49 protein-coding genes and 1 tRNA gene are annotated in these 57,671 nt (G+C 70.9%); 27 read left to right on the top strand and 23 right to left on the bottom strand.

Going from position 1 to position 57,671, the window contains the following annotated elements; all coding sequences use genetic code 11:
- Positions 1-264: 264 nt before the first annotated feature.
- On the bottom strand, positions 265-1,500 hold the full coding sequence (locus tag AC30CM_RS02750) for a hypothetical protein (protein WP_490115287.1): 1,236 nt from the start codon (positions 1,498-1,500) through the stop codon (positions 265-267).
- Positions 1,501-1,683: 183 nt separating this feature from the next.
- Here AC30CM_RS02750 and AC30CM_RS02745 point away from each other — a divergent pair, with 183 nt between their 5' ends.
- From AC30CM_RS02745 to AC30CM_RS02715, 7 genes are read left to right on the top strand one after another with little or no spacing between them, the layout of a single operon-like run.
- Positions 1,684-1,785: a potassium-transporting ATPase gene (locus AC30CM_RS02745; RefSeq protein ID WP_490115286.1), complete on the top strand. Its 102-nt coding sequence runs from the start codon at positions 1,684-1,686 to the stop codon at positions 1,783-1,785.
- Positions 1,782-1,871 (top strand): potassium-transporting ATPase subunit F, encoded by a 90-nt coding sequence (locus AC30CM_RS02740; RefSeq protein WP_490115285.1) that lies wholly within the window; start codon positions 1,782-1,784, stop codon positions 1,869-1,871. The genes AC30CM_RS02745 and AC30CM_RS02740 overlap by 4 nt, the downstream gene beginning before the upstream one ends.
- A complete protein-coding gene (gene kdpA / locus AC30CM_RS02735) occupies positions 1,871-3,544 on the top strand; it encodes a potassium-transporting ATPase subunit KdpA (protein ID WP_490115284.1) in 1,674 nt (557 codons plus the stop codon). Before AC30CM_RS02740 ends, kdpA begins: the two co-directional genes overlap by 1 nt.
- Positions 3,541-5,694, top strand: a complete 2,154-nt coding sequence (gene kdpB, locus AC30CM_RS02730) for a potassium-transporting ATPase subunit KdpB (RefSeq protein WP_490115283.1) — start codon at positions 3,541-3,543, stop codon at positions 5,692-5,694. Before kdpA ends, kdpB begins: the two co-directional genes overlap by 4 nt.
- A 2-nt stretch (positions 5,695-5,696) precedes the next feature.
- Entirely contained in the window at positions 5,697-6,617 is a 921-nt protein-coding gene (locus AC30CM_RS02725) for a potassium-transporting ATPase subunit C (RefSeq protein ID WP_490115282.1), read from the top strand.
- Entirely contained in the window at positions 6,610-9,147 is a 2,538-nt protein-coding gene (locus AC30CM_RS02720) for a sensor histidine kinase (protein WP_490115281.1), read from the top strand. Before AC30CM_RS02725 ends, AC30CM_RS02720 begins: the two co-directional genes overlap by 8 nt.
- Complete coding sequence (locus AC30CM_RS02715; protein ID WP_490115280.1) at positions 9,144-9,824, top strand: response regulator; 681 nt, start codon at positions 9,144-9,146, stop codon at positions 9,822-9,824. The genes AC30CM_RS02720 and AC30CM_RS02715 overlap by 4 nt, the downstream gene beginning before the upstream one ends.
- A 48-nt stretch (positions 9,825-9,872) precedes the next feature.
- On the opposite strand, the gene AC30CM_RS02710 is transcribed toward AC30CM_RS02715, so the two are convergent.
- Positions 9,873-10,703: a class I SAM-dependent methyltransferase gene (locus tag AC30CM_RS02710; RefSeq protein WP_490115279.1), complete on the bottom strand. Its 831-nt coding sequence runs from the start codon at positions 10,701-10,703 to the stop codon at positions 9,873-9,875.
- Positions 10,704-10,715: 12 nt separating this feature from the next.
- Positions 10,716-11,603 (bottom strand): alpha/beta fold hydrolase, encoded by an 888-nt coding sequence (locus AC30CM_RS02705; protein ID WP_490115278.1) that lies wholly within the window; start codon positions 11,601-11,603, stop codon positions 10,716-10,718.
- A 62-nt stretch (positions 11,604-11,665) separates the two neighbouring features.
- On the opposite strand from AC30CM_RS02705, the gene AC30CM_RS02700 reads away from it, so the two are divergent.
- On the top strand, positions 11,666-13,537 hold the full coding sequence (locus AC30CM_RS02700; protein ID WP_490115277.1) for an acetate--CoA ligase: 1,872 nt from the start codon (positions 11,666-11,668) through the stop codon (positions 13,535-13,537).
- 229 nt (positions 13,538-13,766) lie between these two features.
- Here the strand turns inward: AC30CM_RS02700 and AC30CM_RS02695 are convergent, their stop codons facing one another.
- From AC30CM_RS02695 to AC30CM_RS02670, 6 genes are all read right to left on the bottom strand, one after another.
- Positions 13,767-17,510 (bottom strand): hypothetical protein, encoded by a 3,744-nt coding sequence (locus tag AC30CM_RS02695; protein WP_490115276.1) that lies wholly within the window; start codon positions 17,508-17,510, stop codon positions 13,767-13,769.
- A 225-nt stretch (positions 17,511-17,735) separates the two neighbouring features.
- Complete coding sequence (locus AC30CM_RS02690; protein ID WP_490115275.1) at positions 17,736-18,674, bottom strand: Ppx/GppA phosphatase family protein; 939 nt, start codon at positions 18,672-18,674, stop codon at positions 17,736-17,738.
- Positions 18,671-19,165, bottom strand: a complete 495-nt coding sequence (locus AC30CM_RS02685) for a DUF501 domain-containing protein (RefSeq protein ID WP_490115274.1) — start codon at positions 19,163-19,165, stop codon at positions 18,671-18,673. The genes AC30CM_RS02690 and AC30CM_RS02685 overlap by 4 nt, the downstream gene beginning before the upstream one ends.
- Complete coding sequence (locus AC30CM_RS02680; RefSeq protein ID WP_490115273.1) at positions 19,158-19,865, bottom strand: septum formation initiator family protein; 708 nt, start codon at positions 19,863-19,865, stop codon at positions 19,158-19,160. Before AC30CM_RS02680 ends, AC30CM_RS02685 begins: the two co-directional genes overlap by 8 nt.
- 9 nt (positions 19,866-19,874) lie before the next feature.
- Positions 19,875-21,164 (bottom strand): phosphopyruvate hydratase, encoded by a 1,290-nt coding sequence (gene eno / locus AC30CM_RS02675; RefSeq protein ID WP_490115272.1) that lies wholly within the window; start codon positions 21,162-21,164, stop codon positions 19,875-19,877.
- 92 nt (positions 21,165-21,256) lie between these two features.
- Positions 21,257-21,655, bottom strand: a complete 399-nt coding sequence (locus AC30CM_RS02670; RefSeq protein WP_490115380.1) for a PaaI family thioesterase — start codon at positions 21,653-21,655, stop codon at positions 21,257-21,259.
- Between the two features lie 146 nt (positions 21,656-21,801).
- Between AC30CM_RS02670 and AC30CM_RS02665 the strand changes: the two genes are divergently transcribed.
- Entirely contained in the window at positions 21,802-23,169 is a 1,368-nt protein-coding gene (locus tag AC30CM_RS02665; protein ID WP_490115271.1) for an aminotransferase-like domain-containing protein, read from the top strand.
- On the opposite strand, the gene AC30CM_RS02660 is transcribed toward AC30CM_RS02665, so the two are convergent.
- A complete protein-coding gene (locus AC30CM_RS02660; protein WP_490115270.1) occupies positions 23,157-23,888 on the bottom strand; it encodes a lytic transglycosylase domain-containing protein in 732 nt (243 codons plus the stop codon). The genes AC30CM_RS02665 and AC30CM_RS02660 overlap by 13 nt on opposite strands.
- 281 nt (positions 23,889-24,169) lie before the next feature.
- Between AC30CM_RS02660 and AC30CM_RS02655 the strand changes: the two genes are divergently transcribed.
- The 3 genes from AC30CM_RS02655 to AC30CM_RS02645 all read left to right on the top strand — a co-directional run bounded on the left by AC30CM_RS02655 (position 24,170) and on the right by AC30CM_RS02645 (position 27,123).
- The gene (locus tag AC30CM_RS02655; protein ID WP_490115269.1) at positions 24,170-25,105 is read left to right on the top strand and encodes an EfeM/EfeO family lipoprotein; all 936 of its coding nucleotides are present in this window, start codon (positions 24,170-24,172) and stop codon (positions 25,103-25,105) included.
- Positions 25,102-26,370, top strand: coding sequence for a Dyp-type peroxidase (locus AC30CM_RS02650; RefSeq protein WP_490115268.1), 1,269 nt, complete (start codon positions 25,102-25,104; stop codon positions 26,368-26,370). Before AC30CM_RS02655 ends, AC30CM_RS02650 begins: the two co-directional genes overlap by 4 nt.
- 66 nt (positions 26,371-26,436) lie before the next feature.
- Positions 26,437-27,123, top strand: coding sequence for a hypothetical protein (locus AC30CM_RS02645; protein ID WP_490115267.1), 687 nt, complete (start codon positions 26,437-26,439; stop codon positions 27,121-27,123).
- On the opposite strand, the gene AC30CM_RS02640 is transcribed toward AC30CM_RS02645, so the two are convergent.
- Both AC30CM_RS02640 and mfd read right to left on the bottom strand, forming a co-directional pair.
- Positions 27,080-28,033 carry a nucleoside triphosphate pyrophosphohydrolase gene (locus tag AC30CM_RS02640; RefSeq protein ID WP_490115266.1) on the bottom strand — a complete coding sequence of 318 codons (954 nt, stop codon included), beginning with the start codon at positions 28,031-28,033 and terminating at the stop codon, positions 27,080-27,082. The genes AC30CM_RS02645 and AC30CM_RS02640 overlap by 44 nt on opposite strands.
- A gap of 11 nt (positions 28,034-28,044) precedes the next feature.
- Complete coding sequence (mfd, locus tag AC30CM_RS02635) at positions 28,045-31,710, bottom strand: transcription-repair coupling factor (RefSeq protein ID WP_490115265.1); 3,666 nt, start codon at positions 31,708-31,710, stop codon at positions 28,045-28,047.
- 186 nt (positions 31,711-31,896) lie between these two features.
- Between mfd and lysA the strand changes: the two genes are divergently transcribed.
- The gene (gene lysA / locus AC30CM_RS02630; RefSeq protein WP_490115264.1) at positions 31,897-33,237 is read left to right on the top strand and encodes a diaminopimelate decarboxylase; all 1,341 of its coding nucleotides are present in this window, start codon (positions 31,897-31,899) and stop codon (positions 33,235-33,237) included.
- Positions 33,238-33,242: 5 nt separating this feature from the next.
- Here the strand turns inward: lysA and AC30CM_RS02625 are convergent, their stop codons facing one another.
- On the bottom strand, positions 33,243-33,836 hold the full coding sequence (locus AC30CM_RS02625) for a TetR/AcrR family transcriptional regulator (RefSeq protein WP_490115379.1): 594 nt from the start codon (positions 33,834-33,836) through the stop codon (positions 33,243-33,245).
- A gap of 98 nt (positions 33,837-33,934) precedes the next feature.
- Between AC30CM_RS02625 and AC30CM_RS02620 the strand changes: the two genes are divergently transcribed.
- From AC30CM_RS02620 to pth, 6 genes are all read left to right on the top strand, one after another.
- Positions 33,935-34,006: transfer RNA gene (locus AC30CM_RS02620), tRNA-Gln, on the top strand.
- Positions 34,007-34,036: 30 nt separating this feature from the next.
- Positions 34,037-35,503 carry a bifunctional UDP-N-acetylglucosamine diphosphorylase/glucosamine-1-phosphate N-acetyltransferase GlmU gene (glmU, locus tag AC30CM_RS02615; RefSeq protein WP_490115263.1) on the top strand — a complete coding sequence of 489 codons (1,467 nt, stop codon included), beginning with the start codon at positions 34,037-34,039 and terminating at the stop codon, positions 35,501-35,503.
- Positions 35,504-35,615: 112 nt separating this feature from the next.
- Complete coding sequence (locus AC30CM_RS02610; RefSeq protein WP_490115262.1) at positions 35,616-36,596, top strand: ribose-phosphate diphosphokinase; 981 nt, start codon at positions 35,616-35,618, stop codon at positions 36,594-36,596.
- Between the two features lie 102 nt (positions 36,597-36,698).
- Positions 36,699-37,364: an LpqN/LpqT family lipoprotein gene (locus AC30CM_RS02605; RefSeq protein ID WP_490115261.1), complete on the top strand. Its 666-nt coding sequence runs from the start codon at positions 36,699-36,701 to the stop codon at positions 37,362-37,364.
- 191 nt (positions 37,365-37,555) lie between these two features.
- Complete coding sequence (locus AC30CM_RS02600; protein ID WP_490115260.1) at positions 37,556-38,230, top strand: 50S ribosomal protein L25/general stress protein Ctc; 675 nt, start codon at positions 37,556-37,558, stop codon at positions 38,228-38,230.
- Positions 38,231-38,236: 6 nt separating this feature from the next.
- A complete protein-coding gene (gene pth / locus AC30CM_RS02595) occupies positions 38,237-38,815 on the top strand; it encodes an aminoacyl-tRNA hydrolase (RefSeq protein WP_490115259.1) in 579 nt (192 codons plus the stop codon).
- Here the strand turns inward: pth and AC30CM_RS02590 are convergent.
- A complete protein-coding gene (locus AC30CM_RS02590) occupies positions 38,812-39,846 on the bottom strand; it encodes an epoxyqueuosine reductase (RefSeq protein WP_490115258.1) in 1,035 nt (344 codons plus the stop codon). The two genes, pth and AC30CM_RS02590, sit on opposite strands and share 4 nt — an antisense overlap.
- A gap of 62 nt (positions 39,847-39,908) precedes the next feature.
- Between AC30CM_RS02590 and AC30CM_RS02585 the strand changes: the two genes are divergently transcribed.
- Positions 39,909-40,523, top strand: a complete 615-nt coding sequence (locus AC30CM_RS02585; protein ID WP_490115257.1) for an AAA family ATPase — start codon at positions 39,909-39,911, stop codon at positions 40,521-40,523.
- Here the strand turns inward: AC30CM_RS02585 and AC30CM_RS02580 are convergent.
- From AC30CM_RS02580 to AC30CM_RS02560, 5 genes are all read right to left on the bottom strand, one after another.
- Complete coding sequence (locus AC30CM_RS02580) at positions 40,520-42,154, bottom strand: fatty acyl-AMP ligase (RefSeq protein ID WP_490115256.1); 1,635 nt, start codon at positions 42,152-42,154, stop codon at positions 40,520-40,522. The genes AC30CM_RS02585 and AC30CM_RS02580 overlap by 4 nt on opposite strands.
- Before the next feature lie 346 nt (positions 42,155-42,500).
- Entirely contained in the window at positions 42,501-43,463 is a 963-nt protein-coding gene (locus AC30CM_RS02575) for a 4-(cytidine 5'-diphospho)-2-C-methyl-D-erythritol kinase (protein WP_490115255.1), read from the bottom strand.
- 73 nt (positions 43,464-43,536) lie between these two features.
- Complete coding sequence (rsmA, locus tag AC30CM_RS02570) at positions 43,537-44,469, bottom strand: 16S rRNA (adenine(1518)-N(6)/adenine(1519)-N(6))-dimethyltransferase RsmA (protein ID WP_490115378.1); 933 nt, start codon at positions 44,467-44,469, stop codon at positions 43,537-43,539.
- Positions 44,466-45,593, bottom strand: coding sequence for a resuscitation-promoting factor (locus AC30CM_RS02565; RefSeq protein WP_490115254.1), 1,128 nt, complete (start codon positions 45,591-45,593; stop codon positions 44,466-44,468). Before AC30CM_RS02565 ends, rsmA begins: the two co-directional genes overlap by 4 nt.
- A 103-nt stretch (positions 45,594-45,696) precedes the next feature.
- Positions 45,697-46,533 carry a TatD family hydrolase gene (locus tag AC30CM_RS02560; RefSeq protein ID WP_490115253.1) on the bottom strand — a complete coding sequence of 279 codons (837 nt, stop codon included), beginning with the start codon at positions 46,531-46,533 and terminating at the stop codon, positions 45,697-45,699.
- Positions 46,534-46,559: 26 nt separating this feature from the next.
- On the opposite strand from AC30CM_RS02560, the gene metG reads away from it, so the two are divergent.
- From metG to AC30CM_RS02540, 4 genes are all read left to right on the top strand, one after another.
- A complete protein-coding gene (gene metG / locus AC30CM_RS02555) occupies positions 46,560-48,143 on the top strand; it encodes a methionine--tRNA ligase (protein ID WP_490115252.1) in 1,584 nt (527 codons plus the stop codon).
- A 103-nt stretch (positions 48,144-48,246) separates the two neighbouring features.
- A complete protein-coding gene (locus AC30CM_RS02550) occupies positions 48,247-49,428 on the top strand; it encodes an NAD(P)/FAD-dependent oxidoreductase (RefSeq protein ID WP_490115251.1) in 1,182 nt (393 codons plus the stop codon).
- A complete protein-coding gene (locus tag AC30CM_RS02545) occupies positions 49,425-50,318 on the top strand; it encodes an RNA polymerase sigma-70 factor (protein WP_490115250.1) in 894 nt (297 codons plus the stop codon). Before AC30CM_RS02550 ends, AC30CM_RS02545 begins: the two co-directional genes overlap by 4 nt.
- A 12-nt stretch (positions 50,319-50,330) precedes the next feature.
- Positions 50,331-51,581, top strand: a complete 1,251-nt coding sequence (locus tag AC30CM_RS02540; RefSeq protein WP_490115249.1) for an aminodeoxychorismate synthase component I — start codon at positions 50,331-50,333, stop codon at positions 51,579-51,581.
- On the opposite strand, the gene rsmI is transcribed toward AC30CM_RS02540, so the two are convergent.
- Positions 51,534-52,373: a 16S rRNA (cytidine(1402)-2'-O)-methyltransferase gene (gene rsmI / locus AC30CM_RS02535; RefSeq protein WP_490115248.1), complete on the bottom strand. Its 840-nt coding sequence runs from the start codon at positions 52,371-52,373 to the stop codon at positions 51,534-51,536. The two genes, AC30CM_RS02540 and rsmI, sit on opposite strands and share 48 nt — an antisense overlap.
- Positions 52,374-52,463: 90 nt before the next feature.
- Here rsmI and AC30CM_RS02530 point away from each other — a divergent pair, with 90 nt between their 5' ends.
- Positions 52,464-53,966 carry a dolichyl-phosphate-mannose--protein mannosyltransferase gene (locus tag AC30CM_RS02530; protein ID WP_490115377.1) on the top strand — a complete coding sequence of 501 codons (1,503 nt, stop codon included), beginning with the start codon at positions 52,464-52,466 and terminating at the stop codon, positions 53,964-53,966.
- A gap of 62 nt (positions 53,967-54,028) precedes the next feature.
- Here the strand turns inward: AC30CM_RS02530 and arcA are convergent, their stop codons facing one another.
- A complete protein-coding gene (gene arcA / locus AC30CM_RS02525) occupies positions 54,029-55,237 on the bottom strand; it encodes an arginine deiminase (RefSeq protein WP_490115247.1) in 1,209 nt (402 codons plus the stop codon).
- An 87-nt stretch (positions 55,238-55,324) separates the two neighbouring features.
- Between arcA and soxR the strand changes: the two genes are divergently transcribed.
- Both soxR and AC30CM_RS02515 read left to right on the top strand, forming a co-directional pair.
- The gene (gene soxR, locus AC30CM_RS02520) at positions 55,325-55,756 is read left to right on the top strand and encodes a redox-sensitive transcriptional activator SoxR (RefSeq protein WP_490115246.1); all 432 of its coding nucleotides are present in this window, start codon (positions 55,325-55,327) and stop codon (positions 55,754-55,756) included.
- A 30-nt stretch (positions 55,757-55,786) separates the two neighbouring features.
- A complete protein-coding gene (locus AC30CM_RS02515) occupies positions 55,787-56,383 on the top strand; it encodes an alpha-ketoglutarate-dependent dioxygenase AlkB (RefSeq protein WP_490115245.1) in 597 nt (198 codons plus the stop codon).
- On the opposite strand, the gene AC30CM_RS02510 is transcribed toward AC30CM_RS02515, so the two are convergent.
- Entirely contained in the window at positions 56,380-57,036 is a 657-nt protein-coding gene (locus AC30CM_RS02510) for a DUF5642 family protein (protein WP_490115244.1), read from the bottom strand. The two genes, AC30CM_RS02515 and AC30CM_RS02510, sit on opposite strands and share 4 nt — an antisense overlap.
- Positions 57,037-57,046: 10 nt before the next feature.
- Positions 57,047-57,671: DUF5642 family protein (locus AC30CM_RS02505; RefSeq protein WP_490115243.1), on the bottom strand; the 625-nt coding region annotated here is incomplete at its 5' end.

The raw sequence follows: 57,671 nt of genomic DNA, 5'->3' as shown, positions 1-57,671 counted from the left end.
GCTCGACCCCCGGCCCGCGTGATCAGAGTGTGCGACACGGCGGCCGCCGATCGGACCGCATCGAAACGTTCACCGACGCGGCACTTTTCCTCGGCAAGCAACCGCAGCCGCGGCGACATCCCCCGCGCGGCGTCGAGCCGCTACATCACCGCAGGTCAGCGCAGCGCGACGACCGTTCACTCACATCAGCAGAGCAGCGACGCGCGACGAATGTCGTTCTGGAAGGCCACCAAAGTAGTTGCCATCGGCGATGATTCGATGGATCTAGTCCGCGCCGCCGGAGCCCTTCCCGGCACCACCCTTGTCGCTGCCGCCCTTGTCGGCGCCACCGGCATCGCCGCCGGCACCGTCGCCCGTCTTGGTCTTCGCCGCGCCCGGCTTGGCGCCGGCACCCTTGGAGGCGCCCACCTTCTCGGACGACGCAGCACCGGCGGTGGTGCGCGTCTTGGGTTGACCCGCCTTGGCCGGGGCATCAGACGCATCGGGCTTGGCCGTGCCGGCCTTCGGATCGTCCGCCGCGGGTGTGTCGGTGGTCGCGTCGTCGACCTTAGGCGCGTCCGCCGCAGCGGCGTCGACGCCTTCCGTCGACGGGGCGTCGATCGGCTCGGCAGCCACCGCAATGCGCTGTACCGCAGCCACTTTCGCCTCGGGCTCGGACGCGGCTTCCACGCTGGGCCCGGCCGAGACGGCGACGCTGCTGGCCGCGAGCGACGGCGACACGTTGGCCGGGTCGTCGAGGTTGATCCCGACGACGGGCGGAGTGAGCCCCGGCGGGTTGGTGCGCAGCGCCGTCGCGATCGCGTACTGCGCCCCCTCGATCCCCGAGACCACCGAGGTGCCGGCGGTACCCAACGCACCCACGAAGTCCCGCACGCCCGTGCCGATGGCGTCCACCACGTTGCTGAGGTTTCCCGACAGCACCGCGGCCACCACGTTCTGCGTGCTGACCAGCAGCGAGTTCACCAGATCCCCACCGGCAACGGCGAATCCGTTGACGACGCTCAGGAACGCCGTCGGCACCGCGACCGCCAACGCCCCCTGCACCGCGTAGGCCTTCGCCGACGGCCACACCCACATGTTCAGCAGCGGCTCGCCGATGGCCACCACCGCCTCGCGCACCGCGCCGGTGAACGTGTCGAAGGCGCCCGGCAGGTTGCCCGCCCGCACGTCGGCCAGGATCGTCGACGCCACCTCGGGGATGCCGGCGATCGACTGCACGGTGGCCACGCCGGCCTTGGTGAAGCCGTCGATGTAGTTCGCCCAGTTCTGCAGGTAGTTGTAGATCTGCGCGCGCACGATCGGCAGCGTCAGGATGTACGGGATCGAATCGGCGGTGAGCCGGACCTCGGGCGAGAACACCGGGGCCACCGCCGCGCGCACCTCGGCCGCCTTCGGCACCGCCGACCACGTCGTCACCGGTTGGATCGGGGCGATGGCCAGCGCGCTCGCGCCCACCATCGCGACTCCCGTGGCGAACCACGGCCGTGCCGCTACCTCCATGATCGACTCCCCTTCTCGACGTCGGACCGTGAGGCGATCAGCCTAATTGACGACGGCGAAAACCGGGCGGAAGTGCGTACATCCCGACGCTAGCGGTGACCGCCCCCACACCGCTGCAAAGGACCCGTCAAGAGGCGAAGGCACCCCATCAAGAAACCGTAAGGGCACGGCTTTGCGATCACTGTGAGTCCTACCTTCGGCGGCATGGCTGTTCTCGTCTACGTCCTGCTGACCATCGCGGTCTTCGCGGTGTTCGGCGTCATCCAGAAGGTCCTCGAGTCATGAGCTTCGCCAACACGGTGGGCCTGGTCCTCGCGGTCCTGCTGGCGGTCTTCATGGCCGCCGCGCTGTTCTTCCCGGAGAGGTTCTAGTGACGTCCACCTGGGCGGGAATCCTGTTTCTCGCAACCCTGGTCCTGGCACTGGTCGCCGTGCACGTCCCGTTCGGCGACTACATGTACCGGGTCTACACGAGTTCGAAGGACTCGCGGCTCGAACGCGCCATCTACCGCACCATCGGCGCCGACCCCAAGGCCGAACAGAACTGGGGCTCCTACGCCCGCAGCGTGCTGGCCTTCTCGGCCATCAGCCTGCTGGTGCTGTTCGTCCTGCAGCTCGTCCAAGGCAGGTTGCCGCTGCACCTGTCAGACCCCGCCACCGAGATGACGCCCAGCCTGGCGTGGAACACCGCCGTCAGCTTCGTCTCCAACACCAACTGGCAGAACTACTCCGGTGAGTCCACCATGGGCCACCTGGTGCAGATGGCCGGCCTGACGGTGCAGAACTTCGTCTCTGCGGCCGTCGGCATGGCCGTCGCCGTGGCACTGGTCCGCGGGTTCGCCCGACGCGACACCACCGACCTCGGCAACTTCTGGGTGGACCTGGTGCGCGGTGTCATCCGCATCCTGCTGCCCATCTCGGTCGTCGGCGCCGTCATCCTGATCTCCGGCGGCGTCATCCAGAACTTCGCTCTGCACACCGAGGTGCTCCAGACGCTCGCCGGCGGTCAGCAGACCCTGCCCGGCGGTCCCGTCGCCAGCCAGGAAGCGATCAAGCTGTTGGGCACCAACGGCGGCGGCTTCTTCAACGTCAACTCCGCGCACCCCTTCGAGAACCCGACGGCCTGGACCAACTGGATCGAGATCTTCCTGCTCGTGGTCATCGCGTTCACGCTGCCCAGGACGTTCGGGCGCATGGTCGACAGCCCCAAGCAGGGCTACGCCATCGTCGCGGTCATGGGCATCATCGCCCTGGCCAGCACCAGCCTGCAGCTGCTGTTCCAGGTACAGGCGCACGGCACCGTCCCGACCGCCGTCGGCAGCGCCATGGAAGGCGTCGAGACCCGCTTCGGCATCCCCGACTCCAGCGTCTTCGCCAGCCTGACCACGCTGACGTCGACGGGTGCGGTGGACTCCTTCCACGACTCCTACACCAGCCTCGGCGGCCTGATGACGCTGTTCAACATGCAGCTCGGCGAGATCGCCCCGGGCGGTGTGGGATCCGGCCTGGTCGGCATGCTGATCCTCGCGGTCATCACGGTGTTCGTGGCCGGCCTCATGGTGGGCCGCACCCCCGAGTACCTCGGCAAGAAGATCACCCCGCGCGAGATCAAGCTCGCCGCAAGCTACTTCCTGGTGACACCGCTGATCGTGCTCACCGGAACCGCCGTGGCCATGGCCACGCCCACCCAACGCGCCAGCATGCTCAACACCGGCCCGCACGGCCTGTCCGAGGTGCTCTACGCGTTCACCTCGGCCGGCAACAACAACGGCTCGGCCTTCGCCGGCCTGTCGGGCAACACCACCTGGTACAACACCGCGCTGGGGCTGGCCATGCTGTTCGGCCGCTTCGTCCCCATCGTCCTCGCGCTGGCACTCGCCGGATCGCTTGCCGCACAGGGCAGGACACCCGAGTCCGTCGGCACCCTGCCCACCCACCGGCCGCAGTTCGTCGGAATGGTGACCGGCGTGACGATCGTCCTCGTCGCGCTCACCTTCCTGCCCATGCTCGCGCTCGGCCCCCTCGCCGAAGGAATCCACGTATGACCGTCACCGCCGTCAGCGGCCGCTCCACGCCCAAGACGCACGCACCAGCACAGAAGAACCGCGTCCAGGGCGGACTGCTCGACCCCCGCATGCTGCTGAAGTCGCTGCCCGACGCCGTCAAGAAGTGCGACCCCCGCACGCTGTGGCGCAACCCCGTCATGTTCATCGTCGAGGTGGGTGCCATCTGGAGCACGGTGCTCGCCATCGTCGAACCGAGCTTCTTCAGCTGGTTCATCGTGTTCTGGCTGTGGCTGACCGTCATCTTCGCCAACCTCGCCGAGGCCGTCGCCGAAGGCCGCGGCAAGGCCCAGGCCGACACGCTGCGAAAGACGAAGTCCGACACCGTCGCTCGACGCCTCACCGGCTGGTCCCCGGGCGTCGCCGGCACCGTCGAAGAGGTCGCCGCACCCCTGCTGCAGCAGGGCGACGTCGTGGTGGTCGAGGCCGGCGAGGTCATCCCCGGCGACGGCGACGTCGTCGAAGGCATCGCGTCGGTCGACGAATCGGCGATCACCGGCGAATCCGCCCCCGTCATCCGCGAATCCGGCGGCGACCGGTCCGCCGTGACCGGGGGCACCACCGTGCTGTCCGACCGCATCGTCGTGAAGATCACCCAAAAGCCCGGCGAGAGCTTCATCGACCGCATGATCGCCCTCGTCGAAGGCGCCAACCGGCAGAAGACCCCCAACGAGATCGCGCTGAACATCCTGCTCGCGGCGCTGACGCTGATCTTCGTGTTCGCCGTTGCCACGCTGCAGCCGCTGGCCATCTACTCCAAGGCCAACAACCCCGGCGTCGCGGACTCCCTGGCGCTCACCGGCGACGGCATCAGCGGCATCGTCATGGTGGCCCTGCTGGTGTGCCTCATCCCCACCACCATCGGCGCCCTGCTGAGCGCCATCGGTATCGCCGGCATGGACCGCCTGGTGCAGCGCAACGTGCTGGCCATGTCGGGCCGCGCCGTCGAGGCCGCCGGTGACGTCAACACGCTGCTGCTCGACAAGACCGGCACCATCACGCTCGGCAACCGCCAAGCCAGTGAGTTCGTCCCGCTGACCGGCGTCACCGCAGCCGAACTGGCCGACGCCGCCCAACTGTCCAGCCTGGCCGACGAGACCCCCGAGGGTCGCTCGATCGTGGTGTACGCCAAGGAGAGTCACGGGCTGCGAGCCCGCACCCCCGGGGAACTCGAAGGCGCCCAGTGGATCGAGTTCACCGCCACCACCCGCATGTCCGGCGTCGACCTGCACGACGGACACCGCCTGCGCAAGGGCGCCACCGCGTCGGTCGCCGACTGGGTGCGCAGCAACGGCGGCACCGTGCCCACCGAACTCGGCGAGATCGTCGAGACCGTGTCCAGCTCCGGCGGCACCCCGCTCGTCGTCGGCGAGATCCGCGGCGGCACCGCCCGCGCCCTCGGAGTCATCCACCTCAAGGACGTCGTCAAGGACGGCATGCGCGAACGCTTCGACGAGATGCGCAAGATGGGCATCCGCACCGTCATGATCACCGGCGACAATCCCATGACCGCCAAGGCCATCGCCGACGAGGCCGGTGTCGACGACTTCCTGGCCGAGGCCACGCCCGAGGACAAGCTGGCGCTGATCAAGCAGGAGCAGGCCGGCGGCAAGCTCGTCGCGATGACCGGTGACGGCACCAACGACGCCCCCGCGCTGGCCCAAGCCGACGTCGGCGTCGCCATGAACACCGGCACCACCGCGGCCAAGGAAGCCGGCAATATGGTGGACCTCGACTCCGACCCCACCAAACTCATCGAGATCGTCGAGATCGGCAAGCAGCTGCTGATCACCCGCGGCGCGTTGACCACGTTCTCCATCGCCAACGACATCGCCAAGTACTTCGCCATCATCCCGGCACTGTTCGTGACGCTGTTCCCCGGCCTGGACCTGCTCAACGTCATGCGGTTGCACAGCCCGCAGTCGGCCATCCTGTCCGCGGTCATCTTCAACGCCATCGTCATCATCGCGCTGATCCCGCTGTCGCTGCGCGGCGTGCGCTACACCCCCAGCAGCGCCTCGAAGCTGTTGAGCCGCAACCTGCTGGTCTACGGCCTCGGCGGCATCGTCGCCCCCTTCATCGGCATCAAACTCATCGACCTCGTCGTCCAACTCATCCCCGGGATGTCCTGATCATGAACGTCACCAACCTCATTCGCACACACTGGGCCGCGCTGCGGGCCGTCGTCGTGTTCACCGTGCTGCTCGGCGGCATCTACCCGGTCGCCGTCTGGCTCATCGCCATGCTGCCCGGACTGCACGACAAGGCGCAGGGCTCGGTGCTCACCGCAGACGGAAAGGCAGTGGGCAGCAGCCTGATCGGGCAGCTCTTCACCGACGCCGACGGCAACCCGCTGCCGCAGTACTTCCAGACGCGGCCCTCGGCCGCCGGGGACGGCTACGACACCATGGCCACCAGCGCCAGCAACCTGGGCCCCGAGGACGTCGTCGACGTCATGGGCGACCCGTCGCTACCCGCCGACGACAACGATGCCAAGACCAGCCTGCTGACCCAGGTGTGCACCCGCAGTGCCGCCGTCGCCACGGCCAACGGCCTGCCCGCCGCCGCCGGCGCCCGCCCCTTCTGCACCGGCGGCGGCGTGGGCGCGGTGCTCTCGGTGATCGGCCCGCGCGACGCGTCCGGACAGGTGACCCGACCTACCCGCGTCATCAGCGTCAACGAGCCCTGCACCACCACCAGCACGCCGTTCCTGTCCACCTACGAGGGCGTCCGCGTCGAGTGCGCGACCTTCGGCGAGGACTACTCCATGGGTCAGATCGTGCCCATCCGCGGCGCGGCCGACGGCTCCCCGGTGCCCGCCGACGCCGTCACCGCCAGCGGCAGCGGCCTGGACCCCGACATCTCCCCCGCCTACGCCGATCTGCAGGTCGACCGCGTGGCCGCCGCCCGCGGCATCAGCCCCGAACGGGTGCGCACCATCGTGGCCGCCCACACCACCGGACGCACCCTCGGGTTCATGGGCGAACCCAGCGTCAACGTGCTGGCGGTGAACCTCGCGCTCGACGGCCTCGACGGCGCGAAGAAGGGTGGATGATGGGCAGGTGAGCACGTCTCCCTACACGACGCGGAAGCGGGGTGAGCTACGGGTCTACCTCGGCGCCGCCCCCGGGGTCGGCAAGACGTTCGCGATGCTCGGTGAAGCCCACCGCAGGTTGGAACGCGGCACGGATCTCGTTGCGGCGGTCGTGGAAACCCACGGCCGCCGCAAGACCACCGAGGCCCTCGAGGGCATCGAGGTCATCCCCCCGCGCTACGTCGAGTACCGCGGCGCCACGTTCCCCGAACTCGACGTCGAGGCCGTGTTGCGGCGCGCCCCGCAGGTGGTCCTCGTCGACGAGCTGGCCCACACCAACACTCCGGGAAGCAAGCACCCCAAACGCTGGCAGGACGTCGAGGAACTGCTGGCCGCAGGCATCACCGTCATCTCCACGGTCAACGTGCAGCACCTGGAGAGCCTCAACGACGTCGTCGCGCAGATCACCGGCATCGAACAGCAGGAGACCGTACCCGACGAGGTGGTACGCCGCGCCGACCAGATCGAACTCGTCGACATCACCCCGGAAGCGTTGCAGCGCAGACTGTCCCACGGCAACGTCTACGCCCCCGAACGCATCGACGCCGCGCTGAGCAACTACTTCCGCCGCGGCAACCTCACCGCGCTGCGCGAGCTGGCGCTGCTGTGGCTGGCCGACCAGGTCGACGCCGCCCTCTCCAAGTACCGCGCCGACAACCAGATCACCGACACCTGGGAGGCCCGCGAACGCGTCGTCGTCGCCGTCACCGGCGGACCGGAGTCGGAGACGTTGGTGCGGCGCGCCTTTCGCATCGCATCCAAGTCCAGCGCCGAACTCATGGTGGTACACGTCATCCGCGGCGACGGACTCACCGGCGTGTCCGCACCGCAGATGGGCAAGGTCCGCGAACTCGCCATCAGCCTCGGCGCCACCCTGCACACGGTGGTCGGCGACGACGTCGCCGCCGCGCTGCTGGACTTCGCCCGCGAACGCAACGCCACCCAGTTGGTGCTGGGCGTCTCCTCCCGCTCCCGCTGGGCCCGCATGCTCGACGAGGGCATCGGCTCGGCGGTCGTGCGCGACTCCGGCAAGATCGACGTCCACATGGTCACCCACGACGAGGCCAACTCGGGATGGTCGTGGGCTTCGGTCACCCCCGGTCAGCGCCGCCTCACGTCCTGGCTGGCCGCGGTGCTGGTGCCGTCGGCGATCTGCGCCCTCACCGTCCTGCTGCTCGACGGCATCGTCGGCATCGGCGGGGAGAGTGCGCTGTTCTTCATCGGCGTCCTCGTGGTGGCACTGCTCGGCGGCGTCGCCCCCGCCGCCGTCTCGGCCATGCTGTCCGGCCTGCTGCTCAACTACTTCCTGGTCGATCCGCGCTACACGTTCACCATCGCCGCCCCCGACAGCGCCATCACCGTCGTCGTCCTGCTGGCGGTGGCGGTCGCCGTCGCCGCGCTCGTCGACGGCGCGGCCAAACGGGCCCGCGAAGCCCGCCGCGCATCGCAGGAGGCCGAACTGCTGGCACTGTTCGCCGGCTCGGTGCTGCGTGGCGCCGACCTCGAAGCCCTGCTGGAACGCGTGCGCGAGACGTACTCCCAGCGCGCGGTCAGCCTGGCGCGCGCCGGCGCCGACGGCGAGCTGACCGTCGCGGCCTGCGTCGGCGCCGACCCGTGCGTCGACCCCGACACCGCCGACACCGCCATCGAGGTGGGCGACGACGAATTCTGGATGCTGCTGGCCGGCAAGAGCCTGCCCGCACAGGACCGCCGCGTCCTGGGCGCCGTCGCCAAACAAGCTGCGGGACTGGTCCGCCAACGCGAACTGGCCGAAGAGGCCGGCCGCGCCGAAGCCATCGCCCGGGCCGACGAGCTGCGCCGCTCGCTGCTGTCTGCCGTCAGCCACGACCTGCGCACACCACTGGCCGCCGCCAAGGCCGCGGTCTCGAGCCTGCGCAGCGACGACGTCGACTTCTCCCCCGAGGACGTCCGCGAATTGCAGGCCACCGTCGAGGAGTCCATCGATCAGCTCACCGCGCTGGTGGGCAACCTGCTCGACTCGTCGCGGCTGGCCGCCGGCGTGGTGCGGCCCGAACTCCGTGACGTCTACCTCGACGAGGTGGTACACCGCGCCATCGTCGGGTTGCCCAGGGGCACGGTGGGTTTGGATCGCATCAAGGTCGAGGTGGGCGACACCGCCGTCATGGCCGACCCGGGCCTGCTGGAGCGCGTGCTGCTCAACGTCATCGACAACGCACTGCGCTACGCCCGCACCGGCCTGATTCGCGTGAACGCCGGCCGCATCGGAGAGCGGGTGTTGATCAACGTCGTCGACGAGGGACCGGGCGTGCACCGCGGCACCGAAGGCCAATTGTTCGCACCGTTTCAACGGCTCGGCGACAACGACAACACCACCGGCGTGGGGCTGGGCCTGTCCGTCGCGCGCGGCTTCGTCGAGGCGATGGGCGGTACCATCGCGACGTCCGACACTCCGGGCGGCGGGCTCACCGTCGTCGTGGATCTGGCAGCGTCGAAGGAGCCCCGACGATGACCCGCGTCCTGGTGATCGACGACGAGCCGCAAATCCTGCGCGCATTGCGGATCAACCTGTCGGTACGCGGCTACGAAGTGCACACCGCCTCCGACGGTGCCTCGGCGCTGCACACCGCGGCCGAACACAAGCCCGACGTGGTGATCCTCGACCTGGGCCTACCCGACATGTCCGGCATCGAGGTGCTCGAAGGCCTGCGGGGCTGGCTCACCGCGCCCGTGATCGTGCTCTCGGCGCGCACCGACTCGTCGGACAAGGTGGAGGCCCTGGACGCCGGCGCCGACGACTACGTGACCAAACCCTTTGGCATGGACGAGTTCCTGGCCCGGCTGCGCGCCGCGGTCCGCCGCGGCTCGGCGTCGGTGGCCGGCGACGAGCCCGTGATCGAAACCAGCTCGTTCACCGTGGACCTCGCGTCGAAGAAGGTCACCAAGCGTGGCGCCGACGTCCACCTGACGCCCACGGAATGGGGCATGCTCGAGATGCTGGTGCGCAACCGCGGCAAGCTCGTCGGCCGCGACGAACTGCTCAAGGAGGTGTGGGGCCCGGCGTACGCCAAGGAGACCCACTACCTGCGGGTGTACTTGGCGCAACTACGCCGCAAGCTCGAAGACGACCCGTCACACCCCAAGCACCTGCTGACCGAGGCGGGGATGGGCTACCGCTTCCAGATCTAACGATTCGTGGAGTTGCCGTCGCGCTCAGCGCGACAGAAACTCCACGAATCACCGGGTTTTGACGGCTTGCAGCGTGTACGTCATGGGCATGCGGTCGCGCCCGGTCGCCAGCACGTACTCACCCGGGTGGTCGGGGCTTTCGACCATGCCGTCGCCCAGCGGGTTCCACGGCACCTCACGGTGCTCCTCGAGGGCGGTGACGGTCAGTCCCGCCGCCGTCAGCGCAGTGAAGATCTCGCCGAGCCCATGGTTGAACACCACCTCCTCCGGCGAGGCCAAGGTACCGCTGCCCGCATACGAGGCCTCCTCGACGAACACCGTGCCGGACGTCTCGAAGTACGGGAACTCCACCACCAGCAGCCCATCCGGACGGGGGTCGCACATCGCCCACAGCACGGGATGCCCCTCGCGGAGGAACAACCGTCCACCCGGCCGCAGCAGCCCCGCCACCACCGTCGCCCACCGCGCCGCATCCGGCAGCCAGCACAGCGCGCCGATGCCGGTGTACACGACATCACAGGACGACGCGCCCAGGGCTGAAACCGCATCGTAGACATCGGATTCCACGAACCGCACGTCGGCGCCCGCGCGCGTCGCCAGCGCCCGCGCCGCCGTCAGCGCCGACGGCGAGAAGTCGAGCCCGACCACCGACCGCGCGCCCAGCCGGGCCAGCGACACCGTGTCCGTGCCGATGTGACACTGCAGGTGTACGACGTCACGCCCGTCGAGGCGACCCAGCCGCGGCAGGTCGAAGCGCACCACCTCCGACAGGTAGCCGGGGTCGTCGAAGCTCGCCAGGTCGTAGCCGTCGGGTCCGGTGTGCACGGGCACCCGCGACTCCCAGTTGGCGAAGTTCACGGAACGCCAGTCGTCGGTCACCCGAGCATTGTGTCAGCTGGTCTCCGCCGCGAGGTCGAGCAGCTTGGCCCGCACCAGGTCTGGCCGTTCGTCGACGATGAAGTGGCCGCTGTCGACGAACTCGACCTGGTAGTCGTCGGCGCGCGCCGTCTCGGGTGCGGCCATCGACGCGTGGATCGCGGTGTCGGAGGTACCGAACAGCGCGCGCACCGGGATCGTGATCCGACGGTCCTCCGGATGCCTTGCGGCGGCGGGGAATTCGTGAAGCAGAAAGGTGCGGTAGGTGTCGGTGGCGGTGCGCGCGCAGATCGGGTCGCGGAAGCGCTCGGCGTATACCCGCACCTCGTCGCGCGGCATCTTCGGCGCGGCCACCCGGTAGACCAGCTTCTCCAGGTAGGGGGTGCGCTGCTGCAGGAACATCCCGATGCTCGCCACGAAGGGCTGGTACAGCATGAACCGCCACAGGTGCGGGGCCACGGTGCGCGTGTTCTGCCACGGATGGGCCATGTTGCACGCCAGGTAGCCCTCGAACCGTTCGGGCGCGGCCAGCACCATCCGGTACCCGACGAAGCCGCCCCAGTCGTGCCCCACGAGCAACACTTGCTGCAGTCCCAGCGCGTCCAGCAGCGCCAGCACGTCGGCGGCCACGTCGTCCTTCGCCCAGCGGTGGGGCGCCGGTCCGGACCAGCCGTACCCCGGCAGGTCCGGCACGATGATCCGCATCCCCGGCGGCGGATCGGCCAACAGATCGCGATAGGCCCAGTGGTGCTGGGGCCACCCGTGCAACGCGACCACCGCGCGACCGTCGACCGGCCCGGCCTCGGTGACATGGAAGCGCACGCCGCGCGCCTCGACGAACGCACGCCGGACGCCCTCGATCACGGGCGGTTCGGCGCTGTTATACGTGGTGTCAACAACCATGGGCAGACTTTAAACCCGTCGAACCCACCGACAAGGGCCGGGCACGCGGATACGGTTCGGACATGACCGGCTACCGCGACACCTTCGACGCCAGCATCGCCGATCCGAACGCCTTCTGGGCAGCCGCGGCCACCGCCGTGACCTGGACGAAACCGCCCCGCCGCATCCTCGACGACGACAACCCGCCGTTCTACCGCTGGTTCCCCGACGCCGAGCTGAACACGTGCGCCAACGCCCTCGACCGCCACGTCGAGGCCGGCCGAGGCGATCAGGCCGCGCTGATCTACGACTCCCCCGTCACCGGCACCCAGCGCACCTACACCTACCGCGAACTCCGCGACCAGACCGCGCGCTGCGCGGGCATGCTGCGCGACCTCGGCGTCGGCAAGGGCGACCGCGTCGTGATCTACCTGCCGATGATCCCCGAGGCCGTCATCGCCATGCTGGCGTGCGCGCGGCTGGGTGCCGTGCACTCGGTGGTCTTCGGTGGCTTCGCCGCCAGCGAGCTGGCCGCGCGCATCGACGACGCGCGCCCCACGGTCGTGGTGTCAGCATCCTGCGGCATCGAGCCCACCCGCATCGTGGAGTACAAACCGATGCTCGACGCCGCCGTCGACGCCGCCCGGCATCCGCCCGCGACGTGCGTCATCGTGCAGCGCGAAGGCCACCCCTGCGACCTGCGCCCCGACCGCGACGTCGACTGGGACACCGCCATGGCCGCGGCGACGCCCGCCGACCCGGTGCCCGTGGCCGCCACCGATCCCCTCTACGTGCTCTACACCTCCGGCACCACGGGCAAGCCCAAGGGCATCGTGCGCGACAACGGCGGACATGCCGTGGCCCTGCTGTGGACCATGCGCCACGTCTACGACACCGAACCCGGCGACGTCTATTGGGCCGCATCGGATGTCGGCTGGGTGGTGGGCCACTCCTACATCGTCTACGGACCCCTGCTGCTCGGGGCGACGACCGTGCTCTACGAAGGCAAGCCGGTGGGCTCCCCCGACGCGGGCGCGTTCTGGCGGGTGGCCGCCGAGCACGGCGTCAAGACGCTGTTCACCGCGCCCACCGCCATCCGCGCCATCAAGAAGGAGGACCCCGAGGGCACCCACGTGCGACGTTACGACCTGTCGCGGCTGCGGTACCTGTTCCAGGCGGGCGAGCGCCTGGACCCGGGGACGTACCACTGGGCCGCAGATCGACTCGGCATCCCCGTGATCGACCACTGGTGGCAGACCGAGACGGGCTGGTCCATCGCCGCCAACCCCGTGGGCATCGAGACGCTGCCGGTCAAGCCCGGCTCGGCGACCGTGCCCATGCCGGGGTTCGACGTCCGCATCCTGCGGCCCGACGGCAGCGAGGCCGACGCCGGCGAGGAGGGCGCCATCTGCGTGCGCCTGCCGCTGCCACCGGGGACCCTGCCGACCCTGTGGGGTGACGACGACCGCTACGTCGCCTCCTATCTGTCGGCGTTCCCCGGCCATTACCTGACCGGCGACGGCGGCTACCTCGACGACGACGGCCACCTGTTCGTGATGGGCCGCACCGACGACGTCATCAACGTTGCCGGACATCGCCTTTCGACCGGTGCCATCGAAGCCGTCCTGGCCGACCATCCCGCGGTCGCCGAGTGCGCGGTGATCGGCGTCGCCGACGAGATCAAGGGTCAGGTGCCCCGCGGCTTCGTCGTGCTCAAGTCCGGCGCATCGGCCGACGGTCTCGCCGAGGAGTTGGTGGCCGCGGTCCGCGACCGCATCGGCGCCGTCGCCAGTCTCAAGCGCGTCGACGTCGTGGCGGCGCTCCCCAAGACCCGTTCTGGGAAGATCCTGCGAAAGACCATGCGCGGGCTGGCCGACGGCCGCCCCGAACCCGTGCCCTCGACCATCGAGGACCCCACGGTGCTCGACCGGTTGCGCGACGTCCTGCAAGGGTGACCCGCAAGAGGGTTCACGGCCGACGCGAGCGGGCATATCGTGACGTAGTCATGTCCTGATACGTGAAGGAGTTGGTCGCCATGCCCGCCACTCGAGGCTGTACCTGTCACTGCAGCGCGTGCGACAACGGACACCACTGCGGCAACCCGCCCAACTGCAAGCCCAAGTAGTCGCTCCGCACGACAACGGCCGCCGTGAAGATCACGGCGGCCGTTGCCATCTCGCACGCTCAGGAGGTGGGCAGCGCCTCGACGGTCGTGAAACCGTAGCTGCCGCCCTGCCAGCCCGACATGAAGGCGCCGAGCGTGATCTTCATGGCGCGCCCCGCCTGCTGACCCGCCGGGCCCGCCGAGCTGTCGTTGACGTAGACGAGCCCGTTCTTGAGGTCGACCTGCGTGACCACGGCGGCGTGGTCGGAGGACCAGAGCGGATCGTCGGGGCTGATGGGGTCTCCGAACACCGAGGTCCACACGATGGCGGTGGCGTATCCGACGATGACGGACTTGCCCAGCGCCATCGATGCCATCAGGTCGTTGAGCGCCTGCTGACCGTCCGCGGCCGTCACGATCCGCGTCCCTCCGGGAACGGCCGTGCCGTAGTTGTATTGCACCGCCTTGACGCCCAGGTGCTCGTTCATCAGGGCCAGCGCGTCGCCATCCGAGACGCCGTCCGAGATGTTCTCCCCGAGATACATCTTGGTGCCGGGAGTCGTGACGCTGTCGGTCGCCTTGGCCAGGTCGACCATGTCCTGCTCGCTGCGCGGCGTCGTGTTGGTCGCCTGCGCGACGGCCATCGAGACCGCCTGCAACACACAGTTGTCGTAGCTCTGGTTGGTCCAGTACGCGGTCGCCGCCTGAGCGTTGCCGATCTGGCCGCTGCCCTTGACATCGATCTTGACCTGCTGCTGAATGACGTCGGGTTGGGCCAGGCCCATCATGATCGCCATCGAGTGCAGCCAGCCCTGAACGACACCCGCGATTCCCGGCAGGGCCGCCGCCGCACCGTTGTCGACCCTGACCGTCACGTAGTCGGTGACACCCATGTCCGCCAACGCCTGATTGGTGGGCGTGTAGGTGTAGGTGCCGGGCGTCTCACCGGGGGTCAACGTGCCGTACTTCGGCCCCGAGACGATGGTGTAGGACGGGTCGAACGACGTGTTGCCCGTACCGTTCAGCTCGATGACCAGTTCGCCCGCGCCCCCCTGACCGCCCTGGTCCGGCGAGATCGACGGGGCCCGGTTGAACAGGACGTAGGACACCTGCCTGCCGAGGTCGTCGAAGAACGCCTGGATTCCGGCGAACGGCGACGCCAGGAAGGCCTGGATGGCCGCCAGCGGATTGGCGACCGCCGCCTGCACTTCGGCCGGGGTGAAGGCCGCGAGCACCGCGGCATTCGCGTTCGCCACGGCCGGGGTGGTCCCCGACGTGCCGTTGGCGCCGTCGGCGGCCTGGGTCTTGTCCGCGTTCTCGCCGCCGCCCCCACCGCTGCCGAACGTGCCGCCGAGGCCGCCCTTGCCGCCGGCCTCGCTGCCCGCGCCCGGGACGCCGCCGTTGCCACCGTTGCCGCCGTTGCCGCCGACGCCCGCGGTGGTCCCGTTGCCACCGGAACCGCCCGCAGCGCCGGCACCGCCGTTGCCGCCGTCACCGCCGGTACCGGAACCGGTGTGGTCTCCGCCTGCACCGCCGGCGCCACCGGAACCACCCAGGCCACCCGCGCCGCCCTCGTTGAGGGTGCCGCCGTTGCCCCCGTCGCCGCCGGTGCCACCCGCGCCGCCGTCACCGCCGCCCATCGCCGAATCCCCCACGGCGACAGCACCACCCGCGGCTCCCGCGCCGCCGTTGCCGCCGTTGCCGCCGACCCCTGCGGACCCGTTCGGATCCTCGGTGTAGCCGCCCGTGCCGCCGTTGCCCCCGGCGCCGCCGGCCCCGCCGGCGCCGTTGCCGCCGGCGATGCCGGCCGTGGACGAGATGAACAGGAAGCGGCCGCCTCCTGCGGCACCGCCCGATGCGCCTGCGGCGCCGCCGATGCCACCGTTGCCGCCGTTGCCGCCCCGGCCGGCGTCACCCCCGGTCGCCGACGTGACGTCGGCACCCTGGTAGCCCTGGCCGCCCTTGCCGCCCTTGCCGCCGGCACCACCGCTGCCACCGTTGCCGCCGGCGCCGATGATCCAGCTGCCCTGGCCACCGTTGCCGCCGGAGCCGCCTGCGGAGCCCGCACCGCCGTCGCCTGCGTCGATGGCGTTCTGCGTGCCGTTCGCGCCGGGAAGCCCGGCCGAGCCCTGGCCGCCGTTGCCGCCGTCGCCACCGCGGCCGAGGAGCGAGAACATGCCGACGCTGCCGCCACTGCCTCCGTCGCCGCCGCCTTGACCGCCGACGCCACCCGCACCGCCGTTGCCCGACCACAGGCCGCCGCGACCGCCGGTGCCGCCGTTGCCGCCCTGGTTGACGGACGCGCCCTTCTCGGGGCTGTCGCCGCCCGCACCACCGGCGCCACCGATGGCGTAGAGCGACAACATGCCGCCGCTGCCGCCGTCACCACCGCGCCCGCCGAAGCTGGCGTTGCCGCCCTGCCCGCCGGCGCCCGCGGAGCCCCACCAGGCCAGTAGACCGGTGTCGCCGCCGTTGCCGCCCGCGCCGCCGGTCTGGCCGCTCTGGATGGCGGCACCGCCGCTGCCGCCGTTGCCGGCATTGCCGAACAGCATGCCGCCGTTGCCGCCGCGACCTCCGGCGCCTCCGGCCGCGTCTCCGCGCGACACGCCACCCGTGGCGCCGTTACCGCCGTTGCCGAACAGCCCGGCGGAACCGCCGCTGCCACCGGTGGAACCGAGCATGGTCTCCACGCCGACCCCGCCGAATCCACCGTTGCCGTAGATCATGCCGCCGCTGCCGCCGTTACCGCCGTTGCCGCCGTTGATCCCGGCCAGCCCGGCGCCGCCGTTGCCGCCGTTGCCGAACAACCCGGCGTTGCCGCCGTTGCCGCCGCCCCAGCCGTTGCCGCCACCGCCGCCGAACAGGCCACCGTTGCCGCCGGTGCAGATGGTCGCGCACGTGTCGGCAGTCCAGGAATAGCCGGCGCCCCAGAGGATGCCGCCGTTGGGCCGGGCCGCGGTGCCGTTGCCGATGAAGAACGCGACGAGGTCTTCCAACGTCGGCAGGTAGAACGGGGGCAGACCCGGGATGACCGCCAGCGCCGCCTGCGGCGACGGGACCGCTGCCGCCGCAACGACGTTCGCCTGCGGCAGGCTGGTCGCGGCAACGGCTGCCGATTCGGTGTCGGGCAGCGAGGATGCCTGCGGCGCCGACCCGGTGGCGACCGCCGCGGTCCGCGCGGCCACCTTGGCGGCCGGGGAGTCGGTGGTCGCCGACTCGTGCGTGCTGGACGCCTCCGTGGTGTCGGTGGTCTTCGTCGAGGTGTCCGGGGTGTCGGACTTCGGGGTTTCTGCGCTCTTGCCGTCGGAGCCCTTGGTGTTGGCGTTCTTACCGCCCTTGGCGTCGGAGTCCTTCGCGTCGGAGTCCTTGGCGTCGGAGCCCTTCGCGTCGGGGCCCTTCGTGGTCTTGGTCTTCGAGGAATCCTTGGCGTCCTTGGAGTCACCCGCGTCCTTGGTGGCCGACGACTTGGCGGCGCCGCTCGCACTCTTGCCGCCCGCGGCGCCCTTGACACCCCCGGACACGCTGGTCTTCGGCGCGTCGGCCTTCTTGGGGCCGGCCGAGCTGGATCCCGAGTTCGACCCCGACCCCGCGTTGGAACCGGAACCTCCGGCGTCCGACGACGCGCCCGAACTGGCCGACGACGAACCACCGTCGTCGGCCGCGGCCAGACCGGCCTGCGGTCCCAGCACGAGCAGCGCACCGACACCGGCCGAGGCGGCGCCAAGCGTCAACCAGCGACGGACTTCGAAGTTCTCGGCGCGGCGGTGCTTGCCACGCCCCTGGCTCCCCGGCCGCGCTCCGCCCAGCTCGTACGTCGTCGCCATGACTCCCCCTCGGTCACCCAGCAGAAATTGACGCCCGAGACAGAAACCGGGCGTCAGGAATGCTAGGGGGCCGGGTCCGTTTGCGCCAGCAAATACCGCGATTGCGCCGAAAGTTGCAGCAGCTGCCATGACTCGCGCGCGAACCGCCCGGTCGGGGCAGTTCGGCGATGCCATGACGAAGGGCGATCCGTCGCCTCCGACGTTGCCGGGGACGTCCGCGACGGTCTAGACCACCGAGAGGGCGATCCCGTCCAGGATGTCGTGCTCGCTGACCACGAGCTCGGTGATACCCGCCCGGCTGCGCAGCTCACGCGCCAGTTCCTCGACGATCAGCGCGCCGCCGCCGATCACGTCGATGCGGCCCTCGTGCATCGGTCCCAGCGCCGCACGCTGCCGATAGGTCATCGCGATCAGATCGCCGCACACGCGCAGCAGGTCGTCGAAGCCGACGCGCGAGAGGTGGATGGCCTCCGGGTCATAGGTCGTCAGACCCGCCGCCAACGCCGCCAACGTCGTCATGGTGCCCGCCACGCCGACCCACGTCTTGGCCCCCTCCACCGGCACCACCCGCAACGCCTGCCGCAGACCCTCCCGGGCGACGGCCCGAGCGTGGGCGATCTCGGCCTCGGTGGGCGGATCCGAATGCAGGCAGCGCTCCCGCAGGCGCACGCAGCCGATGTCCGCCGAGAAGCTGGCCGTCACGCCGTCGGCACCACCGACCACCACCTCGGTGGATCCGCCGCCGAGATCCACGACCACGAATGGCGCTGCGGCGGAATCGAGTTCGCCCACCGCGCCTCGGAAGGACAGCGCCGCCTCCTCGGTGCCCGTGATGACCTCCGCCACCGCCCCGGTGACCACCGAACCCAGCACCTCGGACGTCATCGCGAAGAACTCCGACCGGTTGCTCACGTCGCGCGCCGCCGACGTCGCCACCATGCGCACCTTCTCGACGCCGTGCGTGCGCATCAGATCCGCGTAGTCGACCAGCGCCGCCCGCGTCCGATGCAGCGCCGCTGGCGCGAATTCGCCGGTGGCGTCGACGCCTTCGCCGAGCCGCACGATCCGCATCTCGCGATGGACGTCACGCAGCACGCCGTCGTGTGCGTCGGCGATCAGCAGGCGAATGGAGTTGGTGCCACAGTCGACCGCAGCGACTCTCATGACGTCCAGGTCTCTCTTTCCAGTAGTCCGGCCATCGCCGGTTCGACCGCCAGGATGGCCAGCGCCTCGTCACCGAACGGGTTGACGCCCTTGCCCTTCGCCAACGAATGCGCCATCACCACGTGCAGGCACTTCACCCGGTCGGGCATGCCACCGCCGGAGAACGTGGTACCCAGTGACTCGATGGCGTCCCGTTCGGCCAGGTAGGACTCGTGGGCGCGGCGATAGGCCGCCGCCAACTCCGGATCCGCCGCCAGCCGCTCGGTCATCTCGCGCATCAACCCCGACGACTCCAGCCGACTCGCGGCCGCCGTCAACACCGGATGCGTCAGGTAGAACAACGTCGGAAACGGCGTGCCGTCGGGCAGGCGCGGCGCCGTCTTCACAACGGCCGGTTCACCATTCGGACAGCGGTAGGCAATCTCCAGCACGCCGCGCGGCTCGCGGCCGAGCTGATTCGCCACCGCCTCCAGATCGCCCGGATCAACCACCGGGAACCGGACCCGGCGGCGGGACGGGAGCGGGCGCGGGCGGCGGCGGGGGCGCGACCGGCGCCGGCGGACCGTGCGGTGCGTCGGCGATGGTGTGCCACAGCGACGTGTACCAGGGCCCGGCCCCTCCTGCGCCCGCGGCCGGCGTCTCCTCGGGCGCGGCGTCCGGGGCCACCGGTGCGGGCAACTGCACCTGATACGGAATGTCGCCGGGCATCACGAAGCCCAGCCGCTCCCTGGCCTGCGCCGCGATGAACACGGGATCGGCGAGCTTGATCTTCTGCTGTTCCAGATCGGCGATCTGCGAACGCAATTGAGACTCGACCTCCTTGAGTTGCCGCATCTCGGCACGCTGCGAGAAGTACGTGCGGACGGGCCCGGCGATGGTGAGCGTCAGCACGCAGATCACCGCGGCCAGGATGGCGGCCCGCCGCGCCGCCGAACCGAGGCGCTGCTCGGACTGCCGCTCCGCGGCGTCGGCCATGGCCCGGCGCACCGGCTCCAGGACCGACCGTTCCTGCGAGCCGGTGTCCTCGACCTCCTCGGGCTCGCCGACGCGCGGCAACACCGGCCGCGGTTCCCGACGCACCGGTGAGGCGCCGCGGGGTCTGCCCCGCGCCGCCTCACCGGACTTGCCGGCCTTCCCCGGACGCGACGCCGGAGAGCGCCGCCTCGGATCGGGCCGTTTGGCGTCGGGCATGGGCGAAAGCTACTTGCTCTCCAGCACGAAACGCGGGAACGCGAGGTCACCGGCGTAGCGTGCGGCGTCGCCGAGGATTTCCTCGATGCGCAGCAGCTGGTTGTACTTCGCCACCCGCTCGCTGCGGGCCGGGGCGCCCGTCTTGATCTGGCCGCTGCCGACGGCCACGGCGAGGTCGGCGATCGTGGTGTCCTCGGTCTCACCCGACCGGTGGCTCATCATGGTCTTGTAGCCGCTGTTGTGTGCCAGCGTCACGGCGTCGAGCGTCTCGGTGAGCGTGCCGATCTGGTTCACCTTCACCAGCAGCGCGTTGGCGGCACCCTTCTCGATGCCCTCCTCGAGCCGCTCGGGATTGGTGACGAACAGGTCGTCGCCCACCAGCTGCACCCGGTCGCCGATGGCCGACGTCAGCGCGACCCAGCCGTCCCAGTCGTCCTCGGACAGCGGATCCTCGATGGACACCAGCGCATAGCCGTCGATCAGTTCGGCGTAGAAGTCCGCCATCTGCTCGGCGGTGCGGTTCTGCTTCTCGAACGCGTAACCCGTGCCCTGCGTGTAGAACTCGGTGGCCGCGACGTCGAGTGCCAGCGCCACGTCACTGCCCAGCTTGAGGCCGGTGGCCTCGATGGCGGTGCCGATCAGGTCGAGCGCGGCCTTGGTGCCCGCGACGTCGGGGGCGAAACCGCCCTCGTCGCCGAGGCCCGTGGCCAGCCCCTGCTTCTTGAGCACCGACTTCAGCGAGTGGTACACCTCGGCACCCCAGCGCAGCGACTCCTTGAACGACGGCGCGCCGATGGGGGCGACCATGAACTCCTGGACGTCGACGCCGGTGTCGGCGTGCGCGCCACCGTTGAGGATGTTCATCATGGGCACCGGCAGCAGGTGCGCGTTGGGCCCGCCCACGTAGCGGAACAGCGGCAGACCCGCGCTCTCGGCCGCGGCCTTGGCCACCGCCAGCGAGACGCCGAGGATCGCGTTGGCACCCAGCCGCGACTTGTCCGGCGTGCCGTCGAGGTCCAGCAGCGCCTGGTCGATGATGCGCTGATCGTCGGCGCTCTGCCCGATGACCGCGGGCGCGATCTCGTCGAGCACGGCGTTCACGGCCTTCTCCACGCCCTTGCCGCCGTAGCGGTCGCCGCCGTCGCGCAACTCGACGGCCTCGTGCTCACCGGTGGACGCACCCGACGGCACGGCGGCCCTGGCGAACGTCCCGTCACTGAGCGCGATCTCGACCTCGACCGTGGGGTTGCCACGGGAGTCGAGGATTTCGCGTGCTCCGACCTGCTCGATCATGGACACTGGCGGCTCCGCCTTTCGTGCGGCTCGAAGGATTGCGCACTCAGCCTAGAAGATCACCCTGGCCGCCGCGTCGGGCGACGCCGACAGCACCGTCATCTGCCCCGCGCGTCCGCGCCCCGCAGCGTCAGCACCGTGCTGCTCACCGTCGCGGCGACCTTGCCGTCTGCTCGCACCACCTCACAGCCGTAGTGGCTGATGGTCCGTCCCGAGTGCGTCGCGCGGGCCGTCGCCACCAGCACGTCGTCCCACACCGGCCGCAGGAACGTCGCCCGCAGGTCGACGCTGGTGAACGACTCCCCGGGCTGCATCAGCGTCGAGTGCGCCGTCCCGATGGCGGCGTCGGCCAGTTCGGTGAGGAAACCGCCGTGGATGGTGCCCTGCTGGTTGGCGTGTCGCGCCACCGTCACCGCGACGCGCACGGTCGCCGTCGCCGGGCCGACGGCCACGAGATCGAAACCCAGCGTCTGGGAGATGGCCGTCGGGTAGCGCATGGGCGCATCGCCGGGCCCGGCGTGCCCGGCGAGCAGGCGCTCGAGCTGATCCAGGACGGCACGTCGCTGCGGTGTCTCGGTCACCGTGCAGACGCTAGGAAGCGCGCATGATGCAATCAAGGAATTGTCCTAACTACAGTGGGCCCATGGCGCAGCGGTATCGACAGATCGCCGACCTGCTGGCCGATCGGATCGAACGGGGCACGCTCGAGGCCGGCACCCGGCTACCGACGCACCGCGCGCTCGCCGACGAGCACGGTGTCGCGCTGGCCACCGCCACCAAGGTCTATCGCGCCCTCATCGCCGCGGGGCTGGTGGTGGGCGAGCCCGGGCGCGGCACGTTCGTCCGCGACCGCACCGGCTTCGCCGGGCTGGAGCCGCGCCGCGTCCCTCGCCACGGCCGCGTCGCCGACCTCTCGTTCAATCAGCCCCACGGCGGCGACCAGGCCGCGAGCCTGCGCACCGCGTTGCGCGACCTCGCCGCCGACGGTGACGTGGGCGCGCTGCTGCGCCAACAGCCGCCCGGGGGCGACCGCCGCTGCCGGGCCGCCATGGCCACCCACGCCCTCGATCGCGGGATCGACGTGGCACCCGACGCGGTGCTGGTGACCAGCGGTGCGCAGCACGGGCTCGACGCCACCCTGGGCGCCCTCGCCGGCCCGAACGCCGGCGACGCCGTCGTCGCCGCCGACGCGCTCACCTACCCCGGGCTGCGACTGTCGGCGTCGGCCCGGCGCGTCGAGGTGGCCGCGCTGCCCGTGGCCGCCGACGGCACCGACCTCGACGCGCTGGACCGGCTGTGCCGCAGTCGCCGGGTGACGGCCGTCTATGCGGTTCCCACCCTGCACAACCCGCTGGGATGGGTGCTCGACGACCAGGCCAGGGACCGGCTCACCGCCATCGCCCGCCGACACGACCTCGTGGTGGTCGAGGACGCCACCTACGCGTTCCTGCACCCCGACGCCCCGGCGCCTCTGCAGTCCCGGGCGCCCGAGCGCACGGTCTACGTCGCGAGCCTGTCCAAGAGCGTCGGTTCGGGCCTGCGGGTGGGCTTCCTGATCGCACCGCCCGCGCTACGGCCGGCGCTGACGCGGCTGCTGCGCGCCACCAGCTGGAGTGCGGCCACGCTCGCGACCACGCTGGCCGCCCGCTGGATCCGCGACGGGACGGTGACCCGGGCGGAGACCCTGCGGCGCGACGACGCCAGGTCCCGCCAGCGGCTGGCGCGGACGGCACTGGCGGGCCTCGACTACCGCGGGCACCCGGACGCGCCGTGGGGTTGGCTCGTGCTGCCCGACGAGGCGCGCGCCGACATCGTGGCCGCTCGGCTGGCCCGCCGCGGCGTGCTGGTCTCCACCGCCGATGCGTTCGCGTTCACCCCGCACGCGCCCAACGCCCTGCGACTGGCGCTCGCGACGCCCGAGACGACCGACCTGACCGAGGCGCTGGCACTGGTCCGCGACGTCGCCACCGGCACCCCCACCGGCACCGCGCCACCGGATCAGAGCGGGTGACCCTCGGCATACGCCGTCGCCCAGTCCCGCACGGTGCGGGCGTACTGATCGGACAGGTTGTAGGCCCGCAGGGCACGCATCCAGCCCTGCGGCGTCGAGAGGTCCTTGCCCGTCCAGCACAGGTAACCGGCCGCCGAGAGCGCGGCGTCGTCGATGTTGTCGGGGCTGATGATGCCGTCGTTGTTGGCGTCGACGGCGTACAGCTTCCACGTCTGCGGGATGAACTGCATGGGGCCCATGGCGCGGTCCAACGTCGGATCCCCGTCCAGCTTGCCGCCGTCGGTGTCGGGAATCTCCATGTTGCCCATCGACCCGTCCAGCGGGACGCCCCGGATGGGTGGGGTGACGTCGCCGTTGGGAGCGATGGTGGCCCCGCGGTAGGTGCCGTGATGACTCTCGACCATCCCGATGCCCGCCAGCGTCGTCCACCGCAGCTGGCACTTGGGGTTGACGACGTCGGCGACGCGGGCGGCGTACGCGTACGCCTCGAGCGCGGTCACCGGGATGCCGAGCGCGGGAGCCCGTTCGGCAGCCCACTCGTGCAGCGCGTCGGCTGGTCTGCCCTGGGCCAGGGTGTCGACGGGCGGCACCGGATCACCCGCCGGCGGCGGCACGCCCTCGGGAATCGGGGTGCCGGTGTGGAAGGAACACGACGAGGCCAGCAGCAGGGCCGCTGCGATGACGACCGCGATCGCCCGCCCCACACGCACTGGCGACACCGCACTCCCTCGCAACCGACCCGAACGGACGTTCCCGGGCCCATTCGGGGCTGACCCGTCCCCCCGACCGGTTTCGTTCCCCGACCGATCTGCTCCATTGTGCCGTGATCGACCGACCGGGCCCCGTCGGCGTGCCGGTGGACCGCCGCGCCGCGTCGAACGTGCAGCACACCGCGGTGCCGCCGACACCCCGACCAGCAGCGGGACCGTCGAATTTAGGGCTGCCTACCCTTTGCAGGTTCCACGATGTATCGTCACCGCGTCGACTCACAGGAGGCTCCATGAAGCTGCACCTTGCGCTGCCCGTCCCACTCGTGGCCACCGCCCTCGTTCTGTCCGCCTGCTCGGGCGGCGGGTCCGGCGGCGACGCGAGCAGCACCGGCAGCAGCAGCAGCGCGGCCTCCTCCTCGGCGGCGGCGCCCGCCGTCGACACCACCACCGAGACCGCCACGGCCGCGCAGGAGTACAAGGCCTACGCCATCGCGCAGGCCGACGAACTCGTCACCGCGGTCAAGAAGCTCACCGACGCCGTGCGCGCCAACGACCTGCAGGCGGCCCAGGACGCCTACGCCCCGTCGCGCATGCCGTGGGAGCGCATCGAGCCCATCGCCGAACTGATCCCCGACGTCGACGCCAAGGTCGACTCGCGCGTCGACGACTTCGCCGGCGTCGACGACCCGGCCTTCACCGGCTGGCACCGGCTGGAGTACCTGCTGTTCGAGAAGAACACCACCGAGGGCGGCGCACCGTTCGCCGACAAGCTCGACGCCGACATCGCCGGGTTGGTCAAGGAACTGCCGAACGTCGACGTCAAGCCGATCAACGTGGCCAACGGCGCGGCCGAACTGATCGAGGAGGTGTCGCAGGGCAAGATCACCGGCGAGGAGGAGCGCTACTCCAAGACCGACCTGTGGGACTTCGACGCCAACCTGCAGGGCTCACGCGACGCGATCGCGAAGCTCAACCCCGCGCTGGCGAAGGCCGACCCGGCGCTGCTCGGCACGATCGAGGCCGGCCTGAACGGACTGTTCGACACCATGCGCCCGCTGCGCCGCGGCGAGGGCTGGGTGCTGTACTGCACCGCCAACGACCCGTACCCGTCGCCGCGCTGCCCCGAGGTCACCGTGACCCCCGAGGTGGTCGACAACCTCAAGAGCCAGCTCGCCGGCCTGTCGGAGAACCTGTCGCAGGTGTCGGGAGTGCTGGGCCTCAAGTGACGGAAAAGCCTCGGCGGCAGGGCCTTTCGCGACGAGGATTCGTCACGGGGGCGCTGACCGCCGGCGCCGGCGCCGCCGTGGGCGCCGGCGCCACCGTCGCGCTCACCCACGCCTCGGGTGGCGGCGCCGCCGCGCCGCCGGCGCCGGCGTTCGTCCCCTTCGAGGGCGCACACCAGACGGGCATCACCGCCCTGCCCATCCCCGAGCAGGGACTCGTCGCGTCGTTCAACGTGCAGTCGCGCGACCGTTCCGGGCTGCAGGACACGCTGATCGAACTCACCGAGGAGATCCGCGGGCTGATGGCGGGCACGCCCCCGGAGGCGCGCGACCCCCAGTTCCCGCCCGTCGACTCCGGGATCCTCGGCGATCAGCCGCCGCCGGACAACCTGTCGATCGTGGTCGGCGTCGGAGCGTCGTTGTTCGACGGCCGCTTCGGGCTCGCCGACCGCAGGCCCAAGGATCTGGTCACGATGCCGTTCCTGGCCAACGACCGCCTGGACCCCAAGCTCTCCCACGGCGACCTCTCGATCATCGTCGAGGCAGGCCACAACGACACCGTGCAGTTCGCGCTGCGGCAGCTGATGCGCCGCACGCGCAGCGATCTCACGTTGAACTGGATGATCGACGGCTACGCCCGCGGCATCGGGGCGGGCACCGCCTCCGGGGCGTCGACGCCCCGAAACCTGCTGGGCTTCAAGGACGGAACCGCCAACCTCGACGTCGGCGACGGCGCCCTGATGGACCGCCACGTCTGGGTCGGCGCCGACGACGACGAGCCCGCCTGGACCGTCGGAGGCTCCTACCAGGCCATTCGGATCATCCGGATGTTCGTCGAGTTCTGGGATCGCACCCAACTGGTGGAGCAGGAGAACCTGTTCGGCCGCAACAAGCTGACCGGCGCGCCGCTGGGACTGCAGGGCGAGTTCACCGACCCCGACTACGCGTCCGACCCCGACGGCAAGCGCATCAAGCTCGACGCCCACATCCGGCTGGCGAACCCGCGTACCCCGGAGACCGACGAAAACCTGATATTGCGTAGGGGATTCAACTACTCACGGGGCTTCGACGGCGCCGGCCGCCTCGATCAGGGGCTGGCGTTCGTCGCCTATCAGCGCTCGCTGGAGAAGGGCTTCCTGGCCGTGCAGGCCCGGCTGAAGGGCGAACCACTCGAGGAGTACGTGCAGCCCGTCGGCGGCGGCTTCTTCTTCATGCTGCCCGGCGTGAGCGGACCCGACCGCTACCTGGGTGATCGACTGCTCGCCTAGTCATCTCCATCAGCGATCTTCGGCATCACAAACGTTCGTTGGACGCGATGACCGGACGCTGGTCGAATGACTGCCATGACCACCCGGCCCACCTCGCTCACCCACGCCATGACGTCCGGTTGGCGGCTGACCTGGCTGCTCGTCACCCTGATCGCCCTCGTCACCGCCGTCGCGGCCATCTGGGTCGGCGGCGCAGATGGCGCCAACCTCGGCATCCGCATCACCGCGCGCACGTCGGCCGTGCTGTTCCTCCTCGCCTTCACCGCGTCGTCGCTGTACCAGCTGTGGCCTGGGCCCTTCACGGCATGGGTCCGCCGCAACCGGCGCTATCTCGGTGTCGCGTTCTTCGGCTCGCACGTAGTGCACGCCGTCTGCATCGTCGCCACCGTGGTGATCGATCAGCCGCGCTTCGAGACGGGCGTCGACCACACCCCGCACGGCGTGTACGTCCTGGACGCCATCGGCTACGCGTTCCTCATCGCCATGACCGTCACGTCGTTCGACGGCGTCGCCCACCGGATGCGCTACGCCACGTGGAAGCGCCTGCACCTCACCGGCAGCTACGTCATCTGGTTGACGTTCTTCGTCGCCTACTGGCGCCGCGGCATCAGCTACCCGCAGTACTACGGCCCGTTCCTGCTGATCGTGTTGGCCGCGTTGACCGTCCGTGGCATCGCAAAGGCCAGGCGACCGGGACGGGCATCATCGGTCACGGCCGCAGCGGCCAGTGCTCCCGCCACTCGTCCTCGGTGATGGCACCCGGCGCCGCCACGTCCAACTCCGAGGGGGCATCGGCGCCACGGCGCGCCGCCGCCACCGCCTCCTCGGTGCGCCGCACCGCGTCCATGAAGTCCAGGGTGGCCGTCCGCAAGGCGTTCTCGGCGTCCCCGTCACCGGTCAGACCGATCGACACGATGCCGTCCGGAATCAGGTCCGCGGGCATGCCCGCGGCCACCACCCGCTCGTACACCTTCTGGGTCAACGCCAACGCCGGCTGTCCGGTGGGCACGTCGTCCATCGCCGACACCCGACCCTCCCGAGCCTTGCGCTGCTTCTCCTGCGCCTTGCGCTGCTCCCACTGCGCCAGCTGATCCTCCAGCGAGATCGACTCCCCCGCCAACACCGCGGGCACCCGGTTGGCCAGCTTGCGCACCAACGCATCGGCGACGTCGTCGATGTCGAAGGCTCCCTCGGGCGCCTCTTGCGCGATGCGCGCATGGAACAGCACCTGCAGCAGCACGTCACCCAACTCGCCGCGCAGTTCCTCGGCGTTGCCGTTGCGCACCGCGTCGAACAGCTCGTAGGTCTCCTCCAGCAGGTAGCGGCGCAGCGACTCGTGGGTCTGCTCGCTCTCCCACGGACCGGACGTGCGCAGCGTGTCCATGGTGGCCACGGCGTCGACGAGCCGTTCCCCCGGCGCGGGCGCCGGGGCGGCGATCAGCGTCTCCCCCGCCGCGAGCCGTGCCCTGACCGTCGGGTGCTCCGGATCCGACGACAGCAGCACCGGCGCGTCCGCGCCGTCGTAGGCGGGCCGCGCCGACGGCAGCGACCACGGCACCCGGATGGGCATCTCCTCGGTGTACTGCACGTCCCCGGCCAGCAGGGCCACGGCCTCGACCGGCACCATCGCCGGCCGTCGCGGGTCGACCAACACGACCGTCACATCACGTTCCTCTACTTGGCGCTGCCCTCGGCGGACGCGCGCCCCGCCGCACTACGCCACCGCTCGAAATCGGTTATATCAACTTCGGTCTGCGCGCGGCCATCCAGTGCGAGCAGCAATCCGGCGACCGCACCCGCCAACTCCAGGTCGCGGATGCGCGGCGCCCCGATGCCCGACCCGGCGCGCGGGATCGGCATGGAGATGGTCGACGTCGTCGCCCGATACGCGGCACTGGGATACATCCGCTTCAACCGCAGCTGCTGCGAATCCGCCAGCGTCAACGGCGAGATCTTCACCGTCGAATCCGAGATCGCGCCGACGTCGGTGACGCCGTACTCCCGGCACAGCAACCGCAGCCGAGCTACCGCGGCCAACCGCTGCGCGGGCTCGGGCAGCGGGCCGTAGCGGTCGATCAGCTCGTCCACCACCGCCAGGATCGACGCGTCGTCGGACGCCGCCGCCAGGCGCCGGTACCCCTCCAGCCGCAACCGGTCGCTGCTGATGTAGTCCGGCGGCAGGTTCGCGTCGATGGGCAGGTCGATGCGGACGTCCTTGGTCTCCTGCGGCGTCGCCACGGTCTTGCCGTCGACGGCGGCCCGGAAGGCCTCGACCGCCTCCCCGACCAACCGCACGTAGAGGTCGAACCCGACGCCGGCCACGTGCCCGGACTGCTCGGCGCCCAACACGTTTCCCGCACCGCGGATCTCGAGATCCTTCATGGCCACCGCCATGCCCGCGCCCAACTCGTTGTTCTGCGCGATGGTGGCAAGCCGGTCATACGCCGTCTCCGTCAGCGGCGAGTCCTGCGGGTACAGGAAGTAGGCGTAGCCCCGCTCGCGCGAGCGGCCCACGCGCCCGCGCAGCTGGTGCAGCTGCGAGAGCCCGAACGTGTCGGCGCGCTCCACGATCAGGGTGTTCGCGTTCGAGATGTCCAGGCCCGTCTCGACGATGGTCGTACACACCAGGATGTCGAACTCGCGGTTCCAGAACCCCTCGACCGTGCGCTCGAGCTGCTCCTCGGGCATCTGCCCGTGCGCCACCACCACCCGCGCCTCCGGCACCAGGTCGCGGATCTTGGCCGCCGCGGAGTCGATGGAACGCACCCGGTTGTGGATGTAGAACGCCTGCCCGTCGCGCAACAGCTCGCGGCGCAGCGCCGCGGCCACCTGCTTGTCGTCGTGCGGGCCCACGTACGTCAGCACGGGGAACCGCTCCTCGGGCGGGGTGAGGATGGTCGACATCTCGCGGATGCCCGCCAGGCTCATCTCCAAGGTGCGCGGGATCGGCGTGGCGCTCATGGTCAGCACGTCGACGTGCGTGCGCATCGACTTGATGTGCTCCTTGTGCTCGACGCCGAAGCGCTGCTCCTCGTCGACGATGACCAGGCCCAGGTCCTTCCACGTCACACCGGTCTGCAGCAGCCGGTGGGTGCCGATCACCACGTCGACGGAGCCGTCCTTCATGCCCTCGACCACCGCGCGCGACTCCGCGGGGTCGGTGAACCGCGACAGCCCCTTGACCGTCACCGGGAACCCGGCCATGCGCGCGGTGAACGTCTGCAGGTGCTGATCGGCCAACAGCGTCGTCGGCACCAGCACGGCCACCTGCTTGCCGTCCTGCACGGCCTTGAACGCCGCGCGCACCGCGATCTCGGTCTTGCCGTAGCCGACGTCGCCGCAGATGACGCGGTCCATCGGGACCGGCTTCTCCATGTCGGCCTTGACCTCGGTGATGGCGGTCAGCTGGTCGACGGTCTCGGTGAAGCCGAACGCGTCCTCCATCTCGGCCTGCCAGGGCGTGTCCGGGGCGAACGCGTGCCCAGGGGCGGACTGACGCTTGGCGTAGAGCGCCACCAGCTCCCCGGCGATCTCGCGAACCGCCTTGCGCGCCTTGGTCTTCGTGTTGGTCCAGTCGCTGCCGCCGAGCTTGCTCAGCGTCGGCGCCTCACCGCCGACGTAGCGCGACAGCTGATCCAGCGCGTCCATCGGCACGTAGAGCTTGTCCGAGCCGCCGCCGCGCTTGCTCGACGCGTACTCCAGCACCAGGTACTCGCGGCGCGCGCCGCCCACCGTGCGCTCGGTCATCTCGACGAAGCGGCCGATGCCGTGCTGGTCGTGCACCACCAGGTCCCCGGCGGCCAACGCCAGCGGGTCCACGACGTTGCGGCGCTTGGCGGCCAGCTTGCGGCCCGTCGGCGCGGTGGCCCGGTTGCCCGTGAGATCGCTCTCGGTGACGATCACCAGGTTGGCGCCCGGCATCACGATGCCGTCGTGCAGCGGCCCCTTCAGCACGCCGACCACGCCCGGCCTCGGTGCCGCGCCGGGTTCCAAGATGCTTGCGGGACTGTCGGATTCGGCGAGTTGCTCGACGACGCGCTGTGCGGTGCCCGCGCCGGGGGTGACCACCGCGGCCAGGCCGCCGGTGGCGACGTGTGCGCGCAGCATCGCGAAGATCTCCTCGACGCCCGCCTGCCCGCGGGCCGACGGCGCGGCGCGGACGTCGAGGGCGACGGCCTGCTCGGAGGCCAGCTGACTGAGCGTCCACCAGGGATGCCCACCCGCGGTCGCGGTCTGGCGCACCTCCTCGAGGGCGCGGAACCCCGAACCGCCCAGCTGCTCGACGTCGATCGGCGCGTCACCGCCGACGGCGGCGACCGACCACGACGCCTCGAGGAACTCGCGTCCCGTCTTGATCAGGTCGGCCGCACGGGTGCGCACCTTCTCCGGATCGCACACCAACACCGGCGCGCCGGCCGGCAGGTGATCGGTGAGCAACCCCAACTCGGTGGGTCGCAGCACCGGCAGCAGGGCCTCCATGCCGTCGACCGGGATGCCCTCGGCCAGCTTGGCCAGCATGTCGGCGACCGTGCCGGTGACGTGCTCGCTGCTGACCGGATGGTCGGCCGCCAACGCCGCCGCGCGCCGGCGCACGTCCTCGGTGAGCAGGAACTCCCGGCACGCCACCGCCACCACCGCCGTGACGTCGATCTCGGGGATCGAGCGCTGGTCGGCCACCGAGAACATGCGCATCTCGGAGACCTCGTCACCCCAGAACTCGACACGCACCGGATGCTCTGCGGTGGGCGGGAACACGTCGAGGATGCCGCCGCGCACCGCGAATTCGCCACGCTTGCCCACCATGTCGACCCGCGTGTACGCCAGGTCGACCAACCGCGCCACGACGGCGTCGAAGTCCGCGTCGGCACCCACCTCCAACGTCACCGGCGCGATCTCGGCGAGGTCCGGCAGCATGGGCTGCAGCAGCGACCGCGCCGTGGTCACCACGACCCGCAGCGGCGCGCCGAGCAGCGCGTCGTCGGGGTGCGACAGCCGGCGCAGCACCTTCACCCGTGCGCCGACCGTCTCGACCCCCGGCGACAGCCGCTCGTGCGGCAGCGTCTCCCACGACGGGAACATCGCGACGGCGTCGCCGAGGGTGGCCCGCAGTTCGGCGGTCAGATCGTCGGCCTCGCGGCCCGTCGCGGTGACCACCAGCAGCGGCCCCGCCGAGGCCAGCGCGGCGGCCACGAACAGCCGCGCCGCCGCGGGCGCCACCAGGTCTCGGGCGGCGCCGTCGGCGGCGAAGCGTACGACGTCTCGCAGGCCGGGATCGGCCAGTGCCGACTCGACGAGCCCCGCCATCGGGGTCTGGACATGGTGGTACCCCGGTGCGTTCATCGTCTTCCGATTCTAGGAGGAGGTCCGACACCTCCAGGAGGAGGAGGTCCGACACCGTGCCGGACACCCCGTGATGTGCGCCCACCGGGCAGCACGGCGCATCGAACCCGCTAGGACCCGGCGCTGCGGCGTGAAGAGATCGTCAAGATCCTGGCCGGGCGGTCGCCACGGGTGGACCGTGAGGACATGACGCTCCTCGACAGCCTGCACACGCTGCACCGTGCCGCGCCCCTGCGCATCGACCCGGCCGTATGGCCGATCACCGCGCGCGTCGACCCCGAGGGCAGGCTGTGCGTGGGCGGTGTCCCCCTGACCGAGCTGGCCGACGAATTCGGCACGCCCGCCTACGTGCTCGACGAGGCCGACTTCGACCATCGCGTGGCGACCTACCGGTCCCGCCTACGGGGCGTGCGCATCACCTACGCGGGCAAGGCACTGCTCACCACCGAGGTGGCGCGCTGGGTGGCCCGCAACCACCTGGGCCTGGACGTCTGCTCCCAGGGCGAGCTGGCCGCCGCCCTGGCCGGCGGGGTGGACCCGCGCAACCTCGTGGTACACGGCAACGCCAAGACCACCGCCGAACTGCGCACCGCCGCCGACGCCGGGGTCGGGCGCATCGTCGTCGACTGCGGCACCGAGATCGCACTGCTGGCCAGCCAGCTGCGCCGCCCCGTCGACGTCCTGGTGCGCGTCACCCCCGACGTCGACATTCACGGCCACGCCGCCGTCACCACGGGCGTCACCGACCAGAAGTTCGGGTTCGCGATCGCCGACGGTCACGCCATGCTCGCCATCCGGCGCGTGCTCGACCAGCCGATGCTGCGCCTCGTCGGCCTGCACTGCCACCTGGGATCACAGGTCACCGATCCCACGCCCTACGGCGACGCCATCGTCCGCATGGTGCGCCTGATGTCCGACGTGCGCACCCGTTACGGCGTGCTGCTACCGGAGCTGAACATCGGCGGCGGCCACGGCGTGCCCTACGTGGCGGGCGACCCCGAACTGAACCTCGGCGCCCTCGACGACGTCATCGAGGACTCGCTGGACGCGGCCTGCGGCGCCGAGCGCATCCCGCGGCCGGCCATCGTCGTCGAACCCGGCCGCGCCCTGGTCGCCCGGGCAGGCGTCACCGCCTACCGCGTCATCGCGATCAAGCACCAGCCCGGCGGCCGCACGTTCGTCGCCGTCGACGGCGGCATGAGCGACAACCCGCGCGTCGCGCTGTACGGCGCGCGCTACACCGTCACCGTCGCCAACCGTCACCCCCTGGGACCCACGCAGCCGGTGACGGTCGTCGGCAGGCACTGCGAGGCCGGCGACGTCATCGCCCACGACGTCGACCTGCCCGCCGACCTGCATCCCGGGGACCTGCTGGCCGTGGCCTGCACCGGCGCCTACCACCACAGCATGGCCTCCACGTTCAACCTCGTGGGTCGGCCGCCCGTGGTCGCGGTGCGCCGCGGGCAGGCGCGCCTGATCGTGCGGCGCGAGACCACCGCCGACCTGCTGCTGCGCGACCAGGGCTGAGCGCGCTACCCGTCGTGCAGTTCGGGATCCGGCTCGAGGTGCGTCAGCCCGTTCCACACCAGGTTCACCACGTGCGCGGCGACGACCTCCTTCTTCGGTTCGCGGACGTCGAGCCACCACTGCGCCGTCATCGACACCGAGCCGACGAGCGCCTGCGCGTACAGCGGCGCGAGATCCGGATCGAGACCGCGCCGGGCGAAGTCGCCCGCCAGGATCGAGGACACCTGGTTGACGGCGTCGTTGAGCAGGGTGGCGTACGTGCCCGACGTGATGGCCGCCGGCGAGTCGCGGATCAGGATGCGGAACCCGTCGGTGTGTTCCTCGACGTAGGTCAGCAACGCCAGCGCCACCCGCTCCACCCGCACCCGCGACCGGTTGTTGGTCAACGACGCCGTGATGCCGTCCAGCAGGGCCGACATCTCGCGGTCCACGACCACGGCGTAGAGCCCCTCCTTGCCGCCGAAGTGCTCGTACACCACGGGTTTCGACACGTTCGCGCGCTGCGCGACCTCCTCGATCGACGTGCCGTCGTATCCGCGTTCGGCGAACAGCGACTTCGCGACCTCCACGAGCTGTTGGCGCCGCTCACTGCCGGTCATCCGGGCGCGAGGAGCGCGCGGCTCCTTGTCGGGTCCTGCCACGGCCGTCAGCCTAGGGCGTCGTTTCCCTCGGCATCCACTAAAGTCTCGACCGTTGGTCCGTCGTGGTGTAATCGGCAGCACCTCTGATTTTGGTTCAGATAGTTCAGGTTCGAGTCCTGGCGACGGAGCGAGGCTCAAGCCGCGATCGGAAGTGATTCGTGACCACACAATCCGACGTCGCCGTCGTCGTGCTGGCTGCCGGAGCAGGCACCCGGATGCGGTCCGCGACCCCCAAGATGCTGCATCACCTGGCAGGCCGCAGCATGCTCGCCCACGTCCTGCACGCCGTGACCGCGCTGTCCCCACGCCACGTCGTGGTGGTCGTGGGCCACGGCCGCGAGCAGGTCGGCGCCGAGGTCGCCCGCGTGTCGGGCGGCACCGCCGTCACGGTCGTGCAGGAAGACCAGCTCGGCACCGGCCACGCCGTCGGCGTCGGCCTGTCGGGGCTGCCCGACGACTTCGCGGGCACCGTCGTCGTGACCACCGCCGACGTCCCGCTGCTCGACGGCGACACCCTGGCCGCGCTGACCACCGAGCACGAGGGTGCCGGGGCCACGGTGCTCACCACGACGCTGCCCGATCCCACCGGCTACGGCCGCATCGTGCGCGACGCGCAGCACGCCGTCGTCGCCATCGTCGAACACGCCGACGCCGACGCCGCCCACCGCGCCATCGCCGAGATCAACTCCGGGGTGTACGCGTTCGACGCCGCGGCACTGCGCACGGCGCTGGGCCAGTTGCGGGCCGACAACGCCCAGGGCGAGCTGTATCTCACCGACGCCATCGCGTTGATCCGCGAGAGCGGCCGGCCGGTGCGCGCCCGCCACGTCGACGACAGCGCGCTGGTGGCAGGCATCAACGACCGCGTGCAGCTCGCCGAGCTGGCCGGCGAACTCAACCGGCGCATCGTCGCGCGCCACCAGCGCGCCGGCGTCACCGTGACCGACCCCGCCACGACGTGGATCGACGTCGACGTCGAGATCGGCCCCGACACCGTGATCGCCCCGGGCACGCAGCTGCTGGGGGCCACCGTCATCGGTGCCGGCTGCAGCATCGGCCCCGACACCACGCTGACCTCGATGGAGGTGGGCGACGGCGCCTCGGTCGTGCGGACGCACGGCGAGCTGTCGGTGATCGGCCCCGGCGCCACCGTCGGCCCGTTCACCTATCTGCGGCCGGGCACCGAACTGGGCCGCGACGGCAAGCTGGGTGCGTTCGTCGAGACCAAGAACACCGTGATCGGCACCGGCACCAAGGTGCCGCACCTGACGTACGTGGGCGACGCCGACATCGGCGAGCACTCCAACATCGGCGCCTCGAGCGTGTTCGTGAACTACGACGGCGAACAGAAGAGCCGCACCACCATCGGATCGCACGTGCGCACCGGCTCGGACACCATGTTCGTGGCGCCGGTGAGCATCGGCGACGGCGCCTACACCGGCGCGGGCACCGTGATCCGCGACGACGTGCCGCCCGGCGCGCTGGCGGTGTCGGCAGGCCCGCAGCGCAACATCGAGGACTGGGTGCTGCGCAAGCGGCCCGACAGCGCGTCGGCCCGCGCCGCGGCCGCCGCACGCTCCCAGACCGAGGGGGCCGACCCCGAACCGACCCCAGAGAACGGGTGATCGCGGCGACGATCGGATGCCTGCCGTTCGGATTCTGGTAACCCGGCGACACGCGTGCAGGAATGCTCCGTACCATTGCCCCGTATCGCTCCCCGACCGCGAAGGCAGCCCAGTGGCCACGGATTGGACCGACAACCGCAAGAACCTGATGCTCTTCTCCGGGCGCGCACACCCGGAGTTGGCCGAGCAGGTCGCCAAGGAACTGGACGTGCCCGTCACGGCCCAGACGGCGCGCGACTTCGCCAACGGCGAGATCTTCGTCCGCTTCGACGAGTCGGTACGAGGCAGCGACGCCTTCGTGCTGCAGAGCCATCCCGCGCCGCTCAACACGTGGCTGATGGAACAGCTCATCATGATCGACGCGCTCAAGCGCGGCAGCGCCAAGCGCATCACCGCGATCCTGCCGTTCTATCCGTACGCGCGGCAGGACAAGAAGCACCGCGGCCGCGAGCCCATCTCCGCGCGGCTGGTCGCCGACCTGTACAAGACCGCAGGCGCCGACCGCATCGTCACCGTCGACCTGCACACCGATCAGATCCAGGGCTTCTTCGACGGTCCGGTGGACCACATGCGCGCCCAGAAGCTGCTGTGCGGCTACATCGTCGAGAACTACGCCGACCACGACATGGTGGTCGTGTCCCCCGACTCGGGCCGCGTGCGCGTCGCCGAGAAGTGGGCCGACTCCCTCGGCGGCGTGCCGCTGGCCTTCATCCACAAGACCCGTGACCCGCTGGTGCCCAACCAGGTGAAGTCCAACCGCGTCGTCGGTGACGTCAAGGGCAAGACCTGCATCCTCACCGACGACATGATCGACACCGGCGGCACCATCGCCGGGGCGGTCAAGCTGCTCAAGGCCGACGGTGCGGGCGACGTGATCATCGCCGCCACGCACGGCGTACTGAGCCACCCGGCCCGCGAGCGACTCGCCGACTGCGGGGCCCGCGAGGTCATCGTCACCAACACGCTGCCCATCGGCGAGGACAAGCAGTTCCCGCAGTTGACCGTGCTGTCCATCGCGCCGCTGGTGGCCAACACCATCCGCGCGGTGTTCGACAACGGTTCGGTGACCAGCCTGTTCGACGGTTCGGCCTAGCGCTCGTCGCGAGGAGCTAGCAGGCATGGTGGCCACGATCCTTCACGACCCGTCCAAGGGCACCCGGTTGGCTCGGCCTTTCGACGCGGTGCGCGAGACTCCGTGACGCCCCGCCACGCGAGGTGGGCGGCCCTGACGGCTGCCGCCGTCGTCGCCGTATCCGGTTGCGGCCCAGACCAACCCGACTACCAGTCGCTGTGGTCGACCACCCCCACCACCACCACTGCGTCGTCGGACGAGCCGCCGGAGTCCATCTCGGCCTACCTCGAACGCATCGGCATCACCGGCGAACCCCTCCCCCCCGACGGTCTGCCCGACCTGGCGGTGAACGTCCCGACGCCGCCCGGATGGCTGCCCTACGCCAACACCAACCTCTCGCCGGGCACGCGGATGATCGCCAAGGGCGACACCTATCCGACGGCCATGCTGCTGGCCTTCAAGCTCAACGGCGACTTCGACGTGCGCGAGGCGCTCAAGCACGCCGACGGCGACGCGCGGTTGTCGAAGAACTTCAAGGAACTCAACACGTCCGACGCCGACTACGACGGCTTCCCCTCGGCGATGATCGAGGGCACCTACGACCTCAACGGCCAACGCATGCAGAGCTACAACCGCATCGTGATCGCCACCGGCAAGCCCGTGCGCGAGGGCATTCCGGGGCAGCGTTACCTCATCCAGCTGACGGTGACCACGTTCGCCGACGAGGCACAGGCACAGGGCCCGGACATCGAGGCCATCATCAAGGGCTTCACGGTCGCCGCGAAGTAGTTCCCGGCGCGCCGAGCCTGCAGCGACGTCGCCCGCGTGATTTCGCCGACGCCGGGATGGTGCGCTAGCCTGAACGGCGATCACGGCGAGGGTGGCTCGACCACCGTCATCGACGGGACGAACCCGCAGCGACGCTGCGCCTGACCCTGGCCGTGCCCCGAATGATCCGCACCAGGCACCAGGAGCAGCAGATGGCCAAGTCGGCCCAGAGCACCAACAATCTCACCGCGACCGTTCGCGAGAAGACCGGCAAGGGCGCCTCGCGCCGCGCGCGCCGCGAAGGCCGTGTCCCCGCCGTGCTGTACGGCCACGGCACCGATCCCCAGCACCTCGAGCTGCCGGCCCGCGACCTGGCCGCCGTGCTGCGCCACTCCGGCACCAACGCCGTGCTGACGCTCGACATCGCGGGCAAGGAGCAGCTGGCGCTCACCAAGTCGCTCGAGATCCACCCGATCCGTCGCACGGTCACCCACCTCGACCTGCTGGTGGTCCGCAAGGGCGAGAAGGTCACCGTCGAGGTCACCGTCGCCGTCGAGGGCGACGCCGCCCCCGGCACGCTGGTCACCCAGGACACCGCGGCCATCGAGATCGAGGCCGAGGCGCTGTCCATCCCCGAGGGCCTGACCGTCTCGGTCGAGGGCGCCGAGGCCGGCACCCAGATCACCGCCGGCGAGATCGAGCTGCCGTCGGGCGTCACCCTGGTGTCCGATCCCGAGCTGCTCGTCGTCAACGTCGTCGTCGCGCCCACCGCCGAGGACCTCGAGGCCGAGGGCGCCGGCGAGGAGACCGAGGCCGAAGCCGCCGACGAGGCCGAGGGCGAAGGCGACGCCGAGGGCGAGGACGCCGCGGCCGCCGAGTCCGAGTAGTCGCCCGTGGCCGAGCCCCTGCTGGTGGTCGGCCTGGGAAATCCCGGGCCGCAGTACGAGACCACCCGGCACAACTTCGGTTTCCTGGTGGCCGACGTGCTCGCCGACCGCATCGGCTCGGGGTTCAAGGTGCACAAGAAGTCCGGCGCCGAGGTGGTCACCGGCCACCTCGGCGGCCGGTCCGTGGTGGTCGCCAAACCGCGGACGTACATGAACGAATCGGGTCGGCACGTGGGACCGCTGGCGAAGTTCTACTCGGTGCCGCCCGCCGACGTGATCGTGCTGCACGACGAACTCGACATCGACTTCGGCCGCATCCGGCTGAAGTTCGGTGGCGGGGCGGCCGGGCACAACGGGTTGCGGTCGGTGACCGCAGCACTGGGCACCAACGACTACCTCCGCGTGCGGCTCGGCATCGGCCGCCCGCCGGGGCGGCAGTCCGGGGCGTCGTTCGTCTTGGAGAACTTCAGCTCCCGGGAGCGGCCCGAGCTGGCGACCATCGTCGAGCAGGGCGCCGACGCCACCGAGCTGTTGATCCGCGACGGGCTGGAGCCCGCGCAGAACGTCGTACACGCCTGGGGTTAGCCGGGTCTGCGCACGCCGCTGTCGACCACCCTGGTGGGCTTGTGCGGGAACCGTTTCTCGGCGTGCGCCTTGGCCGCCGATCCCGGTAGCACGTAGAGCGTCTCACGCTTGTCCTGCAGCGGCCGTAACACGGTGTCCATGAACGCCTTCCGGTCGTCGAGGTACGGCTCGATGACCTCTTCCCCCGCCGGGCACACCGCCAGGCAGTACGCCGCCTTGTAGTTCGGCTTGAACGCCAGGCTCTGCCACATCGACGCGTTCTCCGAATCGGTGACGCGCGAACGAAAGTCGGCCGCGTCGTCGCTGTCGGCGATGGTCTGTACCCAGTCGGTGAAGCCGCCCATGAACTCCCGGTAGTTGTGCACCGAGCACGCCATGAAGTCGAATTCACCGTCCTTGCCGATGGCTCCCACCGGGCAGGCCGCCACGCACAGCTTGCACTCCAGGCATGGCGAGTAGTCCAGCGGTTGGCCATGACTGGAGATCGGTGCATCGACGACGAGCGTGGCCAGCAGGATGAAATTGCCGAACCGCGGGTGGATGACGTTGCGGTGGATGCCCATGACCCCCAGCCCGGCCGCCACCGCCACCGGCTTGTGCGCGATGACCCAGATCCGCCCGGGGAAGCGATCCATCTCCATCGGGAAGGTGGCCGACGGGTTGAGGGCCCGGTGGCCGGCGTCCTGCAGGGCGCGGGTGATGCGGTGCGCCGCTTCGTTGATCACCTCGCCCGTGCGGTGGAACTCCTGATTGGCCACGCTGCGAGCGGTGGAGCGCACGTTGTCCCGGTTCATCTTGGCCACCAGCGAGACGTAGCTGCGCGCGCCGGGCAGGGCGGCCTCGGCGTGTTCGCGTTCCGACGCCAGCGCGGGGTCGTCGACGCGGGCGAACGCCACGTCGTCGGCGCCTGCGGCAAGGCAGACCGCGCGCAGCCAGTCGGCGTCGACCAGGGTCGGCCGAGGGCGCGGGCGTTCGCGCACCGCGCGGACGGTGGGGTGGTCGGCGAGCCGTGGCGGCAGGGGGTGCGTCATCCTCTGAGTATAGTTGGCTGAACTTAGCTGCCGTCAAGGCGTGGCCGCCTACACTCGGCCGGGTGCTGATCTGGATCAACGGCGCCTTCGGCGCAGGCAAGACCCACACGGCATTCGAACTGCACCGGCGCCTGCCGAACTCGCACGTCGCCGACCCCGAACTCCTCGGCTTCGCCATCCACCGGATGCTGCCCGCGGCAGCCCGCGACGACTTCCAAGACCGGCCGCAGTGGCGCAGCGCCGTCGTCGCCACGCTGGCCGACGCCGTCGCCGCCCAGAACGGCGGTCCCGTGTTGGTGCCCATGACGGTGGTCGACGAGGACTACTTCGACGAACTCGTGGACGGCCTGACGGCGGCCGGGGTGCACGTGGCGCACTTCGCGCTGCAGGCGTCGCCGGACACGCTGGAGAAGCGACTGCGCACGCGCAGCGCGTACTGGATCGGCGCGGCCATGGGACGCCCCGAGACGTGGGGGATACGACAGATCCCGCGATGCGTGGCCGCGCTGGCGACACCGCGCTTCGCCACGCACGTGCCCACCGACGGCCGCACCGTCGACGAGGTGGTGGAGGACGTCGCGGCGCGAGCAGGTCTGCGCCTCGTCCACCCGCGGCTCTCGCCGGCGCGCTACCAACTACGCCGCCTCGCGGTGGCGGCGCGGCACGTGCGGTTCTAGGTGACCAGCGAGACCGAGTTCGCGCGGCGCAGCTTGCCGGACGGCGTCTTCGGAATGGTGCCCGGGCCCAGCACCACCACGTTGCGCGGCCGCACGTCGACCTCGGTGACGACCTCGTGGGCCACCTCGTGCTCGATGCGGCGCACCTCGGCCGGGTCCTGCCACGCGTTGGACTCGACGGCCACCGCGAAGGTCTCCCGCGAGTGGCCGGCATCCAGGCGCACGGCGACGGCGCAGCCGGGGCGCACGCCCTCCACACGGCCCGCGGCGCGCTCGATGTCGGTCGGGTAGATGTTGCGGCCCGCCATGATGATGACGTCCTTGACGCGGCCACACACCACGACGTTGCCCTCCTCGGTGAGGTAACCGAGGTCGCCGGTGTCGTACCAGCCGTGCGCATCCTGCGACGGCAGGAAGCCGCCCATCGTGATGTACCCCGGCGTGACGCACTCACCGCGCAGCTCGATGACGCCGACGCCGCGGGCGGGCATCACGTCGCCGTTCTCGTCGACGACACGCGCCTCCAGGTCCTGCAGCAGCGGGCCCAGCGACGCGAGGCGGCGCGTGTTGCCCTTGGTGGCCGGGACGGCGCGGCGCAGCGCGGCCAGCAGGTCGGCGTCCACCTCGTCGACCACCAGACCCGCGTCACACGGCGAGAACGACACCGCAAGGCAGGTCTCGGCCATGCCGTAGGCGGGCAGGATGGCCGAGGACCGCAGGCCGAACGGCTTGCCCGCGTCGAGGAGGTCCTCGACGTCGGCGGGCTCGACCGGCTCGGCGCCCGAGAGCGCGAACCGCAGCGTGGACAGGTCGAAGTCGCCGGGCTTGGCCTGCCGGCGCAGCCGCTTGGCCAGCAGCGCGTAGGCGAAGTTGGGCGCCGCGGTCATGGTGCCCTTGTACTTGTCGATGAGCTTCGCCCACAACAGGGTGTCGCGCAGGAAGTCCATCGGCGTCACCTTGACCAGCTCCGCGCCGAAGTACATCGGGATGGTCAGGAAGCCGACCATGCCCATGTCGTGGAAGCAGGGCAGCCAGCTCACCATGACGTCGGTGTCGACGTCGTACTGCGCGCCGACGAACATGGCCTCGGCGTTGGAGTGGATGTTGCGGTGCGTGATCTGCACGGCCTTCGGTGACCCCGTCGAGCCGCTCGTCAGCTGCATCAACGCCAGGTCGTCCTCGCCGGTCTCGACCGGGTCGATCGGCTCGGCGGCCAGCAGGTCGGCGACCTTGAGGACCTTGATGCCCTTCTCCTCGAGCACCGGGGCGGCGACCAGGAACGGCTCGGAGATGATCACGGCATCGGCCTCGATCATGCCGATGACGTTCATGGTGTCCTCGGCCCACACGGCCAGGTCGGTCCGGGGCGTCGGCTGGTGCAGCATGGTCAGGCTGGCGCCGCGCATCCACACGCCCTGCGCGGTGGGAGCGATCTCCACCGGGAAGCCCGCGAGGACGCCGACGGCGTCACCGTGCCCGACACCCGCGGCCGCGAGTCCGCCTGCGATGCGGCGGGCACGCTCGTGGACCTCGAGCCACGTGTGCCGCACCGGCTCGTGAGGCTCGCCCGTGACCATGCCACGGCTGCTCTCGTGCGCGTTGCGGAACATCTTCTCGGTAAATCTGCTCACCACGACCTCCTGGTGTCCGGCGACTGTGCCCGGTGATCCATGCTCCACCCGCGGGCAGTCGTCGCCGTAGCGGGACGCACATACGAATCGGGCGCAGTTGTGTTGCGAAACGATGATGACGCCGGCAGGACCGCCTGCGCATCCGCGCACCAGCCGGTCCGAGGGCCAGTGCCGAACCGACCGCCGAACCACCCGCCGGGAGACCCGACGAGCAAGGACGTCACGAGGGACGCACGACCGGTAGTTTTCACCGTCGCTCATCTTAAGAGACTCTTAAGTAACTGCCAAACCATTCGGGCAACCGAGTTGATCACAGCCGCATCGCCGCAGGTGAGGAGCGGGCGCGTCAGCGCGACGAGGTCGCGGGAACCACCCGCGCGCCCGGCACCGGTCCGCTGGCGGCGCGCACGGTGCGGCACACGCCCTCCCCCGCCAGCTCCACGCCCACGTCGAGGGCCGCCGACGGCGTCGCACACAGGAACGCGCACGTGGGCCCCGAACCCGACACGATGCCGGCCAACGCCCCCGCGTCGACGCCCGCGGCCAGCGTCCGCCGCAGCCGCCCGTCCAACCCCACGGCCGCGGCCTGCAGATCGTTGCCCAGCAGCGGTGCCAGCCGCGCGGCGTCACCGGAGGCCAGCGCACTGAGCAGCGGCTCCGGATCGCCCAGCCGCGCCGGGCCGCCGTCACCGGCCTCCCGCAGGCGGTCGATCTCGGCGAACACCTGCGGCGTCGACAGGCCGCCGTCGGAGAAGGCGAGCAACCAGTGGAACGTGTTGCGCGCCAGCACCGTCGCCAGCTGCTCGCCGCGGCCGGTGCCCAGCGCGGTACCGCCGTGCAGGCTGAACGGAACGTCACTGCCCAGCTCGGCGGCCAGCGCGTGCAGGTCGCGACGCGGCAGGCCCAGCTCCCACAGCGAGTTCATGGCCACCAGCACGCCCGCGGCATCCGCGCTGCCGCCGGCCATGCCTCCGGCGACCGGGATGGACTTCGCGATCGAGATCTCGACGTCGGGGGCGCGTCCGACGTGGTCGGCCAACAACTCCGCCGCCCGCCATGCCAGGTTGGCGCCGTCGGTGGGCACGTCCCCGGCGCCCTCGCCGGTGACGTCGAGGGACAACACGTCCGCCGCGCGCACCGTCACCTCGTCGAACAGTGACACGGCATGGAACACCGTGGTCAGCTCGTGATAGCCGTCGTCGCGGAGGTCGCCCACCCCCAGATGCAGGTTGACCTTGCCCGGCACGCGGACCGTCACGGCACCCGTGGGAACCCAGTCAGAGGCGGGACGTCCATCGGATGCGGGCACGCCACGACACTAGTCGGGCGAACGCGTCGGAGGGCAAACTCGGCGGGCAACCGTGGGGCCACCCGGAACCGGGCTACGACGTGTGGATCTGCTCCTGCTGCTCCTGATCGGCGTCCGCCGTACCACCGGGCGTCCAGCCCGAGCGCTGTAGCAGCCGGACGAAGTCGGCGATGCTCAGCGTCTCGCCGCGGCGTGCGGGATCGATGCTGGCCGACAGCAGCCGTTCGGCGGATTCGTTGCCCGACCCCGCCCACTCGGCGAATGCGTTGCGCGACGTCTTGCGACGCTGCGCGAACGCGATGTCGATGAGCTTGAAGACCGCGTCGCGGAACTCCGGATCGGTGGGCCACCGGGGCGCCGTACCCTCCGGCACCTCGTACCGGTCGATGCGGACCAGACCCGAGTACACCCGCGGAATGGGCCAGAACACCGTCGGCGAGACCATGCCGTAGCGGCGCACGTTGCCGTAGAAGCGGACCTTGGCACTCGGTACGCCGTAGTCCTTGCCACCGGGCTCGGCGGCCAGACGCTCGGCGACCTCGGCCTGCACCATCACCATGACGGTGCGGATGGTCGGGAACTCGGCCAGCACGTGCAGGATGGCGGGCACCGCCACGTTGTACGGCAGATTGGCGACGACGGCGGTGGGCTGCTCTTCGAGGTCGCCCTTGGTGAGGGTGAGGATGTCGTGCGGGATGACGGTGAGGCGCGTGATCTCGCTGTGCGAGTGCTCGCCGATGGTCTTGGGAAGCTGGCGGGCCAGCACCGGATCGATCTCGACGGCGGTGACCTTGGCACCGCGGTCCAGCAGCGCGAGGGTCAGGGAGCCGAGGCCCGGGCCGACCTCGAGGACGTGATCGTGCCGGTTGATGCCGGACGCTGACGCGATGCGACGCACGGTGTTGGCGTCGTGCACGAAGTTCTGCCCGAACGACTTCCGCGGCCGGAAGTCGAGCTCCTTGGCCAGATGTCTTATCTCGGTGCGACCGAGCAGCCTGATGGTCAGCGGACTCCCAACCTTCCACTACACGTCGGCCAGGCACCCCACCCTTGGCGCGCCCTCGTTACTTCAGCAATCGCGATCTGCTCTTCCCTCGTTGCGAGATCCGCGCGCTGAGCATAGCGCAGACCACCGTTGCGCTCCCATGTGTTTTGGTCAAATTGCACACCACCGTAAAAACCGTTGCCGGTGTTGATGGCCCAGTTACCTCCCGCTTCGCACTGCGAGAGGGCATCCCACGTGGCGCCCTGAGATACCGGGGGCACCTCCGTGCCCGGTTTGGCGCCCACCCGCACGACGGCGTCCTTGGCCGGGGTCAATACGACATTGGCTACTGGCAACCTGCCGGTCTCCACGCCGTTCACGCTGGCGACTGCAAACGTGACGTCTTGCGTCCCAGGCGTTCCCGCGTCTTCGACCACGCGGCGGCTCATGTTCACGTCGGGGTCGGGGATCTCGTGGTTGGCCGGCGCCAGGGGCAGTCGCTCGGTGACCTTCGCGATCCGCACCCGCGTCACCCGCACCTGCATGCCGTCCACCAGCGGCGCCGACGCCGGCGGATCCACGGTGTCGCTCTGCTGCAACGGAGCGCCGGCGGCCTCCAGCATCCCGGCGACGTTGGCGGCAGGCACGCGCACCGTCCGCACCACGCCGCCATCGTCGAGTTGCACCGTGCGCGCGCTCACCACCGGCAGCGACATGCCCTCCAGCGGCACCCGGGTGGCGCGGGACGCCGCGGCGGGGGCGGTGTCGGTCAGCGAGAGCTGGGCCAGCGCATCCTGCACCGTCGACGCCGTGGTCCACACCTCGCGGCTGCCCTGGCCGTCGAGCGAGATCTGCACCGGACGGCTGCGCTGCAGCACGATGGTGTCCGCGTCGTGCACGTCGGCGTCGGCGGCCGGGAAGAGATCGTCGCGATCGCCGACGCTGAAGCCGTTCTCCTCCACCACGTCGAGCACGTGGGCCTTCATCGTGGACACCGTCATGGTCGTGCCGTCCACGGAGAGCGTGACGGTCTTGTGCGACGCGACGGCCGTACCGCCCGCGAAGGTCAGGCCGGCCAGCAGCATCCCGACGGAGACCCGCAGCATGGGCGAGCGCGACTGATGAAGTTTGTGCAAGGCATTCAAGATCGACAATCCCAGCGAGTCATGGCCAGCAAACCCCTGGGGGGCGTGACCGGCTGTTTCATCACAAGACGGTAACGAAGCCCCCTGGCCGCGGCAACTCGCGTCACCGGCGCAATCCGTAGGTGACGCGCGCGTTCCGCGCGGTCTGGGCTGCCAGATCCTCGGCCGGCACCCCGCGGACCTCGGCCAATGCCCGCACGGTATAGGGCAGGCAGTACGACTCGTTCGGTGCCCCCCGGTACGGGTGCGGCGTGAGGAACGGCGCGTCGGTCTCCACCAGCAGCAGATCCGCCGGGATGAGCACCGCGGCCTCTCGCAACGCCGCGGCATTGCGGAAGCTAACGGTGCCGGACAGGCTCATCAGCCACCCGGCGTCGGCGCACGTGCGCGCCATCTGCGGCCCCGACGAGAAGCAGTGGAAGATCACGGTCTCCGGGGCGCCCTCGGCCCGCAGCACGTCGAGCACCTCGGCGTCGGCGTCGCGGTCGTGGATCATCAGCGGCTTCCCGTGACGCTTGGCCAGGTCGACGTGCCAGGCGAACGCCTCGCGCTGTTCGGCGGGCTCGGCGCACCCGTCCAGACGGCCGGGCCAGTACATGTCCATGCCCGTCTCCCCGATCGCGACGACGCGGGGATGGGCGGCGAGGCGCTCCAACTCGGCGCGCGCCGCGGCGTCCAGTGCGTTGGCCCGCGTCGGGTGCAGCGCCACCGCGGCGTACACCCGGTCGTCCCACTCGGCGGCGGCCACCGCCCACCTCGCGGCCTCGAGGTCGTCGGCGATCGTGACCACAGCCTCCACGCCGACGCTCGCCGCGCGGTCCAGAGTCGCGTGCACGTCGGCCGCGTCCCGGGCGCCGCACGCATCGAGGTGGGTGTGCGCGTCGATCAGCGGCGCCAACGGCTCCGGCAGCGGCGGCGGCTGGCGATCGTTTCTCGGCACGACACTAGACAATAAGGTGAGTCGCGATGAGTACCGATTCGCCTTCCCCAGCGCCGTCCCAGCCCGGGCAGCCGTTCTACGTCACCACGGCGATCGCCTACCCCAACGGCAAGCCGCACATCGGGCACGCCTACGAGTACGTGGCGACCGACGCCATCGCCCGCTTCAAGCGGCTCGACGGCTTCGACGTCCGGTACCTGACCGGCACCGACGAGCACGGCCTGAAGATGGCGCAGACCGCCGCGGCCGAGGGCATCCCCACCGCCGATCTCGCGCGCCGCAACTCCGACGCGTTCCAGGCCATGCAGGAGAAGCTGGGGGCGTCCTTCGACCGCTTCATCCGCACCACCGACGCCGACCACCTCGAGGCGTCGGCGGCCATCTGGCAGCGGATGGAGGCGGCCGGCGACATCTACCTCGACTCGTACTCCGGCTGGTACTCGGTGCGCGACGAGCGCTTCTACACCGAGGACGAACTCGAGACGCGCCCCGACGGCGAGAAGTACTCGCGCGAGACCGGCACCCCGGTCACGTGGACCGAGGAGCAGACCTACTTCTTCCGCCTGTCGGCCTACGCCGACCGGCTGCTCGCCCACTACGCCGCCCATCCCGAGTTCATCGGGCCCGACGTGCGGCGCAACGAGATCGTCAGCTTCGTCTCCGGCGGACTGCGCGACCTGTCGATCTCCCGGACCACGTTCGACTGGGGCGTGCCCGTGCCGGGACATCCCGACCACGTCATGTACGTCTGGGTGGACGCGCTGACCAACTACCTCACCGGCGCCGGCTTCCCGGACACCGACTCCGAGACGTTCCGTCGGTACTGGCCCGCCGATCTGCACATGATCGGCAAGGACATCATCCGGTTCCACACCGTGTACTGGCCGGCGTTCCTGATGTCGGCGGGCCTGGAACTGCCCCGCCGCGTGTTCGTGCACGGGTTCCTGCTCAACAGCGGCGAGAAGATGAGCAAGTCCGTCGGCAACGTCGTCGACCCGAGCGCGCTGGTCGACGCCTTCGGGCTGGACCCGGTGCGCTACTTCCTGCTGCGCGAGGTGCCGTTCGGCCAGGACGGCAGCTACAGCGAGGACGCGATCATCGGCCGCATCAACGCCGACCTCGCCAACGAGCTGGGCAACCTGGCCCAACGATCGCTGTCGATGGTCGACAAGAACCTCGGCGCCCGGGTTCCCGAGCCCGGCGAGTTCACCGACGCCGACCTCGAGCAGCTCGACGCCGTCGACGCGCTGCTGCCCAAGGTGCGCGCCCACTTCGACGTGCCGGCGATGCACCTCGGTCTCGAGGCCATCTGGTCGGTCCTCGGCGCGGCGAACCGCTACTTCTCGGCGCAGGAACCGTGGGTGCTGCGCAAGTCCGACGACCCGGCGGATCAGGCTCGCTTCGCCACCGTGCTCTACGTGACGCTGGAGACCGTGCGCGTGGCCGCGCTGCTCGTCCAACCCGTGATGCCGGGTTCGGCGGCCAAGCTCCTGGACCTGCTGGGCCAGCCCGCCGATGCCCGCACCTTCGCGGCCATCGGCACGCGCCTGGCGCCCGGGACGGACCTGCCGAAACCCGAGGGCGTGTTCCCCCGCTACCAGGTGGAGTGATCTGGGTCACGATCCGCCCCGGTCCTGTCACACTTCGACGGGCACCGGTGTCTCGAGGTCAGCCCGGCTCGCACCAGCGGCCGGCACGACCGAAGGAGTGGTCATGACCCAGAACGTTCACGTCGTCGTCGTCGGTGGCGGGTACGCGGGCGTGCTCGCCGCCAACCGGCTGCGCACGCACCCGGACGTCGTCGTCTCCCTGATCAACCCGCGACCGATGTTCGTCGAGCGGATCCGGTTGCACCAGTTGGTCACCGGGTCCGACGACGCCGTGGTCGACTACGCCGACGTGCTCGGCGACCACGTGCGGCTGGTCGTCGACAGCGTGGCCACCATCGACGCGGCCACCCGCACCGTGACGCTGGCCTCCGGCGGCACCGTCGACTACGACTATCTGATCTACGCCGTGGGCAGCACGGGTGCGACGCCGCCGGCGCCGGGCGCCGCCGAGTTCGCCCATTCGCTCTCCGAATTCGAGGACGGCGAGCGACTGCGCGCCGCGATCGCCGCGCTGCCCGAGGGACGACCCGTGACGGTGGTGGGGGCCGGGCCGACCGGCATCGAGACGGCCGCCGAACTCGGCGAGGCCGGCCACGCGGTGACGCTGGTGTGCGGCGGCGTGCTGGGGCCCTACCTCAGCAAGCCGGGCCGACGGTCGGTCGCCAAGGCGATGCGCAAGCTCGGCGTCACCGTCCTCGACGGTCCCGCGGGCACGGTCACCGCCGTGGGCCGGGACGCGGTGACGCTGGCCGACGGACGCGACCTGCCCAGCGCGCTGACCATCTGGACCGCGGGGTTCGGGGTGCCGCAGCTGGCGGCGCGCAGCGGTCTGCGCACCGACGCACTGGGGCGCCTGCTCACCGACGAGACGCTCACCAGCCTCGACGACCCCAGGATCGTCGCGGCCGGCGACGCCTCCGCCCCGTCGGGCGTCCCGCTGCGGATGAGCTGCCAGGCCGCCCTGCCGCTGGGCGCCCAGGCCGCCGACACCGTGCTCAGCCGGATCGCGGGGACCGAGCCCGCCACGGTGAACCAGGCGTTCACCGGCCAGTGCATCAGCCTGGGCCGCAGGGCCGCCACCATCCAGCTCGCCCACCTCGACGACACCGTGCTGCCGCTGTACGTCGGCGGCCGCCTCGCGGCGGGTCTCAAGGAGGCCGTGTGCAAGGGCACGGTGTCGTTCCTGGCGAAGGAGGCGCGCACGCCGGGGTCCTACTTCTGGCTCAAGGGCGGCAAGCGGGCGCAGCGGGTGGTCGTTCGGGCGGGTCGGCCCGGGACCCGATGAGATCCACCGAGCACGCCGAGCGCTTCACCGCGCTGCGGCCCCTGCTGTTCACCATCGCCTACGAGATCCTGGGCTCGGCGACCGAAGCCGACGACGTGCTGCAGGACGGCTACCTCCGGTGGGCCGAGGTCGACCTCGCCACCGTCGGGGACACCAAGTCCTACCTCGCCAAGCTGGTGACGCGCCAGGCGCTCAACGCCTTGCGCGCGCAGTCGCGCAGACGCGAGGAGTACGTGGGCCCGTGGCTACCCGAACCGCTGCTGCTGGACACCACCGACGCGGCCGACGACGTGGTGCTCGCCGAGTCGGTGTCGATGGCGATGCTGGTGGTGCTGGAGACCCTGGGCCCCGAGGAACGGGCGGTGTTCGTGCTGCGCGAGGTGTTCGGCTTCGACCACGACGAGATCGCGGCCGCCGTCGGCAAGTCGACGGCGGCGGTCCGCCAGATCGCCCACCGCGCACGCGAACACGTGCGGGCCCGCCGCAAGCGGTTCGCGCCCGTCGACCCGGAGGCCTCGCTGGCGCTCACCGCACGGTTCTTCGCCACGGCGGCCGGCGGCGACGTCGGGGGCCTGATGGGCATGCTGGCGCCGGACGTGGTGTGGATCGCCGACAGCGACGGAAAGGCCAGCGCCGCACGACGTCCCGTCTCGGGCTCGGACGCGGTGGCACGCCTCGTCGTCGGTCTGATCCGCCTCGGCGGCCCCGAAGGGCGGGCCGAACCGGCGTTCTACAACGGCGCGCCCGCGCTGGTGCTGTACCTGGGCGACCGGCTCGAAGGCGTGGTCTCGGTCGACGTCGTCGACGGCAAGATCGCGAACTTCTACGCCATGCGCAATCCGGACAAGCTGGCGGGCGTGACGGTGTCGCGGGAGATCGGACGCGTCTGACAAGCTGATGACGTGCACGTCGAGCGGCTGGCCGTACCGGGAAGTGCCGCAGCGACGTTGCGCGCACTGGCCACGGCGACCGCGCGGCTCGGCCTGCCGCCGCCGGCGGCGCTGACCGGCGACTGGTTTCACTCGCGCGCCGTCCTCGTCCCCAGCGTCGCCGTCCACCCCGTCGACCCCGCCGCGGTGTTCGACGTCGCCTCCGGCGAGGGCCCGGTCGCCGACGGTGTCGTCGGCGGCGGCTGGGTGGGGTACCTGTCCTACCCCGATGCCGCCGCCGACGGGGCGGGCCCCCGCGTCCCCGAGGCCGCGGGCGGCTGGACCGATTGCGTCCTGCGGCAGGACCGCGCCGGCGACTGGTGGTACGAAACCCTCTCCGGCACAGCGCTTCCCAGTTGGATCGAGACGGCCATGGCCGAGCCCGCGCCCGCCGCGCCACATCACGTGGACTGGCGGGCACCGGATCGCGAGGAGCACCGTCGCGGGGTGCTGGCCTGCCTGGAGGCGATCCGCGCCGGCGAGGTCTACCAGGCGTGCGTGTGCACCCGGTTCACCGGCCGACTCGAGGGCCGCGCCGTCGACGTCTTCGCCGACCTGGTGGGCGCGACCGCGCCCGCGCGCGCTGCGTTCGTGGCGGGCGAGTGGGGCGCGGTGGCCTCGCTGTCGCCGGAACTCTTCCTGGCCCGCCATGGCGAACGCGTCGTCTCGAGCCCCATCAAGGGCACCCTGCCGCTGCACCGGCCGCCTGCGGCACTGCGGACGTCGGTCAAGGACGTCGCGGAGAACGTGATGATCGTCGACCTGGTGCGCAACGACCTGGGGCGCGTCGCGGCCACCGGCACGGTCACGGTGCCCGAACTGCTCGCGGTGCGGCGCGCTCCCGGCGTGTGGCACCTGGTGTCGACGGTCGCCGCCCGGGTGCGCCGCGACCTGCCCACCGCCGCACTGTTCGAGGCGACGTTCCCGCCGGCGTCGGTCACCGGGACCCCCAAGGCGCGCGCCCGGGAACTGTTGAGGCGCTGGGAACCCCGTCGACGCGGAATCTACTGCGGGACCGTCGGATTCGCGTCACCGGTGGCCGGCTGCGAGTTGAACGTGGCCATCCGAACCCTGGAGATCTCGGCCGACGCGACCGTGGTGCTGGGCGTCGGCGGCGGCATCACCGCCGATTCCGACCCCGATCGCGAATGGCAGGAGTGCCTCGACAAGGCGGCGTCAATCCTGTCGCGCACGCAGCACGGCGTCGTAGAGCTCCCGTCGTGACGGCGCGCCGGGGTGCTCGGCGACCACCTCGGCGCACGCATCCTTGACGCGCATGCCGGTCTCGACGCGCGCCAGCACCTCGGTCACCAGCGTGGCGGTATCCGTCCGGGGCACCGCACCGGCCAGCACCACCGTGATCTCGCCGAGGACGCCGTCGGCCGCCCACTCGGCCAGCTCGGCGAGCGTGCCGCGCCGCACCTCCTCGTGGGTCTTGGTCAGCTCGCGGCACACCACGGCGCGGCGGTCCCCGCCCAGGACGTCGACGGCGTCGCGCAGCGCGTCGGCGAGCCGGCGGGGCGACTCGAAGAACACCGCGGTGCGGCGCTCGGTGGCCAGCTCCCCCAGCCACGCGGCGCGGGCGGCCTGCTTGCGCGGCGCGAAGCCCTCGAAGCAGAACCGGTCGGACGGCAACCCGGAGACGGCCAACGCCGTCGTCACCGCCGACGGCCCCGGCAGGCAGCTGACGGTCAGCCCCGCCGCCGCGGCAGCCACCACCAGCCGGTAGCCGGGATCGCTGATCAACGGCATCCCGGCATCGCTGACGACGAGGACCGTCGCCCCGGAGGCCACGTCGTCGAGCAGCTGCGGGACGCGCGAGGCCTCGTTCTGATCGAAGAAGCTGGTCACGCGGCCCGCAAGGGTCACCCCCAGCGACTGCGCCAGCAGGCGTACCCGTCGGGTGTCCTCCGCGGCGATCACGTCCGCGCTGCCCAGCGCGTCGACCAGACGCGCCGAGGCGTCGCCGACCTGGCCCAATGGCGTGGCTGCAAGCAGCAGGCGGCCTTCCGTCACACCGGACAGCCTACGATCGCAGTCGTGAGCGCCCCGACCACCGACGCCGCTGCCGACGCCCGCGAGGAGCCGGCGGAGGGTCGGCGCGCGGTGCCGGTGATCAGCCCGGCGCCGTTGCTGCCCGTGCCGGACTTCGAGCCGGTGGACCGGCTGCAGGGCTGGGCCATGACGGCGGTGATCCTGGCGTTGGCCGCCCTGACCCGGTTCCTCAACCTCGGTTCGCCGACCGATGCCGGCACGCCGATCTTCGACGAGAAGCACTACGCGCCGCAGGCCTACCAGATGCTGGGCAACCACGGCGTCGAGGACAACCCCGGCTACGGCCTGGTGGTACACCCCCCGATGGGCAAGTTCCTCATGGCCATCGGCGAGGCCATGTTCGGCTACAACGGCCTGGGCTGGCGGTTCAGCGGCGCGGTGTGCGGCGTCGTCCTGGTGGTGCTGGTGGCGCGGATCGTGCGGCGCATCACGCGGTCGACGCTCATCGGCGGCATCGCGGGTCTGCTGATCATCGCCGACGGCGTCAGCTTCGTGACGGCGCGCACCGCACTGCTGGACGTGTACCTGGTGGTGTTCGTGGTGGCGGCGTTCGGCGCGCTCATCGTCGACCGCGACCAGATGCGCGAGCGCATGCACGTCGCCCTGCTGGAAGGCCGCATCGGGGAGACGCCGTGGGGACCGCGGCTGGGCGTGCGGTGGTGGCGCTTCGGGGCGGGCGTGCTGCTGGGGCTGGCACTGTCGGTGAAGTGGTCGGGGCTGTACTTCGTGCTGTTCTTCGGCGTGATGACGTTGGCGTTCGACGTCGCCGCCCGCAAGCAGTACCGGGTACCGCGGCCGTGGGTCGGCACCCTGCGCCGTGACCTGGGCCCCACCGCATACGTCTTCGCGCTGATCCCGGTGGGCGTGTATCTCGCCAGCTACGGGCCGTGGTTCGCATCCGAGACCGGGGTGTACCGCCACGAGGAGGGGCGCACCATCGGCGAGGGCGGTCTGCTGCCCGACGCGGTGCGCTCGCTGTGGCACTACATGGCGTCGGTGTACAAGTTCCACTCGGGGCTGACCAACGCCGCGGGCAACCACCACCCGTGGGAGTCCAAGCCATGGACGTGGCCCATGTCGCTGCGCCCGGTGCTGTATGCCATCGACCAGCAGGACGTGGCCGGCTGCGGGGCGCAGTCGTGTGTGAAGGCCGTGATGCTGGTCGGCACGCCCGCGATGTGGTTCGTGGCGGTGCCGGTGCTGGGGTGGGCGCTGTGGCGGGCGGTGGTGAAACGCGACTGGCGCTACGGCGTGGTGCTGGTCGGGTACTTCGCCGGGTACCTGCCCTGGTTCGCCGACATCGACCGGCAGATGTACTTCTTCTACGCCGCGCCCATGGCGCCGTTCCTGGTGATGGCGATCGCGTTGATCCTCGGCGACATCCTGTACGCGCCACGGCAGAACGCCGAGCGGCGCACGCTGGGTCTGCTGGTGGTGTGCGGCTACATGGCGTTGGTGATCACCAACTTCGCGTGGCTCTACCCGGTGCTGACGGGGCTGCCGATCTCGCAGTCGACGTGGAACATGCAGATCTGGCTACCGTCCTGGCGGTAGCGATTGCCGTCGCGGGTCGTGAACGGCACCCGATCACGACCCTGACGGCAACCGGAAGCGGCTCAGTCGAGCGGGTCCCGGGCGGCGGGGCAGGACATGCAGCGCGGGCCGCCGCGTCCGGTACCGAGTTCGGACGCCGCGATGGGCAGCACCTCGATGCCCGAATCCATCAGGCGGGTGTTGGTCTCCGCGTTGCGCTCGTAGGCCACCACCACGCCGGGCGCGACGGCCAGCGTGTTGTTGCCGTCGTCCCACTGCTCGCGCTCGGCGGTGACCGGGTCCAGACCGGTGTCGATGACGCGCAGCTTGGCGATGCCCATCGCGTCGGCGGCTGCCTCGACGAACGGGGCCGCCCGGTCGATCGTCACCCCGCTGCCGGTCTGACGAATCGTGAACGCCGACAACGAGTCGACGATGTTGGGGTACATCACCACGGCGTCGCGGTCGACCATGGTGCACACGGTGTCGAGGTGCATCTGCGCGCGTTCCTGGGCGATGGGCACGGCGAGCACCGTGTGGGCCAGGCCGTCGTCGAACAGGCTGCGCGCCAGCGCCTCTGCTCCCGCCGGGGTGGTGCGCTCCCCCACGCCGACGGCCAGGACGCCGGGTCCGAGCAGCAGCACGTCGCCACCCTCCACCGGCGCCGAGCGCGACTCGTAGGCGCGCCGCACCCCGAGGAAGCGGGGGTGGTGGGCGTAGACGAGGTCGGTGAGCGACGTCTCGCGCACCCGGGCGGGCATGGACAGCGACGTGATGGCCACGCGGGGACCGATCCAGAACGACGAGTCCCTGGTGAACAGCAGGTTGGGCAGCGGGTCGATGACGAAGTCGGCACCGTGGTGCATGCGCCGCACCAGCGACGTCTCGCGCTCGCCGAAGGGCAGTTCGTCGAACGTCATGCCCGCCATCAGCACGTGCGCCAGCGGCGCGGCGTCGAGCGTGCGCAGGAAGGCCGACAGGTCGCGCGCCAGCGGCAGTCCCAGCCGCCGCGAGTCCACCGCGGCGGAGATGCCGTGCATGCGGGCGGCCCCACTGGCCAGCGACTCGGTGAGCAGGTCGGCCAGCAACAGCACCTCGACGCCGCGGGATCGCAGCAGCGCGGCGAAGGCGTCGTGTTCCTCCTGCGCCTTGGCCACCCACGGCAGACCGTCGAACAGCAGCCGGTCGTTGTTGCGGGGCGTCAGGCGCTGCAGTTCCGCGCCGGGGCGGTGCAGGATGACCGTCCGCAGCCTCCCCACCTCGGAGTCGACGCCCAGCTGAGTCGATGTCACGTCTAGCACCGTAACCGCGGCGCGGGCGTCGGTGTCGCCTTCGATCCGCGGTCCGCGGGCAGCGGCTCGGGCAATTAGGGTGCCCTCATGGGCCGTCGCGAACTCACGCCGGGCGAGATGTCGCATCGCAGCGGTGTCGCGGTGTCCGCGCTGCACTTCTACGAACGCGAAGGTCTGATCAGCAGCACGCGCACGACGGGGAACCAGCGTCGCTACGCCCGCGAGACCATCCGGCGCGTGGCGTTCATCCGGATGTCTCAGCGCCTGGGCATCCCGCTGGCGCGCATCCGCGAGGCGTTGGAGACGTTGCCGACCGATCGGGTGCCCACCAGCGAGGATTGGGCGCGGCTGTCGGCGGGGTGGCGCGCCGATCTCGACGAGCGGATCATGCACCTGGAGCGGCTCCGCGACAACCTGGCGGGCTGCATCGGGTGCGGCTGCCTGAGCTTGAAGGCATGCTCCCTGGCCAACCCCGACGACGTGCTCGCCGAACGCGGTCCGGGCGCCGCGAGACTGTGAAGTCGAACGCCTGTGCGATAGCATGCGCAGGTGTCCTTGTCGGTTCAGGGATCGCTGTTCGACTGCGCCGAGCGGCGAAATCTCAGTGACGGTGCGTGGATCGACGTCCGCGCCGGCTGGCTGTCCGGCCACGACGAGCTGTTCGACGAACTGGTCGAGACCGTGCCCTGGCGCGCCGAGCGTCGACAGATGTACGACCGGGTGCTCGACGTGCCACGGCTGGTGAGCTTTCACGACCTCGCGGTGTCGCCGGCCCCGCATCCGGTGATCGCCAAGCTGCGGGTGCGGATCAACGACATCTACGCCGGCGAATTGGGCGAGCCGTTCACGACGGTGGGCATGTGCCTGTACCGGGACGGTTCGGACAGTGTCGCGTGGCATGGCGACAACGTCGGGCGCAGCAGCACAGAGGACACCATGGTCGCGATCGTGAGCCTCGGGGCCACCAGGACCCTGGCGTTGCGGCCGCGTGGCGGCGGCTCGTCGCTGCGGGTGCCGCAGGGCCACGGCGACCTGCTGGTCATGGGTGGGTCGTGCCAACGCACCTGGGAGCATTCGGTGCCGAAGACGACGCGGCCGACGGGTCCGCGGATCAGCATGCAGTTCCGCCCGCGGGACGTGCGTTAGGACCCGCGTACCGCGTGTACGGCGGCGACGACGAGGTCGCGGGCCCGGCCGGTGTCCACCGCGGCGACGGGTCGTCCGGGGACCACCAGCGGATTGGCCGTGACGATCACCAGGTAGGTGCCGAACGCGGCGACGTAGTCGTACAGTTCGCCGGAGACCGGTTTGCCGTCGGCGACGGTCTGCACGACGCGGTGGGTACCGAGGACGCGGGCGGCCTCGATGCTGGGCGCCTCGGTGACCTCGACCAGGCCGCGGCCGGTGGGGCCTTCGAACGCCACCTTCTGGCAGTTCGCCCCCGGCTCGGGGAAGGACACCGGTTCCGACGTCTCGACGGCGATCGTGATGAACCGGTTGCCGGCGCCTTCCGCCGTGACGGCGGCCATGTTGCCCTTGAGACCCTGCGGCAGCTGCAGACCCTTAGCCAGGTCTCCGCAGTCGGCCGGGTCGAAGCGGATGCCCTGCGGGAGCGCCTGCGGAGCCAGCAGGCGGGGGTCGACGCCGGTGGGCGCCTGGGTGCTCACGGTGAACTCGGGGCCGAAGTCGGCCTTGAGGTCGACCACCTTGCCGATGTCGCCTGCGTCGGGCGTCGGGGCGGTGCCGGAGCAGGCCGTCAACAGCAGGGCGCACGCGAGGGCGATCGGGGTCCGCGACATCGGCGCCAATCTACCCGCCGGGCGGCGCCTCTCCCCGGATGGCCGACACGGTGCGCCTCAACAGATCGGCGGCGAATCCGGGGCCGAGGGCCCCGTCGGCGGCGCCGGGGTCGGTGCGCACCACGACGTAGACCACGGTGTCACCGAGGTGGGCGGCGAACGTGTCGGCCTGCGAATGGGTTTCGGTGCCGCCCTCGACGACGGTGGCGGTCTCGGCGCGCAGGCCCAGCGTGGTCGCGGACGGGACGTCGGGCGCGGGCACCTGTGCGACGGTGCCGGAGGTGTGCCCGGCCGCCACCGTGAACGACGGGCACGCCGCGCGGGTCTCCTCGTCCGGTGCGGTCGGCAGCGACGCGGCGATGGCGTACACGATGGTCCCGGGGCCCGACGCCGACCACCCGCGGACCGAGGACGGCGAGACCGCCGGGTCGACCAGACCGGCACACTGTGGCGGGCTGACCGACCAGGGGTCGCCGAATCCCCACAGCGCCAACGGGCTCACGCGCTTCGGTGGTGCCGAGAACTCGAAGCCTGCCGGCAGTGCGTCGCGGGCGCGGCCGACGGCGTCGAGGTCGAGGCGTAGGGGTGCCGCCGGGGTGGGCTGCCCGGGCGGCGGTGGCGCGGCGGGTGCGCCG

Source organism: Mycobacterium sp. DHQP2018-32-09 (assembly GCF_058148405.1).
Note: the sequence above shows the minus strand (reverse complement) of the source record. Positions and strands in the feature narration are given on the sequence as shown.

What these genes read in the sequence shown, in the direction of transcription:
- AC30CM_RS02750 (WP_490115287.1), bottom strand. Translation starts at nt 1,500, where the DNA reads ATGGAGGTAGCGGCACGGCCGTGGTTCGCCACGGGAGTCGCGATGGTG.
- AC30CM_RS02740 (WP_490115285.1), top strand. Translation starts at nt 1,782, where the DNA reads ATGAGCTTCGCCAACACGGTGGGCCTGGTCCTCGCGGTCCTGCTGGCG.
- kdpB (WP_490115283.1), top strand. Translation starts at nt 3,541, where the DNA reads ATGACCGTCACCGCCGTCAGCGGCCGCTCCACGCCCAAGACGCACGCA.
- AC30CM_RS02725 (WP_490115282.1), top strand. Translation starts at nt 5,697, where the DNA reads ATGAACGTCACCAACCTCATTCGCACACACTGGGCCGCGCTGCGGGCC.
- AC30CM_RS02715 (WP_490115280.1), top strand. Translation starts at nt 9,144, where the DNA reads ATGACCCGCGTCCTGGTGATCGACGACGAGCCGCAAATCCTGCGCGCA.
- AC30CM_RS02705 (WP_490115278.1), bottom strand. Translation starts at nt 11,603, where the DNA reads ATGGTTGTTGACACCACGTATAACAGCGCCGAACCGCCCGTGATCGAG.
- AC30CM_RS02700 (WP_490115277.1), top strand. Translation starts at nt 11,666, where the DNA reads ATGACCGGCTACCGCGACACCTTCGACGCCAGCATCGCCGATCCGAAC.
- AC30CM_RS02695 (WP_490115276.1), bottom strand. Translation starts at nt 17,510, where the DNA reads ATGGCGACGACGTACGAGCTGGGCGGAGCGCGGCCGGGGAGCCAGGGG.
- AC30CM_RS02690 (WP_490115275.1), bottom strand. Translation starts at nt 18,674, where the DNA reads ATGAGAGTCGCTGCGGTCGACTGTGGCACCAACTCCATTCGCCTGCTG.
- AC30CM_RS02680 (WP_490115273.1), bottom strand. Translation starts at nt 19,865, where the DNA reads ATGCCCGACGCCAAACGGCCCGATCCGAGGCGGCGCTCTCCGGCGTCG.
- AC30CM_RS02670 (WP_490115380.1), bottom strand. Translation starts at nt 21,655, where the DNA reads ATGCGCTACCCGACGGCCATCTCCCAGACGCTGGGTTTCGATCTCGTG.
- AC30CM_RS02665 (WP_490115271.1), top strand. Translation starts at nt 21,802, where the DNA reads ATGGCGCAGCGGTATCGACAGATCGCCGACCTGCTGGCCGATCGGATC.
- AC30CM_RS02655 (WP_490115269.1), top strand. Translation starts at nt 24,170, where the DNA reads ATGAAGCTGCACCTTGCGCTGCCCGTCCCACTCGTGGCCACCGCCCTC.
- AC30CM_RS02645 (WP_490115267.1), top strand. Translation starts at nt 26,437, where the DNA reads ATGACTGCCATGACCACCCGGCCCACCTCGCTCACCCACGCCATGACG.
- mfd (WP_490115265.1), bottom strand. Translation starts at nt 31,710, where the DNA reads ATGAACGCACCGGGGTACCACCATGTCCAGACCCCGATGGCGGGGCTC.
- lysA (WP_490115264.1), top strand. Translation starts at nt 31,897, where the DNA reads ATGACGCTCCTCGACAGCCTGCACACGCTGCACCGTGCCGCGCCCCTG.
- AC30CM_RS02625 (WP_490115379.1), bottom strand. Translation starts at nt 33,836, where the DNA reads ATGACCGGCAGTGAGCGGCGCCAACAGCTCGTGGAGGTCGCGAAGTCG.
- AC30CM_RS02600 (WP_490115260.1), top strand. Translation starts at nt 37,556, where the DNA reads ATGGCCAAGTCGGCCCAGAGCACCAACAATCTCACCGCGACCGTTCGC.
- AC30CM_RS02590 (WP_490115258.1), bottom strand. Translation starts at nt 39,846, where the DNA reads ATGACGCACCCCCTGCCGCCACGGCTCGCCGACCACCCCACCGTCCGC.
- metG (WP_490115252.1), top strand. Translation starts at nt 46,560, where the DNA reads ATGAGTACCGATTCGCCTTCCCCAGCGCCGTCCCAGCCCGGGCAGCCG.
- AC30CM_RS02550 (WP_490115251.1), top strand. Translation starts at nt 48,247, where the DNA reads ATGACCCAGAACGTTCACGTCGTCGTCGTCGGTGGCGGGTACGCGGGC.
- AC30CM_RS02545 (WP_490115250.1), top strand. Translation starts at nt 49,425, where the DNA reads ATGAGATCCACCGAGCACGCCGAGCGCTTCACCGCGCTGCGGCCCCTG.
- soxR (WP_490115246.1), top strand. Translation starts at nt 55,325, where the DNA reads ATGGGCCGTCGCGAACTCACGCCGGGCGAGATGTCGCATCGCAGCGGT.
- AC30CM_RS02510 (WP_490115244.1), bottom strand. Translation starts at nt 57,036, where the DNA reads ATGTCGCGGACCCCGATCGCCCTCGCGTGCGCCCTGCTGTTGACGGCC.